The 57,201-nt window shown below is 69.9% G+C and carries 55 protein-coding genes and 1 pseudogene (2 of these 56 cut by a window edge); 25 read left to right on the forward strand and 31 right to left on the reverse strand.

Going from position 1 to position 57,201, the window contains the following annotated elements:
• The 4 genes in view from V1227_RS08830 to V1227_RS08845 are tightly spaced (at most 8 nt apart) and all read right to left on the reverse strand, a layout consistent with a single transcriptional unit that may run on beyond the window.
• Positions 1-705, reverse strand: the beginning of a protein-coding gene (locus V1227_RS08830) for a hypothetical protein (protein WP_329792016.1). It extends 930 nt beyond the left edge of the window; only the first 705 of its 1,635 coding nucleotides appear in the window; its start codon is at positions 703-705; the stop codon falls past the left edge of the window.
• Positions 702-2,189 (reverse strand): hypothetical protein, encoded by a 1,488-nt coding sequence (locus V1227_RS08835; protein ID WP_329792017.1) that lies wholly within the window; start codon positions 2,187-2,189, stop codon positions 702-704. Before V1227_RS08835 ends, V1227_RS08830 begins: the two co-directional genes overlap by 4 nt.
• On the reverse strand, positions 2,170-4,077 hold the full coding sequence (locus tag V1227_RS08840; RefSeq protein ID WP_329792018.1) for an Hsp70 family protein: 1,908 nt from the start codon (positions 4,075-4,077) through the stop codon (positions 2,170-2,172). The genes V1227_RS08835 and V1227_RS08840 overlap by 20 nt, the downstream gene beginning before the upstream one ends.
• 8 nt (positions 4,078-4,085) lie before the next feature.
• The gene (locus tag V1227_RS08845; RefSeq protein ID WP_143023004.1) at positions 4,086-4,523 is read right to left on the reverse strand and encodes a hypothetical protein; all 438 of its coding nucleotides are present in this window, start codon (positions 4,521-4,523) and stop codon (positions 4,086-4,088) included.
• A gap of 1,074 nt (positions 4,524-5,597) precedes the next feature.
• On the opposite strand from V1227_RS08845, the gene V1227_RS08850 reads away from it, so the two are divergent.
• Both V1227_RS08850 and V1227_RS08855 read left to right on the forward strand, forming a co-directional pair.
• The gene (locus V1227_RS08850; RefSeq protein ID WP_329792019.1) at positions 5,598-5,867 is read left to right on the forward strand and encodes a hypothetical protein; all 270 of its coding nucleotides are present in this window, start codon (positions 5,598-5,600) and stop codon (positions 5,865-5,867) included.
• Positions 5,864-6,343 (forward strand): DUF6294 family protein, encoded by a 480-nt coding sequence (locus V1227_RS08855; RefSeq protein ID WP_329792020.1) that lies wholly within the window; start codon positions 5,864-5,866, stop codon positions 6,341-6,343. Before V1227_RS08850 ends, V1227_RS08855 begins: the two co-directional genes overlap by 4 nt.
• Before the next feature lie 384 nt (positions 6,344-6,727).
• Here the strand turns inward: V1227_RS08855 and V1227_RS08860 are convergent, their stop codons facing one another.
• The 4 genes from V1227_RS08860 to V1227_RS08875 are packed head-to-tail and all read right to left on the reverse strand — an operon-like array spanning position 6,728 to position 11,375.
• Entirely contained in the window at positions 6,728-8,281 is a 1,554-nt protein-coding gene (locus V1227_RS08860; protein WP_329792021.1) for a glycoside hydrolase family 43 protein, read from the reverse strand.
• A 24-nt stretch (positions 8,282-8,305) separates the two neighbouring features.
• Entirely contained in the window at positions 8,306-9,157 is an 852-nt protein-coding gene (locus V1227_RS08865; RefSeq protein ID WP_329792022.1) for a carbohydrate ABC transporter permease, read from the reverse strand.
• Positions 9,154-10,113 (reverse strand): carbohydrate ABC transporter permease, encoded by a 960-nt coding sequence (locus V1227_RS08870; protein WP_329792023.1) that lies wholly within the window; start codon positions 10,111-10,113, stop codon positions 9,154-9,156. Before V1227_RS08870 ends, V1227_RS08865 begins: the two co-directional genes overlap by 4 nt.
• A complete protein-coding gene (locus V1227_RS08875; protein ID WP_329792024.1) occupies positions 10,110-11,375 on the reverse strand; it encodes an extracellular solute-binding protein in 1,266 nt (421 codons plus the stop codon). The genes V1227_RS08870 and V1227_RS08875 overlap by 4 nt, the downstream gene beginning before the upstream one ends.
• A 460-nt stretch (positions 11,376-11,835) precedes the next feature.
• On the opposite strand from V1227_RS08875, the gene V1227_RS08880 reads away from it, so the two are divergent.
• Positions 11,836-12,846: a GlxA family transcriptional regulator gene (locus V1227_RS08880; protein WP_329792025.1), complete on the forward strand. Its 1,011-nt coding sequence runs from the start codon at positions 11,836-11,838 to the stop codon at positions 12,844-12,846.
• 204 nt (positions 12,847-13,050) lie between these two features.
• Positions 13,051-13,404 carry a hypothetical protein gene (locus V1227_RS08885; protein ID WP_329792026.1) on the forward strand — a complete coding sequence of 118 codons (354 nt, stop codon included), beginning with the start codon at positions 13,051-13,053 and terminating at the stop codon, positions 13,402-13,404.
• A gap of 219 nt (positions 13,405-13,623) precedes the next feature.
• Here V1227_RS08885 and V1227_RS08890 read toward each other — a convergent pair whose 3' ends face one another.
• Positions 13,624-14,217 carry a lytic polysaccharide monooxygenase gene (locus tag V1227_RS08890; protein ID WP_329792027.1) on the reverse strand — a complete coding sequence of 198 codons (594 nt, stop codon included), beginning with the start codon at positions 14,215-14,217 and terminating at the stop codon, positions 13,624-13,626.
• A 387-nt stretch (positions 14,218-14,604) separates the two neighbouring features.
• Positions 14,605-15,936, reverse strand: a complete 1,332-nt coding sequence (locus V1227_RS08895) for a serine hydrolase domain-containing protein (RefSeq protein ID WP_329792028.1) — start codon at positions 15,934-15,936, stop codon at positions 14,605-14,607.
• Here V1227_RS08895 and V1227_RS08900 point away from each other — a divergent pair.
• From V1227_RS08900 to V1227_RS08915, 4 genes are all read left to right on the forward strand, one after another.
• Positions 15,929-17,044: a sensor histidine kinase gene (locus V1227_RS08900; RefSeq protein ID WP_329792029.1), complete on the forward strand. Its 1,116-nt coding sequence runs from the start codon at positions 15,929-15,931 to the stop codon at positions 17,042-17,044. The two genes, V1227_RS08895 and V1227_RS08900, sit on opposite strands and share 8 nt — an antisense overlap.
• Before the next feature lie 58 nt (positions 17,045-17,102).
• Positions 17,103-17,759: a response regulator transcription factor gene (locus V1227_RS08905; protein WP_329792030.1), complete on the forward strand. Its 657-nt coding sequence runs from the start codon at positions 17,103-17,105 to the stop codon at positions 17,757-17,759.
• 998 nt (positions 17,760-18,757) lie between these two features.
• Positions 18,758-19,246 (forward strand): DUF2243 domain-containing protein, encoded by a 489-nt coding sequence (locus tag V1227_RS08910; protein ID WP_329792031.1) that lies wholly within the window; start codon positions 18,758-18,760, stop codon positions 19,244-19,246.
• Positions 19,243-20,064: a cytochrome c oxidase assembly protein gene (locus tag V1227_RS08915; protein ID WP_329792032.1), complete on the forward strand. Its 822-nt coding sequence runs from the start codon at positions 19,243-19,245 to the stop codon at positions 20,062-20,064. Before V1227_RS08910 ends, V1227_RS08915 begins: the two co-directional genes overlap by 4 nt.
• Positions 20,065-20,103: 39 nt before the next feature.
• Here V1227_RS08915 and V1227_RS08920 read toward each other — a convergent pair whose 3' ends face one another.
• From V1227_RS08920 to V1227_RS08930, 3 genes are all read right to left on the reverse strand, one after another.
• Positions 20,104-20,445 (reverse strand): J domain-containing protein, encoded by a 342-nt coding sequence (locus V1227_RS08920; protein WP_329792033.1) that lies wholly within the window; start codon positions 20,443-20,445, stop codon positions 20,104-20,106.
• A 126-nt stretch (positions 20,446-20,571) separates the two neighbouring features.
• Entirely contained in the window at positions 20,572-20,784 is a 213-nt protein-coding gene (locus V1227_RS08925) for a hypothetical protein (protein WP_329792034.1), read from the reverse strand.
• A 270-nt stretch (positions 20,785-21,054) separates the two neighbouring features.
• Positions 21,055-21,357, reverse strand: a complete 303-nt coding sequence (locus V1227_RS08930) for a hypothetical protein (RefSeq protein WP_329792035.1) — start codon at positions 21,355-21,357, stop codon at positions 21,055-21,057.
• A gap of 136 nt (positions 21,358-21,493) precedes the next feature.
• Here V1227_RS08930 and V1227_RS08935 point away from each other — a divergent pair, with 136 nt between their 5' ends.
• Positions 21,494-21,811, forward strand: coding sequence for a MerR family transcriptional regulator (locus V1227_RS08935; RefSeq protein ID WP_329792036.1), 318 nt, complete (start codon positions 21,494-21,496; stop codon positions 21,809-21,811).
• A gap of 98 nt (positions 21,812-21,909) precedes the next feature.
• Here V1227_RS08935 and V1227_RS08940 read toward each other — a convergent pair whose 3' ends face one another.
• The 3 genes from V1227_RS08940 to V1227_RS08950 form a co-directional block, all read right to left on the reverse strand.
• A complete protein-coding gene (locus V1227_RS08940; RefSeq protein ID WP_329792037.1) occupies positions 21,910-22,560 on the reverse strand; it encodes a response regulator transcription factor in 651 nt (216 codons plus the stop codon).
• On the reverse strand, positions 22,557-23,594 hold the full coding sequence (locus tag V1227_RS08945) for a sensor histidine kinase (RefSeq protein ID WP_329792038.1): 1,038 nt from the start codon (positions 23,592-23,594) through the stop codon (positions 22,557-22,559). Before V1227_RS08945 ends, V1227_RS08940 begins: the two co-directional genes overlap by 4 nt.
• A 145-nt stretch (positions 23,595-23,739) precedes the next feature.
• Positions 23,740-25,086 carry an alpha/beta fold hydrolase gene (locus V1227_RS08950; protein ID WP_329792039.1) on the reverse strand — a complete coding sequence of 449 codons (1,347 nt, stop codon included), beginning with the start codon at positions 25,084-25,086 and terminating at the stop codon, positions 23,740-23,742.
• Positions 25,087-25,364: 278 nt separating this feature from the next.
• Here V1227_RS08950 and V1227_RS08955 point away from each other — a divergent pair, with 278 nt between their 5' ends.
• On the forward strand, positions 25,365-25,838 hold the full coding sequence (locus V1227_RS08955) for an allene oxide cyclase barrel-like domain-containing protein (RefSeq protein ID WP_329792040.1): 474 nt from the start codon (positions 25,365-25,367) through the stop codon (positions 25,836-25,838).
• Here V1227_RS08955 and V1227_RS08960 read toward each other — a convergent pair.
• The 3 genes from V1227_RS08960 to V1227_RS08970 all read right to left on the reverse strand — a co-directional run bounded on the left by V1227_RS08960 (position 25,822) and on the right by V1227_RS08970 (position 28,165).
• Entirely contained in the window at positions 25,822-26,880 is a 1,059-nt protein-coding gene (locus V1227_RS08960; protein WP_329792041.1) for an ABC transporter substrate-binding protein, read from the reverse strand. The two genes, V1227_RS08955 and V1227_RS08960, sit on opposite strands and share 17 nt — an antisense overlap.
• A 179-nt stretch (positions 26,881-27,059) precedes the next feature.
• Complete coding sequence (locus tag V1227_RS08965) at positions 27,060-27,290, reverse strand: hypothetical protein (RefSeq protein ID WP_329792042.1); 231 nt, start codon at positions 27,288-27,290, stop codon at positions 27,060-27,062.
• A gap of 257 nt (positions 27,291-27,547) precedes the next feature.
• A complete protein-coding gene (locus V1227_RS08970) occupies positions 27,548-28,165 on the reverse strand; it encodes a flavodoxin family protein (protein ID WP_329792043.1) in 618 nt (205 codons plus the stop codon).
• Positions 28,166-28,328: 163 nt separating this feature from the next.
• Here V1227_RS08970 and V1227_RS08975 point away from each other — a divergent pair, with 163 nt between their 5' ends.
• The gene (locus tag V1227_RS08975) at positions 28,329-28,505 is read left to right on the forward strand and encodes a hypothetical protein (protein ID WP_329792044.1); all 177 of its coding nucleotides are present in this window, start codon (positions 28,329-28,331) and stop codon (positions 28,503-28,505) included.
• Here V1227_RS08975 and V1227_RS08980 read toward each other — a convergent pair.
• A complete protein-coding gene (locus V1227_RS08980) occupies positions 28,463-29,743 on the reverse strand; it encodes an MFS transporter (protein ID WP_329792045.1) in 1,281 nt (426 codons plus the stop codon). The genes V1227_RS08975 and V1227_RS08980 overlap by 43 nt on opposite strands.
• 204 nt (positions 29,744-29,947) lie before the next feature.
• On the opposite strand from V1227_RS08980, the gene pdxY reads away from it, so the two are divergent.
• Positions 29,948-30,799 (forward strand): pyridoxal kinase PdxY, encoded by an 852-nt coding sequence (gene pdxY, locus V1227_RS08985; protein WP_329792046.1) that lies wholly within the window; start codon positions 29,948-29,950, stop codon positions 30,797-30,799.
• Between the two features lie 102 nt (positions 30,800-30,901).
• Here the strand turns inward: pdxY and V1227_RS08990 are convergent, their stop codons facing one another.
• The 4 genes from V1227_RS08990 to V1227_RS09005 form a co-directional block, all read right to left on the reverse strand.
• On the reverse strand, positions 30,902-32,179 hold the full coding sequence (locus V1227_RS08990; RefSeq protein ID WP_329792047.1) for a glycosyltransferase: 1,278 nt from the start codon (positions 32,177-32,179) through the stop codon (positions 30,902-30,904).
• Between the two features lie 78 nt (positions 32,180-32,257).
• Complete coding sequence (locus tag V1227_RS08995) at positions 32,258-33,682, reverse strand: cytochrome P450 (RefSeq protein ID WP_329792048.1); 1,425 nt, start codon at positions 33,680-33,682, stop codon at positions 32,258-32,260.
• Positions 33,683-33,795: 113 nt separating this feature from the next.
• The gene (locus V1227_RS09000; protein ID WP_329792049.1) at positions 33,796-34,923 is read right to left on the reverse strand and encodes an aminotransferase class I/II-fold pyridoxal phosphate-dependent enzyme; all 1,128 of its coding nucleotides are present in this window, start codon (positions 34,921-34,923) and stop codon (positions 33,796-33,798) included.
• A gap of 473 nt (positions 34,924-35,396) precedes the next feature.
• Entirely contained in the window at positions 35,397-35,879 is a 483-nt protein-coding gene (locus tag V1227_RS09005; RefSeq protein ID WP_329792050.1) for a DUF4396 domain-containing protein, read from the reverse strand.
• Positions 35,880-36,650: 771 nt separating this feature from the next.
• On the opposite strand from V1227_RS09005, the gene V1227_RS09010 reads away from it, so the two are divergent.
• From V1227_RS09010 to V1227_RS09050, 10 genes and pseudogenes are all read left to right on the forward strand, one after another.
• Complete coding sequence (locus V1227_RS09010) at positions 36,651-37,265, forward strand: DUF305 domain-containing protein (RefSeq protein ID WP_329792051.1); 615 nt, start codon at positions 36,651-36,653, stop codon at positions 37,263-37,265.
• 362 nt (positions 37,266-37,627) lie between these two features.
• The gene (locus V1227_RS09015; RefSeq protein WP_319989906.1) at positions 37,628-37,909 is read left to right on the forward strand and encodes a metal-sensitive transcriptional regulator; all 282 of its coding nucleotides are present in this window, start codon (positions 37,628-37,630) and stop codon (positions 37,907-37,909) included.
• Positions 37,910-37,942: 33 nt separating this feature from the next.
• A complete protein-coding gene (locus V1227_RS09020) occupies positions 37,943-38,152 on the forward strand; it encodes a heavy-metal-associated domain-containing protein (RefSeq protein WP_329792052.1) in 210 nt (69 codons plus the stop codon).
• Positions 38,153-38,163: 11 nt separating this feature from the next.
• Complete coding sequence (locus V1227_RS09025) at positions 38,164-39,105, forward strand: hypothetical protein (protein ID WP_329792053.1); 942 nt, start codon at positions 38,164-38,166, stop codon at positions 39,103-39,105.
• Positions 39,089-41,347 (forward strand): heavy metal translocating P-type ATPase, encoded by a 2,259-nt coding sequence (locus tag V1227_RS09030; protein ID WP_329792054.1) that lies wholly within the window; start codon positions 39,089-39,091, stop codon positions 41,345-41,347. The genes V1227_RS09025 and V1227_RS09030 overlap by 17 nt, the downstream gene beginning before the upstream one ends.
• A 55-nt stretch (positions 41,348-41,402) precedes the next feature.
• A complete protein-coding gene (locus V1227_RS40595) occupies positions 41,403-41,840 on the forward strand; it encodes an alpha/beta fold hydrolase (RefSeq protein WP_442916471.1) in 438 nt (145 codons plus the stop codon).
• Complete coding sequence (locus V1227_RS09035; RefSeq protein ID WP_329792055.1) at positions 41,774-42,136, forward strand: BlaI/MecI/CopY family transcriptional regulator; 363 nt, start codon at positions 41,774-41,776, stop codon at positions 42,134-42,136. Before V1227_RS40595 ends, V1227_RS09035 begins: the two co-directional genes overlap by 67 nt.
• Positions 42,133-43,047: a M56 family metallopeptidase gene (locus V1227_RS09040; protein WP_329792056.1), complete on the forward strand. Its 915-nt coding sequence runs from the start codon at positions 42,133-42,135 to the stop codon at positions 43,045-43,047. The genes V1227_RS09035 and V1227_RS09040 overlap by 4 nt, the downstream gene beginning before the upstream one ends.
• A 20-nt stretch (positions 43,048-43,067) precedes the next feature.
• Positions 43,068-43,202 (forward strand): annotated as a pseudogene (locus tag V1227_RS09045) (PIG-L family deacetylase); the annotation flags it as partial.
• Positions 43,203-43,354: 152 nt separating this feature from the next.
• The gene (locus tag V1227_RS09050; protein WP_329792057.1) at positions 43,355-45,556 is read left to right on the forward strand and encodes a DEAD/DEAH box helicase family protein; all 2,202 of its coding nucleotides are present in this window, start codon (positions 43,355-43,357) and stop codon (positions 45,554-45,556) included.
• A 66-nt stretch (positions 45,557-45,622) separates the two neighbouring features.
• Here the strand turns inward: V1227_RS09050 and V1227_RS09055 are convergent, their stop codons facing one another.
• The 5 genes from V1227_RS09055 to V1227_RS09075 all read right to left on the reverse strand — a co-directional run bounded on the left by V1227_RS09055 (position 45,623) and on the right by V1227_RS09075 (position 51,230).
• Entirely contained in the window at positions 45,623-46,837 is a 1,215-nt protein-coding gene (locus V1227_RS09055; protein ID WP_329792058.1) for a putative PEP-binding protein, read from the reverse strand.
• A gap of 131 nt (positions 46,838-46,968) precedes the next feature.
• A complete protein-coding gene (locus tag V1227_RS09060) occupies positions 46,969-48,795 on the reverse strand; it encodes an FAD/NAD(P)-binding protein (protein ID WP_329792059.1) in 1,827 nt (608 codons plus the stop codon).
• A 153-nt stretch (positions 48,796-48,948) separates the two neighbouring features.
• Positions 48,949-50,013: a cobalamin-independent methionine synthase II family protein gene (locus tag V1227_RS09065; protein WP_329792060.1), complete on the reverse strand. Its 1,065-nt coding sequence runs from the start codon at positions 50,011-50,013 to the stop codon at positions 48,949-48,951.
• A gap of 127 nt (positions 50,014-50,140) precedes the next feature.
• A complete protein-coding gene (locus V1227_RS09070; RefSeq protein ID WP_329792061.1) occupies positions 50,141-50,686 on the reverse strand; it encodes a DUF6239 family natural product biosynthesis protein in 546 nt (181 codons plus the stop codon).
• Positions 50,664-51,230 (reverse strand): hypothetical protein, encoded by a 567-nt coding sequence (locus V1227_RS09075; RefSeq protein WP_329792062.1) that lies wholly within the window; start codon positions 51,228-51,230, stop codon positions 50,664-50,666. The genes V1227_RS09070 and V1227_RS09075 overlap by 23 nt, the downstream gene beginning before the upstream one ends.
• Positions 51,231-51,398: 168 nt before the next feature.
• Between V1227_RS09075 and V1227_RS09080 the strand changes: the two genes are divergently transcribed.
• Genes V1227_RS09080 through V1227_RS09090 form a run of 3 tightly spaced genes read left to right on the forward strand, consistent with a single transcriptional unit; the run spans position 51,399 to position 55,120 of the window.
• Positions 51,399-52,571, forward strand: coding sequence for an acyl-CoA dehydrogenase family protein (locus tag V1227_RS09080; RefSeq protein ID WP_329792063.1), 1,173 nt, complete (start codon positions 51,399-51,401; stop codon positions 52,569-52,571).
• 21 nt (positions 52,572-52,592) lie between these two features.
• Complete coding sequence (locus V1227_RS09085; RefSeq protein WP_329792064.1) at positions 52,593-52,994, forward strand: SgcJ/EcaC family oxidoreductase; 402 nt, start codon at positions 52,593-52,595, stop codon at positions 52,992-52,994.
• The gene (locus V1227_RS09090; RefSeq protein WP_329792065.1) at positions 52,952-55,120 is read left to right on the forward strand and encodes a helix-turn-helix transcriptional regulator; all 2,169 of its coding nucleotides are present in this window, start codon (positions 52,952-52,954) and stop codon (positions 55,118-55,120) included. The genes V1227_RS09085 and V1227_RS09090 overlap by 43 nt, the downstream gene beginning before the upstream one ends.
• Here V1227_RS09090 and V1227_RS09095 read toward each other — a convergent pair.
• Positions 55,110-56,501 carry an NDP-hexose 2,3-dehydratase family protein gene (locus V1227_RS09095; protein WP_329792066.1) on the reverse strand — a complete coding sequence of 464 codons (1,392 nt, stop codon included), beginning with the start codon at positions 56,499-56,501 and terminating at the stop codon, positions 55,110-55,112. The genes V1227_RS09090 and V1227_RS09095 overlap by 11 nt on opposite strands.
• On the reverse strand, positions 56,498-57,201 hold the 3' portion of the coding sequence (locus V1227_RS09100; RefSeq protein ID WP_329792067.1) for a DegT/DnrJ/EryC1/StrS family aminotransferase. Its footprint extends 400 nt past the window's final position; the window shows 704 of its 1,104 coding nt (coding positions 401-1,104); its start codon lies beyond the right edge, outside the window — the gene reads right to left on this strand; its stop codon occupies positions 56,498-56,500. Before V1227_RS09100 ends, V1227_RS09095 begins: the two co-directional genes overlap by 4 nt.

A 57,201-nucleotide genomic window follows, 5' to 3' on the forward strand; every position in this document is an offset into this window, starting at 1 on the left:
ACTCGCCTCGACCCGGCTCTGCCCGCGCTCGTGGGCGCGGTGGCGGGCGGCGTCGAACGCCTCGCGGGCCTCAGCGCGCCGTTGGTCGAAGAACAGGTGGATGCCTTTGAGGACGTGGAGGTTGTCCGCGGCCTTCGGGATCTCCCCTGTCAGAACGCCGAGGTCGCGGACCCGGTCGAAGTGGTGCAGGGCCTCGTCGGTCTCGCGGCGCCGCCAATGCGCACCGGCGAGGTGCAGATGTGACGCGGAGGCGATGAGGCGCGCGCCCGGCCGGTCGGCGAGTGCCGCCTCGTGTTCGCGGTAGAACTCCACCACGCGTTCGTGGCGTTCCAGCTTGTGCTGCAACCACATCGCGAGGTGAGCGGACGCCGGGTCGTGCCCGGAGGTCGTGGCCAGGCTGTCGACGAGGGTGGCGGCCGACCAGTGGTGCTCGGGCCGGTACGTACCGAGCACCGCGCGGACGTACGCGTGTGCGAATCTCGTGTCGGCCAGGTCGCGGCCACGCGGGCCCGCGTTCGTCGCCTCGTCGAGCAGCCGGTCGGCCTCCTCCAGCTGTGCCCGCTGGTGCCCGTCACGCGCGAGGATCGCGAGCGCGCGGTGCAGCGGTTCACGCCACCGGCTCGGCACGACGACGAAGAAGTGCCAGGCGCCCACCAGGCACACGCCGAGCAGGGCGACGCACACCACGACCAGCACGGCGTTCACGGGTTCCCCTCTTCCTCCTCGAGCTGGTCGAGCAGCAGCTCGTACAACTCGATCGCGGTGATCTCCAGGGACCCGTTGTCCCGCACGCGCTTGAGGCCCTGCCTGATCACGTCACCGACCTGGGCGGCTTCGGCGCGCTTGCCCAGCAGCCAGAACGTGGTGGCGTAGGCGATCATCAGGTCGAACCGCCACCACATCAGCGTTTTGCCGTCGTGCAACCACTTGTGCGCGAACGCGTTCGCTTCGCGGACGCGGCCCTCGCGGATGAGGTGGCTCGCCATCGCCGGCGCGTGCTTGGCCCGCAACTCGTGCGGTAGCCGGTGGAACGCGGTCTGCACGGTGGCGTCGAGCCTGCGGGTGAACGAGTCGTCGATCGCGTCGGACAGCAGTGTCTGCACCGTCGCCCACACCTCGCCGATGGCGACGACCGACATCTGTTCCTCGTACGCCTCGACGCGTTTCGGGTCGGCCTCCACCGCGCGGTCGAGCAGCGTGAGCGCTTCGAGCGGTGCGGCCGTGTCCTGGTAGGCGATGGTGGCGGCGAGCACCAGCACGTCGTAGTGCGGACCGTCGACGAGCACCGCCTGGGCCAGCGAGAGCGCCTGGTCCGGCTCCCCCGCGGCACGCAGCGCCTGCACCGCGGCCACCGGGTCCATGGCGTTCCTCGCACGCTGCAACCGGTCTGCCAGCCACGTGATGTCCGTGCCACCACGCCGGGGTGCGGTCGTGAGCTCGCACAGGTCTTCCAGCACCGCCCGGATCGGGCCGACCCGCCGCATCCACACCGGCAGCCTGCCGTGCAACCGCTCTCCCGACGGTGCCACCGCGCAGGCCGTGCGGTGCAGCAACCGTGCCGCGTCGGTGTCCGGGCTGGTGCCGAAGCACCGCAACGCGGCGGCCGCCAGCGCGAACACGTCCTCCTCCCGGCCGACCGCGGTCTGTCCGCGGGCGAGGCCGGGGGCGAGGTGCAGCACCCGTTCCGGAGCGCTCAGCAGCTCGGTGAACGACGGCGCGCCCCAGCACGGCAGCGGCAGCAGCCGCGGCCCGCTGTCGGTGAGCACGATGTCGGCGGGCATCGGCACCATGCCCGGCCCGAGCGACTCCCACCAGCCGGGCAACGCGCGCAGCGCGGCGACGACGGCCTCGACGCGCCGGGCAGGATCGGGATCGGCGATGGCGTCGGCGAGGCTGCGCCGGGCATCGGTCTCGTAGCAGACGACCTGGTACCAGCGGCCACCCAGACGTTGCTGGTCGCCCGCCGTGTCGGCGGGCACCACGGCGGCGAGCCCCGCGCGGGGTCCCTCGTGCTGCCGGCGTTTCAGCTCATCACGGTGTTCCGCGCCGAGCTCGACGCCCGGAATCAGCCGGTAGAAGCGTCGCCTGCCCGGCGCCCGGTACAGCGTGCCGCGCCTGCCGACGCCGACGTACTCCGCGTCGAGCTCCTGGGCGATCAGCCCGACGGGCTCATCGCCGGGCGCGGTCATAGGCGTCCTCGAGCCGGTCGGCGAGGTCGTCGAGCCCGGTGCCCGCGCGCACGGCCGAGGTGAACTCGCGCAGCGCGGCGACCAGGTCGTCCGGTGCCTCGCGTTCGGCGGTCCACGCGGTGACCTTGCGGAACAGCCGCCGGAACTCGGCGGGCACGGCGTCGGGATCCACGGTGGGACCGTCGTCGGGCACGTCGACGGGCGGCGGGACCTGGAACGAGAAGGTCTCCGCGCGCTCGACGGGTTCCGCCGCGCCCGGCTCGACCAGCCGCAGCAACCGCCGCCTGCTCTCGGCCAGCATGTCGATCTTCCCGATGCTGGTGCTCTGCCGGAACGTCGCCTCGTACTCGCGGCCCGCGTTGACGTGGAACACCTTGACCTCCAGCAACCCGTTCACGTCGAGCTTGAACGTGATGTCGAACTGGTGGTGGCCGGCCTCCCGAGGTTCGATCTTGTCGAGGACGATCGTGCCGACGCGGGTGTTGTCGAAGACCACGGCCGACTCGCCCTGGTAGATCGGCACCTCGACGTTCTCGGAGTCCTTCTGGTTGGTGTAGCGCTTCTCCTTGCGCGTCGGGATCTTCGCGCCGCGCTCGATCAGCGGGTCGAACCTGTTGTCCTGCACGCCGACGCCGAGGGTGTGCTCGGTGATCAACCGGATCTCGAAGTCGTCGGCGTCGGACTGGCGCTCGGCGGTCGGCCGCCTGTTGAGGTCGAAGGAGTCCGACGCCTCGAACCGGCTGGCGAGGATGGCGGCACCCCGCGCGACGAGGGTGTCGGGATCGCCGTCGGCGCGGACGAAGTCGTCGTCCTTCTCGAAGTGGTCGACCAGCATCTCCCGCACGAGCGGGATGCGGGTCGAGCCGCCGACCAGCAGAACGGCGTCGACGTCGAGCGGCGGTTCGTCCGGGCCGCCCTTCGCCATCTCCAGCGCCTCGAGCACCTTCCTGAGCGACCGGTCCAGCGCCGGCTTGATCAACGACTTGAAGGTGGCGCGGTCGAGCTCGACCGGCGCCGTGCCGCCACCGAGGTCGATCGTGGTGGACTCGTGCAGGGAGAGCTCGCGCTTGGCCTTCTCGGCGGCGGCCAGCGCCTGCATGCGCTCGTCCTCGCTCGGGGACGAGCGGCCCAGCTTCTCGTTCAGCCAGTTCGCGATCGCCGCGTCGAAGTCGCCGCCGCCCAGCCGCGCGTCACCGGCGGTGGCGAGCACCGAGACCTGCCGGTCCTCGGTCTCGATGATCGACACGTCGAACGTGCCGCCGCCGAGGTCGAAGACCAGGTAGATCTTGCTCTCCTCCTCGGCGCGGTCCACGCCGTACGCGATCGCCGCCGCGGTGGGCTCCGGGATCAGCTGCCGCGGGTGCAGGCCCGCCAGCAGCGCCGCTTCCTCGGTGGCCTTCTTCTGGCGCTCGGTGAAGTAGGCGGGCACGGTGACCACCGCGTCGTGCACGCCGTGGCCGAGCTCGCGTTCGGCGATCTCCTTCATCCGCATCAGCACCAGCGCGCTGACCTCCTGCGGCCGCAACCACTCGCCGTGCAGCCGGACACGCAGCGGATCGTCCACGCGGAACGAGGTGCCCTTCGCCCCGAACAGCCTGAGCGTCTCCTCGCTGAAGAGCGCGCCCATCTCGCGTTTGATCTCGATGATGGTCTCGCGGCCGCGACCGGGCAGGGACATCGCGTGCTTCGCCGCGGCGCCGACGATCACAGCGCCAACGCCCGGGTCGAAACCGACCACGGAGGGCGTGGTGTCGACCGGCGGGTCGAACGTCCGATCGGGAACGATCACCGCGGTGTCCTCGTCGGTGTCGAACACCGCGATCGCCGAGTACGTCGTACCCAGGTCGATGCCGACGACTCGGTGCAGGTTCGGCTTCTTGTCGTCCATGTTCCCCGTCATCCGTTGATGCGCCCGGGCTGCTGACCGTCGAGCAGGGAAGTCGGGTGGAAGTCCGCGGTGAAGTCCGTCCGGGTCGTGTCGTCCGGGTGGTACACCGCCTCCCCGGCGTCCAACAGGAACCGTTCGAGTTCACGGCGCAGCGCGGCGAGGCTGGTCGCCCGGTCGTCGAAGACCGGATCGCCGGCGGGCTCGAGCCGCAGCAACGGCAACGGCGGGTGTTCCGCGTCGTACGCGGCCCTGTCATCGGGCTTCTCCAGGCTGAGCCCGTGTGCCCGTGCGATCTCCTCGTCGCCGGCGCCGTCAGCCTTCAACCGGGCGATGTACCGGTCGGTCGCCGCGCGGACTTCCGCGGCGGTCGCCTCCGGTGCGATGCCGAGCTGCGTGTAGCGGTTCGCGCGCGGTACGACGAGCGGCAGCCCGAAAAGTGAGGTCACGTCCATGAACTCAAGCTCGATTGCTTTTCGCAACGAGACGTAACTGGAAGTGAAACCAATAGCCGTGCCATCTGGGGCCCCCTCCCCGGTCACTGGTGACCACGATCACATGCATGATCGCACAGAGTCACCCACGGCCCCAAACGGAGGTCACGCCTTGGTCAGAACAACGGCAAATGCTGTGAGGTGCTAAACACTGTCCGACAGGTCTGATCTGCGCATCAAGCCGCTGCAGGTCGTACTCGTTGATCAAGCCGCCGAGTACCTGCCGGCGTCGCACGGACCTACGGCTGGGGGTTGCGATTGGGTCGGCGTGAGGTGTGGTGTCGCGCTTGATGCGGCAGCCGACGGTTGCAGTGGGGCACACAGCGGTTCAGCACTGACTTGAGGTGACGCTCGTCGATGATCAGCAGCCGGTCGGTGAGCTCGCGCGTGGACACCGCGGTGGGATCTTCACAACGTCGATCCCGGCGTCGGCGAGAACGGAATCGAACGACGCGGTGGACTGACCGGCCGTGTCACGAACCATGAAGCGAAATTCACTGGCCCCATCACCGAGGCTCAGAAGTGGGTTGCGAGCCTGTTGGTTGTTCAGCGACCGGTCAGCATCCGCAGACGCTTCAGCACACGACGCACGGTGTTCTCACGCACCATGCGCTTGATTAATGCCACGACGGTCTCATCGACCCGCGGTCACCCGATTTGATTCGGGTAAGTCCACTTCTTGGCGGCCAACCGCCGATGCCAGCGCAGCAGTGTCTGGGAACACCAACCGGTGCTCTCACAGCCTCACCGGTAACCGCCGAGAACCGGCTGGCAAAACCAGCCAGCCACCGACCTGAACAAAGGCGAAGTGCACAGTCGCAGCGCCACCCGCACGATCACGCCTCCCAAGACGGCAGAACCTGATCACCGCAACTCAGCGTGCGCGCGCAGAGTTCTGCCACCCCACAGGGGGACGAGTCGGGTCATCATCCGGTCCCTGCGCGGTGCCCTCCACTGTCGGCAGTCATCGCCGCAACTCCTCCGGCGTACCACGTGCGAAGGCGGCCGGGCCTGAAGCCGGGGACGTCGGTGAAGGCGGCCGCCTCGAAGTGGTTCTCGCCAGTGGAGGTTGCCGACCGGAAGGTCATCCGGCTCGGCCAACACATCATGGGATCGAATCGATCAGGACTGCGCTGGGTGAAGGCTTCAGTCGAACAGGTGATGCGGGACTACTCCTCTTGTACGCGCAGCCGGCTCGATGTCATCGTTTCAACAGATCAGACCGTGGCAGCGTCGGCGGTGGATGATCCACTCGCTACAGGCGATAACGACAAATCACATCACGGAGGATCACAATGACCGATGAGGCACAGCCATACAACGGTGACACCGCCGAAAGCGAGGTCATTGTGACCACGCTCAAGCGAGAGGAAGTCCTGAGCGCATCGACGGACGAACCGGAGCCGGAAGAAAAGCTGGACACCCTCGCCGTCCAAGCTTTCGACCTCATGTGGGGCGCCCCTCTCAGGAGTGGCGATTGCACACTGTCCGGCCTCATAGGCGGCACCCTGAACAAGGGCCCGACCCTCAGACTTCGCTCCGATGGGACGGCGGAGTTGCTATCACGGTTCTTCTCCACCGACGACGGAGATGCCTGGGTCGTCGTGCGTCTTGTTTTGACGGACCGCAATGGAACGGCTCTCTTCACTTTCCCGCGCTTTTCGAGCCCTGGGACCGTAACGGACAACCAAGTCATCAACTGGGTTGCTCAACTCAGCTTCCCGGCCATCTTCTTCTCATCAGTCACCGGAGCAACCATGACATACAGTTGCTGACCCCACGTCTTCCTGATGCGGCGACGATCTCGGGTAACTTGCGCCCGGAGGCCTGACCGGCCAAGTACTTCATCTTGGCGAGTGTCCTTCAGCGAAGTTGCTTGGGTCGCTCGTCCGGCCGTTCCCCGTCGCGGTCGTGCCGCTGACGTTCACCTGACTGATCGTCACTGCTGGCCAGTGTTGCCGCGTTCGCCTGTTCCGTGGCGTTGGTGCGATTTTTCAGGCACAGGTCGCGGGCGACGCCGCGATGATGCCCCACGGGCTACGTCGCCACGGCGAGGGATCGGTGGGTGCGGTGCTGGTTGTAGTGCTGCTCGTGCGCTTGCGGCAGCGTGAGGAACGTCTGCCACCACTCGTCCACGGTGACGAGTCGGAAGTCCGTCGTCAGGAACCTCCAGGTTCGTCGAGCGGGCCGTGGTCGAACCAGTCGAACCACGCGGTGCCCTCGGTGACGTACATGCCGATCACCCGGCCGGTGAAGCCGGTGGCGACCTCCGTGGACAGGTACCTGCCGTCGAGCTCGGCCAGCGGCTCGGGGTCCGTGCCGACGTGGAAGGCGACGAAGTCGGGTGCGGCGACGTGCAGGCCCGACAGCCTCTCCTCCCCCGCCGACCACTTCCGGGCGGACCTGGTGGTGATCACGAGGACCACCGGATCCGCCGGCACGGTGCGGGTGGCCACGACCTGGCGCAGGGGTCCGATGCGGGCGATCACGCTCGCCTGGCCGTCGGCCACCTCCAGGTCGTAGTGGTGGCCCTCGTCCAGGCGCACCGACAGGCCGGCACGACCGGCGCCGTGGTCCAGCAGCACCGCGGTCCGGCTCTCGGGGTGCTGCTGGCGGCGGCCGACGAAGGTGCAGCCCGGCCGGTCCAGCGTGCCGCCGGTGGCGTGCAGGGTGAGCCACCCCTGCCGCTCGGTCAGCGACCACGAGCCGTTCGGGCGCGACCGCGGCGAAATCAGCCGGGGCTCCAGCTCCGGCGCGTCGAAGTCGTCGCGCCGCGGTGCCGGCTCCTGCGGCCGCAGCACGCCCGGCGCCCGCTCCCGCAGGTCGACGGGTCCGACGCGCGGCCAGCCGTCCTCCCACCGGACCGGGGTGAGGAACGTTTCCCGGCCCAGGACGTGGAACTTGGGGCTGTACCCGGCCGGGCGAGTGGCCAGCAGGACCATCCACCACTCGCCGTCCGGCGTGGTGACCAGGTCGGCGTGGCCGGTGCTCTGGACCGGGTGGGCGGTGCTGCGGTGCGACAGGATCGGGTTGGCCGGCGCCGGCTCCCACGGGCCGCGCGGCGAACGGGCTCGCGCCATGGCCACGGTGTGGCCGCGTTCGGTGCCGCCCTCGGCGATCAGCAGGTACCACCACTCGCTGACGCGGTACAGGTGGGGCGCCTCCGGCCACTGCAACCCGGTGCCCGCCCAGGCCGGGAACGGGTCCTCGAGCACCTTTCCGCTCCCGGGGTCGACGCGGGCGATCTGCACGCCGGTGAAGGTGGGGCCGTGGGCTCCGGCGAAGGCGCACCAGCAGTTGCCGTCGTCGTCCCAGGCCAGGTCGGGGTCGATGCCGGGCAGGTCCAGCCACACGGGGTCCGACCAGGGGCCTTCGGGCCGTTCGGCGGTGACGAGGAAGTTGCCGCCCTGCGAGACGTTCGTGGTGATCATCCAGAACCGGCCGTCGTGGTGCCGGATCGTGGGGGCGTAGATGCCGTCGGACGCCATCGCGTCGGCCGGCAGCGGCAACTGCGCCGGGCGGTCGAGGACGTTGCCGATCTGCCGCCAGTGCACCAGGTCGCGGCTGTGGAAGATCGGCACGCCCGGGAAGTACTCGAAGCTGGAGCACACCAGGTAGTAGTCCTCGCCGACCCGGCACGCGCTGGGGTCGGGGTGGAACCCGGGGATCACGGGGTTGTCGTAGAACGACGTGCCGGAGTTCGGTGAGTTCATGGTTTTCCTTGGTGTGCGAGGGCTTCAGCCCTTGAAGGCGCCTTCGAGGATCCCGGCGACCATGCGGCGGCCGGCCAGGACGAACAGCACGACCAGCGGGACGGTGGCCAGGAACGAGCCGGACATGGCCAGGCCGAGGTCCACGTCGTAGCTGTTCTGCAGCGCCTTGATGGCGATCTGGGCGGTGTAGCGCTCGGGTGACTTGAGCACGATGAACGGCCACAGGAAGTCGTTCCACGCGGTGACGAACCCGAACAGGCCCAGGACGAACGCGGCCGGCCGCACGATCGGGAACGCGATGCGCCAGAACACCTGCCCGGTGCTCGCGCCGTCGATGCGAGCCGCCTGCATCAGCTCGTCGCTGATGGTGACCGAGATGTGCTGGCGCATCCAGAAGATGCCGAACGCGCTCGCCAGTCCGGGCACGATGAGCGCCTGCAGCGTGTCGACCCAGCCCAGCTCGGACATGATCAGGTACTGCGGGATGACCGAGAGCTGCGTCGGCACGGTCATCGTCAGCACCACCACCAGGAACAGCGCGTTGCGGCCGGGGAAGCGCAGCTTCGCGAACGCGAAACCGGCCAGCGCGCACAGCACCGCCTGGCCGATCCCGATCGCGGTGGCCACGACCAGGCTGTTGAGCAGCGACTGCACGAACGGCACCGTGTCCATGACGAGGCCCGCGAGGTGGAGGAAGTTGCCGCCGGGCACGACCTCAGGCGGCATCCGCGTCGCGGCCGCGGTGTCCGTCGTGGCCACGATGAACATCCAGTACAACGGGAACAGGCAGACGACCGTGGCGACGCCCAGCAGCAGGTAGGTCCACCAGCGGACCCGGTCGAGGCGCCGGCGACGCGGCGCGGTGGTGGTGGTCATCGGTCCGCCTTGATCCGGGTGGACAGCAGGTAGTTGAGCGCGGCGATCACCACGACCATGACGAACAGCGCGACGCCGACCGCCGAGCCGTAGCCGAACTCGAACTGCCCGAAGCCCTGTTCGTAGAGGAACAGCGTCAGCGTCTGGCACTGCCGCACCGCCCCGCAGGTGAGCGGCGCGCCCGTGGCGATCAGCAGCGGTTCGGTGAAGATCTGCAGGCCGCCGATGGTCGAGGTGACCACGGTGAAGATGATCACCGGGCGCAGCGAGGGCACGGAGATGTGGCGGAAGCGCTGCCACGGTCCCGCGCCGTCGATGGCCGCCGCCTCGAACACCGAGCGGGGCACCGATTGGAGCGAAGCCAGGTAGAGCAGCGTGGTGTAGCCGAACCACCGCCACGTCACCATGGTCGCGATCAGCAGGTGACTGCCCCAAGTGGACTGCACGAAGTCCACCGGCTCCACGCCGACCAGCCCGAGCAGCCAGTTCAACAGGCCGTAGTCGCGGTCGAACAGCTGCACGAACACGATCGCCGTGGCCGCCACCGACGTGACGTACGGGACCAGCACCGACATCCGGAAGAACAGCGCGAACCGCAGCCGGGCGTGGTTGAGCACGTGCGCCAGCACCAGGGCCAGCAGCAGTTGCGGCACGGTGGACAGCGCCCAGATGCTCACCGTGTTGCCGGCGGCGTTCCAGAACCGCGGATCGCCGAACATGCGGGCGAAGTTGTCGAACCCGATGAACACCTGGTCGCCGATGGGGTTCCAGTCGAACAGGGCCACGTAGAACGTGAAGGCGAACGGGAACAGCCCGAACACCCCGAAGATCACGAAGAACGGGGCGATGTAGGCGTACGCCGACAGGCGCTCGCCCACACCCGCGATCTTCCTGGTCCTGGGCGGAGGTGGCGCGGCCTTGGAGGCCGGGGAGAGCGTGGCGGTCACGGCGGTCACTCGCCGATGGCGGTCTTGATGTTGCGCAGCGCGTCGTCCCACGCCGTGGCCGGGTTGCCGCCGCTCTGCTCGACGTTGGTGATGGCGTTGAGGAACTCCTGGCCGATGACCGCGCTGTCGGGACCGATGTAGAACGGCTTGAGCCCGAGCAGCGAGTCGGTGTAGATCTTGCCGATCGGCGCGTCGGAGAAGAACGGGTCCTTCGCGTCGGCGAGCTTGCCGTCCTGGTAGACCGACGGGGTGGAAGGCAGGGCGCCGACCCGGACGAAGTGCTCCAACTGGCCCTGGGGCGACTGCATCTCCTTGATGTACTCCCAGGCCGCCTGCGGGTTCTTCGCGCGCTTGGGGATGGCCAGGTAGCTGCCGCCCCAGTTGCCGGAGCCGCCGGGGATGGTCGCGATGTCCCACTTTCCCTTGGTGTCGGGCGCGGTGCTGCGGATGGTGTTGAGCATCCACGACGGCGCGGCCACGGCCGCGTACTGGCCCTGCGCCATGCCGGCGCTCCACGCGCTTTCGAACGAGGACTGCCCGGAGGTGATCCCGGCGGTCGCCGCCTTGATGCCGAGGTCGAACGCGGCCTTCACCTGCGGGTTGGTGCTGTGGACCAGCTTGCGGTCCTCGCTGTGGTACTTCTCCGAGACCTGGTTGACCGCCTGGTAGAACACGCTGGTGCCCGCGTTGTCGGTGAACGCCTTGCCGGTGGCCTGCTTGTAGCGCTTGCCCGTCTCGATGAACGCGTCCCACGTCGGCCACAGCGCGCTCACCGCGGCCCGGTCGGTGGGCAGCCCGGCGGCGGCGAACAGGTCGGTCCGGTACGCCACGGCCATCCCGCCCACGTCGGTGGGCACGCCCAGCACCTCGCCGTCCTTGGCGACGCTCTGCCGCCACACCCAGTCCAGGTAGTCGCCCTTGACCTCGTCGGCGCCCAGCGTCCGCAGGTCCACGAAGTTCTGCGGCTGCTCCACGAACTGCGGCAGGTTGTCGCCCTGGATGAGCACCAGGTCCGGCACCTTGCCGCCGGCCAGCGCCGTGGTCAGCGACTGGGCGGTCTCCGTGGAGGTGCCCACCTCGGTCAGCTTGATCTGGATGTCCGGGCGCTTCGCCTTGTACGCGTCGACGGTCAGCTTCTGGTTGATGGCGGCGAACGACCAGAACTCGAAGGACTTGCCGTCGCCTCCCCCGCCGCCTCCGGTGCCGGGCGTGCAGGCGGTGAGGAGGGCCAGGAGCGCAGCGGCGCGGAGCAGGGGTGAGCGGAGTGTCACGACGCTTCTCCAAGGGTGTGCGAGAACGAGTGGCACCGCCACCGCGCGGTGAGCCACCGAAAGCGGGCGATCGCGTAATCAGGTCGAAATCCTGCCGCACCGGGCGGTCGAAACTTTTTTTCTCGCCTGCGATTGTTAGCGCTCACGACAGTAAGCCGCGTCACAGGCGCCGTCAAGAACCGTTGTACGACCCGCAATCGCCCAACCGAAAATTGATCCACAATGGACATTCGTCACGGACTTTGTGAACGAGAACCAGCTAAAAGTTTCGAAAATCCGTTAGCAGTGACGCTTGGACGACGTTGGCGCTGCGGCCGCGGTTCTTGACCGGCGCCGCGGCCAAAGCCCGACTCGCCGGCTCATCGTGAACTCACGGCACCGGTGGAAGCCGCCATGCCGAACATCCGCCAGGTCTCCGAAAGCGCCTCTCCCGACCGCGCGGTCTTGGTTCCCTGTCAGTGTGGAAGACGACCGAGCACGGCGAGTTGTGATCATCGCCTACGACGGCGCCCAGATCATCGACGTGGCCTGCCCCAGTGGAGCACTGGAAGGCGCCAACCTGCACGGCGCGGCACCGCCCTACGCCATCGAGCTGGCCACGACCTCCGGGCGCGGGTCGCGCACCTCGTCGGGAATCGTGCTCGCGGGCGGCAGGAGGCTGGCCGCCGTGACCGGGCAGATCGACACGTTGTTCGTCGTGGGTGGACTCGGCACCAAGGAGGCGATGTTCGACGAGCGGTTGCTCGTGCAGGTGCGGCGCCTGGCCCGCCGCAGTCGCCGGGTCGCCTCGGTGTGCACCGGCACGTTCGTGCTGGCGGCCGCCGGCCTGCTGGACGGCAGACGGGTCACCACCCACTGGGGTTACGGCGACATCCTCGCCGGGGCCTTCCCCTCGATCGCCGTGGACCTCGCTCCGCTCTACATCCAGGACGGCAACATCTACACCTCGGCCGGGGTGACCAGCGGGCTGGACCTCACCCTGGCGCTGATCGAGGACGACCACGGTCCCACGCTGGCACGCAACGTCGCCCGCGAACTGGTGACCTACCTGCACCGTCCCGCCAACCAGGCGCAGATCAGCATGTTCCTGTCCGCGCCGCCTCCCGGCGACCGGTTGGTCCGCGACCTGCTCGGCCACATCGCCGCACACCTCACCGAGGACCTGAGCTCCTCCGCGCTGGCGGCACGGGCCGGGGTCAGCGAACGCCACCTCACGAGGCTGTTCTCCACCCACCTGGGCACCACCCCAGCCCGTGCGGTGCGCGCCGCCCGGACCGAGGCCGCGGCACACCTGGTGCGCGGCAGCCAACTGTCGCTCACGGCGATCGCACGCCGCTGCGGACTGCGGTCGGCCGAGACCCTGCGCCAGGCGTTCCTGGACCACTACGGGGTCACAGGGGACAGGATTCGCAGGATGCCGGACATGCCGCAACCGCTGGACCCGCGGCAGGGCCACTCTTCGGGGACATGACAGCCGGGTGAACCGCGATCGGCCAGGGAACCGATCCGTGCCCGGCAGCCAGTCAAGTCAGAACTGACCAACGAGGGGTCCTTCATGCGAATGTTCTCGCGGTCGTCACTCGCTCTTCTCACAGCGATATCCCTGATCGGCGCCCCCTGCGCACCGGCATCAGCCGCTGCGGCGCCTCCGGCCGGCGAGCCGGTCGCCCAGGTGGTGTGCAGCACGTGCAACGGTTTCCGCTACCAGAACCCCGGCGAAAAGGCCGTGTACCTGGTGATCGACGGTGTGCGGCACCACGTCCCCGACGAGCTGACCTACTTCAACCTGTGGGCGAACTGGGCCGGCCTGCAGCCCGGCGGCGCCGTCATCGACATCGGGGCGCCCCTGGTCTCCGGGTCGTACCTCGCCCGGGAACGGGAAACGGGCATGGTCTACCTGGTGGGCCGCACCAAGCGCTGGATCCCGAACGAGCGGATCCTCGACCAGTACGCGTTCGACAGGTCCAGGATCCGCACCGTGAACCGGGCGAGCCTGCCGGCGCGGGGTCCCGACATCCCCGGCCGGTGAGTGAACCCGGGGGCTGAAGACCGGCGTACCCGAGGCTGATCACGCCGCTGCACCTGGCAGCGGCGTGAGGTAGGTGTCAACCGCCTCCGCCCAGCACTTCCCGGCATCGGCCGGCAACGATCTTGGTCGAAGCTGTTCCAGCAGGCACCCCGTTGCCTGTTCCAGTCGCCTTGACAGCCGGCCCACACCGCTGGCTGCACGGCACTGGACCAGCTCCGGCTACCGGCCGACGCCCGTCGCATGGCGGGCTCGAGTTCTGGGCCAGGTCTTGCTGACTGCCCACCTCGACCGCGGGACCGTGACGATGTTCCCGCGCGTCGCGCTGGACAGCCGGTGCGAGGAGGTGTCGTTCAGGTTGAGGGTGCACCGGCTGGGCCGGTTCGGGGCGACCCACGCGCCGGGCTTGTCCATCGCGGCGTAGCGGCCGTTGAAGGTCAGGCCGCCGCTGCACAGCTGCCCGTCGGGGATGGCTCCCTGGTGGTTGCCGGCGACGCCTTCGCGGAACAGGCCGTTCCAGTTGTACATCGCGGACGGGTCGGCCTGCCACGCCTGGTAGCACATGGGGTCTTCGGTGGCCATCTGCTGCGACGGGCCGTTGGGCCAGCGGTTGTGGCAGCCGTAGTGGCGCGATGGTGGGTCGCTACCCGCGCCGTGCGCGGAGGCATCGCCCGCGCCGAAGGTGACGAGCATCGTCGTCAGCAGGGTCAGGCAGGCGCCGAGGACGGCGAACGCCCGCCAGACGGCGGCCTTGCCACGGGCCGGGCCGGCCTTCGCCGCGGTTCCCGATGCCAGGCGGCGACAAAGGCTCTTCACACGGCGTTTCCTTACCGCTGCAGTTCTGGGAGCGTTCCCAGGCATTTCGGTCGTTGTGGACCGCGGGGATGGAACACCCCGACGCGGGTCAGCGAGGACTCGCTCGCGAAGGAAGTGGTGCGGATGACCGAGTTTCGTCCCGTCCGGATGCGTTGCGGGCGTCGAGCATTCCTCTCGCGGCTCGGACAGCTTGGGGTGCGTGGTTCGGCGCCCTCGAGTCGACCCGCACGACGGCGGCGCCCAGTCGGTCGCCCGGACCGCCCCCTGGCTCGACGGAGGTGGTCGTGCCCGAGCCGGGGGCGGTCGAGGCGGTGCTGGGGGCAGCCGCGGTGGCGGGTCGTCCTTCGCGCTGGGTGGCGCTGCTGGTCGCACTCCCCCTGTTCGGCATCACCCGCGGTCGCAGAGCGCGTTCTTGACCAGGTCGAAGGACGGGTCCTCGAGCGGCGTCGGCGGGGTGGACGACTCCTTCGGGATCACCGAGTCGGTGTTCATCGAGACGATGACACCGCGCTTGCCGTCGGGCGTGATCCCGTTGCGGGTCTGAAAGCCCTGGATGTCACCCGCGTGTGACCAGTACCCGCCGCACGCGGTGGGAATCCAGGCGATGCCCAGTCCATAGCGCGCTTCCGGCCACACCGACTGCAGGCTCGGCGCCGGCACCGTCTTCTGCATCTCGGCCAGCTCCGCGGGAGCGAGGAGCCTGCCCGAGATCAAGGCTTCGAGGAAGACCAGCGCGTCGTTGGTGGTGCTGACCAGCTCTCCTGCCGCTTCAGCGTAGGACGGGTTCAGTTCGGTGACGTTTACGGGCTTTCCGAAGCGCAACGGGTCCGCTGTGACGTCCTCCGGGAAGCGCTCGTACGCGGTCGCGTGGGGATGCGGCAGCACCGTCGAGTGTCCGGGAGCCGAGGTGTTCCGCAGGCCCAGGCGCTTGATGATCCGCTCGTCGACGGCGGCGCGCCAGTCCTGGCCGGTCACCTCGCCGATGACCATTCCGGCCAGCACGTAGTTGGTGTTGGAATAGCTCCAGCCGGCGCCGGGCGCGAAAGTGGGGGTCTGACGCATCGCGAGGGCGACGAGGTCTGCCGGGGAGTGCTTGTCGAACCGGTGCTGCTGGAAGTCGCTCTCGGTGAACACCGGCACACCGGCGATGTACTCGGGGATGCCACTGGTGTGCTGGAGCAGCTGACGAATGGTGATCTTGCTGCCGTCGTTCCCGTTGCCGGTCACGACTCCGGGCAGCCACTTTTCGACGGTGTCGTCGAGCGACAGGCGCTTTTCGCCGACGAGCTGGAGCAGCGTGGTCGCCACGAAGGTCTTGCTGAAGCTCGCGATGCGGAAGTGGGCGTCCCACGGGACCGGTGTCTTCGCGTCGGTGTCGCCTTCCCCGCTGCGAACCTTCACGGCACCGTTGGGCGTGCGCAACTCGGTCAGAACGCCGGGGGTGCCTTTCGACACCAGTGCGTCGGCATCTTTCTGCAAAGAGGCGCGGGGCACGTCGTTCCTGTTTCGCTCGGCGTCGGCCGGCGAACACCCGATGACGAACGAGATTGTGGTCAGCACCACCAGTGCGGTCGTTTTCGTGCTCATGAGATCACCGTAGGAGCGCATCGATGCGATGTCGTCATCCTTGCTGGTCGTCCCTTCTACCCCTCTGGTGGTAGGGCGGATCTCTTCTGTTTCCGGGCAAAAATCTCCTGGTAGGGTCCCGCCGGTGCGCAAGCTTCTCCGACCGACGTGGGCGGACCTCCTTCTCGCCCTGATCGCCACAGCCCTCACCCTGGCCAATCAAGTGGGATATCTCGGCGCCGATCTCACGCTCGCGGATTTGTCGCTCGCCGCGCTCACGGTGGCCCCGATAGCGATTCGACACGTCGTACCGGTGACGTCCTTGTGCGTGATTCTCGGTTCCTCGGTCGTCTACGCGTTTCTCGGTCATGGTGCAGTCGGCAACTTGGGGCTCGGTGTGGTCATTGGCGTGTTCACAGTCGCCAACGTGCGCAGTTCGCGGATTGCCGCGATGATGGCAGCGACGTCGGCGCTCTGCCTGCTGGTGCCCGAATACGTCGGAGAGGTGACGCTGAAGTGGTCGGAGGCTGTGCAGGCCGTCCTGGTCCTGTTCGTTGCCTGGATGGTCGGCGAGAGCTCCAAGAAATGGGCCAGGCGTGCTGAGGAAGCAGCTGAGCGCGAAGGTCGCGCGGCCGCCGAGGAGCGAGTGCGGATCGCACGGGAGTTGCACGACATCGTCGCGCACCACATGTCCGTGATCTCTTTGCAGGCCGGGGTGGCCGAATACACCCTCGCGTCCGCTCCGGCTACCGCGCGTACCGCGATTTCAGCTGTCTCCGAGTCCTGCCGGCAAGGCCTGACCGAGATGCGCAGGCTGCTCGACGTGTTGCGGGTGGAGGACGAAACCGAATTCCCGGACGTGCAACTCGCGAGCCCAGGCCTCGACGCTCTTCCCGGTTTGGTGGACCGCACGCGCGACGCCGGCCTCACCGTCGAACTCGTGGTGAGGGGCACACCGCGCGTCCTGCCTCCCGGGCAGGACCTCTGCGCCTATCGCGTTGCACAGGAATCGCTGACCAACGTCCTCAAGCACGCGGGTCCAGCGGCCGTGGAGGTGGTGCTCGACTACCGTGCACACGAACTGATGTTGACCATCACCGATGACGGCGCGTCAGGACCTCCAAGCGTCAAGGCGAAATCGCATGGCATTCAGGGCATGCGTGAGCGCGCCGAACTCTACGGTGGCGTCCTGGACGCCGGACACCGCTCTCATCGAGGGTTCCAGGTCGTGTTGCGCCTGCCGATTCCGGACCAGAGCTGATTTCCGAACACCGAACGAATGCACGTGCTGGAGAGATGTGATGGCAGTCCGCGTTCTGGTGGTCGACGACCAGTACCTCGTTCGCCACGCCCTCATGGCGTTGCTCAACGCCGCACCCGGCATCGATCCCGTCGGCGAGGCATCAGACGGCGAGCAAGCTGTGGCGCTGGTCGCCGACCTGGCGCCCGACGTGGTTCTGATGGACATCAAGATGCCGGTCATGGACGGGCTCAGCGCCACCCGTCGCATTCTCGCGATGCGTCCGGAAACCCAGGTGGTCGTGCTGACGACCTTCGACATCCCCGAGTACGTCTACACCGCGCTGACCGATGGAGCCGCCGGGTTCATCATGAAGGACACACCTCCCGATCGGATCATCGCGGCGGTGCGCACGGTCGCGATAGGAGAGATGCTGATCTCGCCGGCCATCACCCTGCGGCTGGTCCAGACCTACGCGCAACGCCATCGCGTCGAGCTCCAGGCGAACACCCGGCTGCCGGACCTCACGCCACGAGAAACCGAGATCCTGCGGCTGATCGGAACAGGATCGACCAACGAGGAGATCGCGAATCAGCTCGCCATCAGTGAAGCAACGGTGAAAACACACGTGAAGCACACGATGCGGAAGTTGAACCTGACCACCCGCGCTCAGGCTGTCGTCGCTGCCTACGAGAGCGGCCTGGTCGTTCCGGGCTCCGCGGCACACGGCGGCTGAGACGTCGACGATCTCCGCATCAAGCCCTGAGCAATGCTGCGCGGTCTTCTGTGGAGGATGTGTCACAAACGGGTCCGAGAAGACGTGGTGGTCCGTGCTCGGCCAGGTCGACGCCCGCCAAGGGACCCAGCGCTCGACACCGCACCTGCTCCGCGTCGGGCGCAGGCCGTTCCGCATGCGCCCACGAGCTCGATGAGGTGACGTTCAGCCGTGTGCAGGCTCGTTGGCACTACCCGTGGGTCCCATGGCAGGTGCGCGACTGGGGTCGCCGCAACCAGCGCTGCATTCGACGCGTCGAAACCGACCTCGTCAGCACCTGGCAGAGGTCACGTCCGGCTGTGCCAAGTGAACCGAGCAGCCCTGCGGTGAGCTGATCGTCCGTGCGGGCTGACTGTGAGCGATCGTGCCGAGCAGGTCCTTTGCCACCTCGCGGAGCTTCACCGCAGCTCGACACCACTGGTACCGAGTTCGGACAGCCCGCGCGCTGAATGCCGCCACGTTGGGGCCAGGCGCTCGTGTGGTGTCGACCAAGACCATGAGAACCGGTTGAGCCTTGTGCGATCAACAGCGAGACCGTCACACCGGGCCGAGACTCGGATAGGCCGGCCGTTGCCGGGTACTCGAGCCGACGTGATGAGACGCGCACCGTGGCAAGGGCTGCTCGCCGGCACGGCCGGCGTGGTGGTGACGCTGGTGGAGAAGGCGGAACAACGTCTGACCGGCCGCCTGGACTCCTCCGTCCCGACGAGGGTCCTGCAACGACTCACCGGGGCGCGCGCCGTGGTCCTCGGTCGAGTTCGCCGTCGTTCGCCTGACCGACGACCAGATGCCGGAGGGCGCGACCGGCGTCCGCGCCGCCACCTACCTGGCCCGCAGGCCGCGATGCGGCCCGGCCGTCACACCGGTGCCGGCCCACCACCCGCCTGCGTGCCCACACCCGATAGCGCGAACGTCTCGGCACGACCCACCACATCACCGATCGGAGGACTGCGCGCCTGATGAGCGAATCCGAAGGGCGAGCCCTACCGCCCTCCGCACCGAAACCCGTGCTCCTGCCCAGGAGGTCGCTGGCTGTCTGCGCGTTGATCGGCGCGGCGCTGATGGCCGCGGTCGACGAGATCGTGTTCCACCAGATCCTGGCCTGGCACCACTTCTTCGACCGGTCCACCCCGGCGGTGGGGCTGGTGTCGGACGGGCTGCTGCACACCGCCGAGTTGCTGGGCTTGGTGGCCGGGTTCGTCCTGTACGCCGACCTGCGCCGTCGTCGCGCTCTCGCCCCGGCTCATGCTGTGGCCGGGCTGTTCCTCGGTCTGGGCGGCTTCCAGCTGTTCGACGGCATTGTCGACCACAAAGTGCTGCGCCTGCACCAGGTCCGCTATGGCGTGGACCTGCTGGTCTACGACCTGGTGTGGAACGGCGCGGCGCTGGCGCTGTTGGCCGTGGGCGCCGTCCTCGCCGTGCGGGCGCGTCGACAGGCCGGCTCGTGAGCAACCCTCATCTGCACCACGCGCCCGCTGCGGCGCCCACGGGACTGATCGGGATGGTCATCGCGGTGGTGGCCGTGCTGGCCGCGTCTGCGTATCTGGCAGGCAGCATCCGGCTGCGCCTGCGCGGTGATGCCTGGCCGGGATGGCGGGACGCCTGCTTCACCGCCGGGTGCGCCGTCCTGGCCTACGCGCTCCTCGGACCGCTGCCAGGAGGCCCGTTCACCGCCCACATGGCCCAGCACCTCGTGCTGGCCATGATCGCCCCTGTGCTGGTGGTACTGGCTCGCCCGCTGACGTTGCTGCTGCGGGTGCTTCCGACGCGACCCCGGCGCACGCTGCTGGCCGTGGCGCACTCGACTCCCGTGAGCGTGCTGGTCTTCCCCCCACTGGCGGCAGTGCTGGACGTCGGCGGTCTGTGGCTGCTCTACCGGACTCCCCTGTTCGCCGGCCTTCACCACCAGCCGCTGCTGCACGCCGCGGTTCACGTGCACGTCGTGGTCTCCGGGCTGCTGTTCACCTTCGCCGTGTGCCAACTGGACCCGGTCCGACGCCGCTGGAGCCTGGCCTGGCGCGCCACTGCCCTGCTCGGCGCCGGCGCCGCCCACGCCGTCCTCGCCAAAACTCTTTACGCGGCACCTCCGCCGGGCACCGCCTTCGCCACTGCCGACCTGCACACCGGCGCCCAGCTGATGTACTACGGCGGCGACCTGACCGAAATCGCCCTCGCCGCGATCATCGCCGTCCAGTGGTACGCCGCCAGCGGCCGAATCCGAACCCACCAGCAACGCCGGGGTGAGGTCAGCGCCGCGTTCCGGTGACCGCGACGAGCACGGGGCGGCTCGACTCCGGCGTGGCCGTCAGCGGCTCCGGTGGCTGCGAACGGGGCCCACGAGGATGTCCGGCCGATCACGGCGGGGATCCCGGACGCGGACCGGGATCGGGCTTCCGCCCTCCGGCGGGGTGTTGGCGGTGGACGGCGCGGGGTCACCGGTGGTGCGGCGGCAGACGTCGCGCAGTTGGGCGTGTGCGGCCACCACCTGGGCCAGCCGTGCCGGGTCTGCGGGCTCTGCGCGGGTATCCGGGTGGAGAGCGAGCAGAAGCGCTCGGTAGGCCGTGCGGATCTGCGCCGGGGTGGCATCGCGCGGGACGCCGAGTACGCGGTGCGGGTCGTGCGATGACGGGTTTCGGTGCGTCGGCATGGTCGGATCACTTCCGCGGCCGGGCGGGTGCGACGTGGTCGTCGCAGCGCGGCTCGTGCCGTTGTGGACAGTCGCCTGTGGAGGCCGCGTGGTGGGTGGCGTGCGAGCCGGGTTCCGGGCGGCGGCTCATGTCAGGCCTCCGGCGGGGTCCGGTTCGTCGTCGGGCGGAGGCACGACGCGGCGCTGGTCGGCGACATCGACGGGGTCGGCCTCGATCACCTCTCCCGGGGCTGCGATGTCGTCGGGATCGGGAACACCGTCGAGTGCGATCTCGTCGAGTTCCGGCCAGGCGGGACGCAGTTGGTCGGTCACGTCGTTCCACGGCTTGTCCAGGTCCATCACGAGTCCCCCTTTCGCGGTTGCCGTTCTGGCACAACCCGATGCCCGCCACGGCTTCCGGTGGCCGTGACGGGCGTGATCCAGGCTCAACTCGAAGGTCTGCGAAACGCGTCTCCGGCAAGGCTCGGCCCGTGGCGGTCGCTTTGATCGCGTCACGAGACGCAGACCGGTTGCCGCGTCGAGGCGGGAACCGGCGGGATGACGAGCGAACAGCCACGACGGATCGGCCGTGCCCTGCGCGCTATCACCTCCTGGACAGCGTTCGAGGTGTCACGTCGAGGGTCCGACCGCCGGGCGCGGAGGAGAGCGCTCCCGCGCGCCCACCTCGCGTGCGGTCCAGTCGCGGGCGCCGGATTCCCGGCCGGACGGTGTGGCCATCCGCATCGGTGGTGCCGGGTGGCGCGGCCGCTCGCGCGAATGCCTTCGAAGCGGCGGGACGGGTGACTCGAGGAAGTTCGCGGCCACGATCTCGTCGAACTCCGCCCGCACCCAGTCGAGGTCGGCGGCGACCACGTCCGCGAACACCGGCACGCCGCCGCGCTCGACGTGGGGAACCACGTTCTCGCCGCTCATCTCGATCACTCCCGGGCCACTGTCACCAGGTCATCGACCGACACTTTTCTTATAGCGCGCACTGCAGATTGTGTCAAGCAGTCGCTGAAGATAGTCTTGAGCAGCGAATTCACCCAGGTTCAAGGAGCCGCCCACGGTGCCCCTCGACGACCTCGACGACGTGGACCACCCGGCCTACACCACCGGCCAGGCCGCGGAGCTGCTCGGTGTTCAGCAAGCGTTCCTGCGCAGCCTGGACACCGCGGACCTGCTGCGGCCCCAACGCTCCGGCGGCGGACATCGCCGCTACAGCCGCCGTCAACTCGAACTGGCGGGCCGGATCCGCGTCTTGTTCGACGAGGGCCACACGCTCGCCGCGACGGCCCGCATCATCGGGTTGGAGGACGAGCTCGCCGCCGCCCAGAGCCAGATCGTCGAGCTGCGCAGGCAGCTGGGGCAGGTGTGCCGCCACTGACGCCACTGCACGACCGCGGTCAGGACGGATCGCGATCGGCGACACCTGCCTGAACTTCGTCACCGGCCCCGAGCCGGTGGGAAGGTCGACCGGCCTCGTCAGGAAGGGCTCAGGATGGCGTGCTCGTAGGCGTAGATCACCAGGTGCACGCGAGTGCGCAGGCCGAGTTTGGCGAGTACGCGAGCCACGTGGGTTTTGACCGTGCCTTCGCCGACGGTCAAGGCACGGGCGATCTCGGCGTTGCTGAGGCCTCGTGCCACGTGGCGAAGCACCTCCTGCTCGCGTGGGGTGAGCAGGTCCAGTCCGGTCGGTGCGGGGCGGGGCGCGAACTGCGCGAACCGGCGGATGGCGCGGCGGGTGACCTGCGGGTCCAGCAGCCCCTGCCCCCTCGACGCCGCGCGGACGGCCTCGACGAGCAGAGCCGGTTCGCTGTCCTTGAGCACGAAGCCCGCCGCGCCCGCCCGGAGCGCGCCGAACAGGTACTCGTCGACGTCGAACGTCGTCAGCGCGACCACCGCGGGCGCCGGGGTGACCGATTCGGTGATCCGGCGGATGGCCGCCACCCCGTCCATGCGCGGCATCCTCAGGTCGAGCACCACCACGTCCACGCCCAGCCGGCGGGCCTTGTCCACGGCTTCGGCGCCGTCCACGGCCTCGTCGACCACCTCGATGTCGGGTTCGGCGTCGAGGACCAGGCGCAGTGCCCACCTCGCGGGCTCTTGGTCGTCCGCGACCAGGGTGCGGATCACCGCTGCTCCCCCAGCGGGAGCCGGGCTTCGACGAGCCAGCCGCTGGGCCGGTTCGGCTCGATCCGCAAGGTTCCGCCGAGCAGCCGGGTCCGTTCCCGGATGCCGCGCAGCCCGGTGCCGTCGGTCGCCGGGCCGGGCGTGGTGGAACCGTTGTCCGCCACGGTGATCACGACGGCGTCCAGCGTGTGGTGCAGGCGCAGGTCCACCCTGGACGCGTCGGAGTGGCGCAGCGCGTTGGTGAGCGCCTCCTGCGCCAGCCGGTAACCGGCGTGGTCGACCAAGGGCGGCAGGGTGCCCGGCGCGGGGCCGTCCCTGGTGAGGGTCACGGTGCGGTTCGGCCCGGTCACGTGGTCCACGAGGGCGTCCAGGTCGGCCAGCGTGGTGCCGTGCGTGGGCAGTGCGGCCAGAACGTCGCGGACCTCGGTGAGCGCGGTGGCCGACACCTCGGCGATCGTCACCAGCGCCCGGTCGGCGACCGCGGGCAGGGAGCGGGCGACGTGCCGGACGGCGTTGGCCTGCATCCGGATCACGGTGAGGTGGTGGCCGACGGCGTCGTGCACCTCGCGGGCGATCCGGGCGTGCTCCTCGGCGATCACCCTGCGGGTCTCTTCCCGGTAGAGGCGTTCGGCCTGGTCGGCGCGGTCGCGGTGCATGCGCAACGCGGAACCGGCGGCAGCCGGCGCGATGCCGAGCAGGAGCAGGTCCGTCCACGTCGCGGCCGTCGGTGAGCGGACTCCCGCCGCGGCCAGGACGAGGAACCCCGCCGCGGCCAGGACGAACACCGTCCGCCGGGGACGGTGGTACGCGGCGGAACCGAACGCGGCCATGGCGGCCAGGCGGCCGGCCCAGTCCGGCACGGCGACGACGACCACGATCGCGGCGGATGCGAACGCCGTGGTCAGGGGAAAACGACGCCGTAGCAGCAGGGGTGACGCCACCGCGACCGACGCGGCGATCATGACGACCGGGTTCGCGGGGCGGTGTTCGACCAGCCCGAGCACCGACACGACGACCACGGCCGCGCCGGCGAACACCGCATCGCCTCCGACGGTGTCGCGAAGCCGCTCCGGGAACGCCCGCGTGCTCCGTGGAAACGACCACCACGAGCGCGGTCCCGCCGGACGGATGGCAGAACCGGGCATCCGGCGGTCGTCCATTCCCCAGTTGTACACGGCCGGGTCAGGCCGGTGAGCCGCACCGCGCGTCCGGCGCGGGCAGCTCCCCGGCCAGGAAGTAGCGGTGCACGTGGTCGCGGACGCAGGCGTTGCCGTTGAGGTAGAGCCCGTGGTTGCCGTCCACGGGCAGGTACGCGCCTCGCAGCTGGGCGGCGACCCGGCGGCCGTGCTCGGCGGGGGTCAGCGGGTCGTGTTCGCCGTTGGCCACCAGCACGTTCGGCATCGGGGACAACGCCGTCGGCGGGTTGAGTCCTTCTCCGGGCACACCCGAGCAGTGCCCGGAGACCCGCCACGGGACCGCCGCCCACCCCAGCCGGGGAGCGGCCGCCCGCAACCGGTCCTCCACCCGCTTCACGGCCGGGAAGTCGTCCGGCAAGGGGAAGTCCGCGCAGAACGCCGTCCGGGCGAGACCGACGTCGGACGGACCGGGCCGCGGTGTGATCGCCGTCGTGTCGCCGGCCGCCAGCTGCGCGAGTCCGGTGGCCAGCGCGGGCCAGCCCTTGTCGTTGCCGATCCTCGCCGCGGCCCACCTGAGGACCGCGGACACCTCCACACCGGGCGTGGACAGCACGCGGTCCCACACGGCGATCAGGTCCTCGCCGTGCAGTGCGCAACCGGCGTCAGCCGCGCACCACCGCGCCATCCGGTGGAGGTTGCCCTCCGCCGTGGCGGCACCGGCCCGAGCCCACTCGGCCGGGTCGCGCCGGGTGTGGTCCAGCACGCTGTCCAGGTACATCCGCCCGACCCGGTGGCCGAACAGGTCCGCGTACAACTGCCCGTACACCGTGCCGTAGGAGTTGCCGAAGTAGTTGAGCCGGCGCTCCCCCAGCGCGCGCCGGACGGCGTCCATGTCGTGCGCGACCTGGCGAGCGCTGAGGCGCCCGCGGTACGCGCCCATCGCCGCCGCGCAGTCCGCCGCGAACCGGCCGTTGGCGGCGGCGTACTCACGATGGGCGGACTCGGTCACCGGCGAGGACAGCGGTGCGGGATTCGGACTCGGACAGGCGACGCCCATGCCGCGCGGGTCGAACACCACGACGTCGAACCGCGCCGCGAGGTCCGCGAACTGGTCGCGGTAGCCCGGGAACGCGAAGTTGGGGATGGCCGACCCCGGGCCACCGGGGTTGAGCAGGAGGACACCGGCCTTCCGCTCCCGCGCCGGGATCTTCAGCAACGGCACGGCGATCCGGGTGTCACCGGAAGGACGGGTCCAGTCGGCGGGAACCAGGACTTCGCCGCACCGCAGCCCGTCGTGGCACTCCCGCCAGTGCAGACCCTCGGCAGCGGTGGCGGGCCCCACGCCTCCTGCGAGCACAGCGAGTGCGGTCAGGAGCGTCATCAGCGCTTTCATGCCCACGATTCGATCATCCGGATCACGCGAGCACGTCTGCCTTTCGACAGACATTCCGCTTCCCGACCACCGGCCCCGCACCGCGCGAAACACCTGCCGGACAGGCTCATTTCACCTGGACGTGTGGCTTGTCGGCGAAGCGGTGCCGCTGGGTGCGCGGACCGTGCCGAGTGGACAGCCGTTCGAGGACCGGTCGCTACCCCATCGATCGATGTGCCCTGTGGCGCAACGGGTCTAGCGTCGGCGAGGGGAATCCGGTCGGACGCGGAGGTGCGTGGATGAAGGTTCAACCGTGGCTCGTGGTGCTCGCCCTCGCCGGGACGCTCGTGGGCGCTGACCAGGTGGACCAGCGGCAGACGACGATCGAGCTGACTTCCAAGCGGACGCTCATGTCGGCGCCGGTGAACATCGCGGTGGGAGGCGGGTTCGTCAGCGGCGGTGAGCTGTCGGACGGGCAGGGCCGGGCCAAGGTGGGCAACGGCTTCTCCCACTGCGGCGTGCTGTCGGTGTCCGTGGCGGTGCCGCCCGCGGTGACGGCGCACTGCACCTCCACCTTCCGGCTCCAGGACGGGGAACTGCACCTGTCCGGCCTGCGTGACTACAGGTCGATCGCCGAAGGCTTCGAGAACACGACCATGGCCGTCATCGGCGGCACCGGCAAGTACTCCAACGCGCGCGGCGAGGCCAAGGTCACCCGCGTCACGGCCAGGGCTGACGTGGGCTACCGGTTCACCATCACGCTGGCGGACTGAGGAGCAGTGCACCGCCGACCGGCACGCCCGGGACGCGGCGGTTGTCCACGACGACCAGTTCCGGGCGCTGTCCGCCGCGCCACTGCCCACCCGCCAGCGCGATCTTCGCGACGCCGGGCGCGGGGCCGTCCGTCCAGTCCAGCGTTCCGGCGAGGGTGTCCAGCCTCAGGCCTGACAGCGCCTCGGCCGCCTCCGTGCGGGAGCGCGAGGCGGTGACGGCGTGGCAGACGACCTCGAGCGCGGCATGCGCCACGCCGAGCGGTTGCGTCCACGGCATGCCGGTCGCGTTCTCGTAGGCGGCTGCCAGTGCGCGCCCCGCGCCGTCCCCGTGCTCGGGCGTCCAGTAGACGATCGTGGCGATCCGGTCCAGCCCGGCGTGCGCGGCGACGCTGAACGGGTAGGTCAGCCAGCGCGAGCAGGTGACCAGCCGCGGACGGGCACGCCGGATGGCCGCGGCGAGGTCGGCGGCGGTCGCGGCCGAGGTCACCACCTCCACCTCCGCCAGGTCGGGCAGGTCGTCGCCGTGCTCGCGGTAGGGCAGGTCGACCAGCACGTGCCCGCGTGCTTCGGCCACCGGCCGGAACCACCGCCGCAGCGCGCGTCCCTGCGTGCCGTCGTTCCACAGGCAGCCCACCCGGCGTGCGGCGCCGAGGTGCTCCCACAGGTCGGTGAACACCTCGGCGATGTCGTCGACGCCCCAGCTGAAGTGGAACGCCCACCCCGGCCGGTGGTCGTCGCCGAACACCTCGGCGTCGAACACCTGCCACGGCAAGGTCGTCGACACGCACGGCACCTCCCGCTCGGTGCAGGCACGCGCGACCGCGGGCAGCGTCTCCGTGCCGCCCAGCGTCACCACCGCCCGCACGCCCGCGTCAGTCAGCGCCGACACCGCGGCGCGGGCACCCTGCGGCGTGGAGCAGCTGTCGTGGACCAGCACGTCCACCGGCCACGGCAGAGCGCCGGCGACGAAGTCCAGGGCCGCGCCCAGCGGCGCGAGCCTTCCGGTCCGCGCGAGGACGATTCCGATCAGTGGCTTGGGCACGTCCGGCACCGTAGCGACGGGCTGGTCGCCACGAATGAGTGATCACCCCGTCCGGACACGGCGCAGCACAGCCCACAAAGGACGTTCCGGTGATCACTGCGCCGTACCGGGCCTGTCGAGCCTCGGGTGGCGCCGGCGATCCGGCGGACCGGATCGCCGGCGGCTTCGCCGTGGCGGCGTCAGCCGTTCAAGCGCCGGGTCAGCAGTTGCTTGCCCTCGTCGGCGCCCTTGCGGCTCGCCTCCTGGGCGCGCCGGAAGAAGTCCGCCAGCTCGCCGTCGCCCGCACGCTCCGCGTCGGCGATGTAGGTCTCCAGCCGCAGCACGTTGCTCAGGCACGCCTCGACGAACCAGATGATGTTGTAGTCCTTGTCCGGCGTGCCCGTGACCTGACCGGTCTCGCTGCTGGACATCCGCTCCTCCTCCTGGTCGGGTTCTCTCCCGGCGTGGTACCCGCGCCTGGTCAGCCGACACGTCCGCTGTCGCCGGGACTACCCGGGCGGAGGCAGCCGTACGGGTTCGCCGCGCCGCCCGTTCACAACGCGGCGAGGGTGTCGCAACACAGCTGCGACTTCTTGCGTGGGCGTAGCACGAGCCGCGGAACCGCTGGGTACCGAGTCGGCGTGCAGCACCTCGTGCACCACTTCCCACTCGCCCGTGTGAACGGTCCTCACTGCACCGGTGGGTACTGGTCCTGCTTGAGCAGGCGCGCCAGGTGCGCGGCGTTGCTCGCCAGCTTCTTGTTGGTCGAGGCCACCGGGTCAGGCGTCTGCTCCAGCTCGATGTAGTCCTTCGGGGTCATCGCCTCGTTGTTCCAGTACGTGCCGCCGCTGGCCGGGATGGTGAACCCGACGTCGTTGAGGGCCTGGAAGCAGTCCGCGATGATCTTGTGCGCGCCGTCCTCGTTGCCGACCACCGCCACCACCGCGACCTTGCCGTAGGTCAGCAGGCGGCCCTCGTCGTCGGTCTCGGACAGCTCGGCGTCCAGCCGCTCCATCACCCGTTGCGCCACGCTGGACGGGTGACCGACCCAGGTGGGCGTGGCCAGCACCAGGATGTCGGCGGCCAGCACGCGTTCGCGGATCATCGGCCACTCGTCGCCCTCGCCCATGTCCTTCTGCACGCCGGGGCGCACGTCGTGGTCCACGACCCGGATCAGGTCCCCCGTCACACCGTGCGCGGCGAGCTCGTCCAGCACCTCGCGGGCGAGCTTGTCGGCGCTCGACGGCTCGGGTGAGGGCTTGAGGGAGCAGGTCAGCGCGAGCGCGGTCAACGTCGTGGGAGCCATGCACAGGGCCTACCCGCTCCACCCGGCCTCAACCACGTCCTCGGCGAGCACGGGGTTGGCCGCCGACGAACGCGACGGCCCGGATCGGGGGAAGCCCGCGTCGACCCCGGCGGCCCGGGTAGCCAGCACTTCGGATCGGCTGCGGACGGCAAGGAGGACGACAATGGAGGAAACGGACATCCAGGCTCTGCACAAGAAGGCCGAACTCCTGGGCGTGATCAACCACGACGACTTGGCACCGGACGATCTGCGCAAGGCCATCGAGGCACGCGAACACGGCGCCGACCCCCGTCAGGCTCAACAGCACGTCCAGGGCGACACCGCCGCCGACGAACCCTGACGCGACGCGGCCAGGGCACGGTTGTTCAGCGCGGGATAGAAGACCAGCGCCACCAGGATGAGGAAAACGCCGGCGACGACATAGGAGACCTGGACGCCGAACACACTGGCGAGAACACCGCCGAGTGCCGCACCAACCGGCCCTCCGATCATGACCACCAGTCTGCTCGACGAGAGCACCCTCCCCAGGAGTTCATCGGGCACGATCTGTTGGCGCAGTGTGCTCACTACGACTTTCTCCGCGGTCATCAGCGCGCCGGTCACCATCATCATCACGGCCGCGACCCACGCGTTGGCGACAAGTCCCAGAACCAGAATGGCCGCGCCCACGCCGGCTTTGCCCACGATCATCACCGTGCCGGGGCCGAAGCGCTTGCCGGCGGCCGCGGCGGCCAGTCCCCCGAGCGTCGCACCGACCGCGGTGGCCGTCAGCAACAGGCCGAAACCGAGGTCACGCAGTTCGAGGACGTCCTCGGCCAGCAGCGCGAGCATCGCGAACTGAGCGGTGGCGGCGACGTTGCCGAGGCAGGAAACCACGGCCAGCGCCCGCAGGGTCCGGTTCCCGAACAACCAGCGAACGCCCTCGACGATGTCGCTCCGGATTCTCTTGCGCGGAGCTCCGGACGTGTTCTCCGGCTTGGCGTTCGCCCGGATCGAGAAGATCAACAGGCCGCTGGCGGCGAACGAGAGAGCGTTGGCGGCGAACGGAAGGACGTTCCACACCGCGAACAGCGCGGAGCCGAGCGGAGGCCCTGCGAAGTCCTCACCGCCGCTGTCCGCCGCGACGATCCGCCCGTTCGCCGTCGCCAGGCTCCGCGGATCGCGGGAGACGAAGTCGGGAACGGCCGACTGGGCGGCGATGTCGAAGAAGACTTGACCGACGCCCAGCAGGAACGCCGCGAGCACCAGCCACAACAGGTCCACCTGCGCGGTCAGGACCAACACCGCGAGAGCGACCAAGACCACGAACCGGCCCAGGTCGGCCCACACCATCACCCGCCGGCGGTCCAGCCGGTCCACCACGACACCGGCGTGCAGCGACAGCAGCACCCAGGGGATCTCGGCGGCCATCACGACGAGGCTCAAGGCCATCGGGCTGCTGGTGCTCTGCAGGACCAGCAGGGGCAACGCGGCGGCGTGCATGCCGGTACCGATGGCCGACACGAGAGTGGCGCCGAAGAGCCGGTGGAAGCGACTGCCCAGCCGCACCTTGGCGTCGTCAGACCTCTTCGCCGGCACGTCGAGAATTCCTCCCGTCAGCACACCGGCAACAGACCATGACCTTCACCGTTCGTGGTCTGCTCGGGCGCCGGCAGCACACCTGCCGGGCACGGTACCGATGTCGTCGGCACCACTACGACCAGCGCGGGCGGTCCTGCGACACGACCACCGACGTGGTCCAGCGGTGTCACGACGTCAGGGTGTCCGTTCTAGGCTGGGCGGATGAAGGTTCTGTCCATCCAGTCGGTCGTCGCCCACGGCCACGTCGGCAACTCCGCCGCCGTGTTCCCGCTGCAGCGCCTCGGGGTCGAGGTCGTCCCGATCCCCACGGTGAACTTCTCCAACCACACCGGGTACGGCGCGTGGCGCGGTCCGCTCCTGCCGCCGTCGGACGTGGCCGAGATCCTGCTCGGGGTCGAGGAACGCGGCGTGTTCCCGCAGGTCGACGCCGTGCTGTCCGGCTACCAGGGCGGCACGGGCATCGCCGATGTGATCATCGACGCGGTGCGCAGGGTGAAGGCCGCGAACCCGGCGGCGCTCTACGCGTGCGACCCGGTGATGGGCAACGCCAAGTCCGGCTGCTTCGTCGCGCCCGAGATCCCCGTGCTGCTGCGCGACCGGGTCGTGCCGGTGGCCGACATCATCACCCCGAACCAGTTCGAGCTGGGCTTCCTCACCGGCACCGAGCCGGCGAGCGTCGAGGAGACGCTGGCGTCGGCCGACCTCGCCCGCGCGATGGGTCCGTCGACCGTGCTGGTCACGAGCGTCGAGCGGCCCGACCGGGAGGAGGGCACGATCGAGATGCTCGTCGTGGACACCGCCGGGTCGTGGCTCGTGAGCACCCCGCACCTGCCGTTCAAGGCGAACGGGTCCGGCGACGTCACGGCCGCGCTGTTCACCGCCCACTACGTGCGAACGAAGGACGCGGCGCTGGCGCTGGAGCGCACCGCGTCGAGCGTCTTCGACCTGATCGACCTGACCTACCGCTCCGGTGAGCGCGAGCTGCGGCTGGTGCAGGCCCAGGAGTTCTACGCGACGCCGCGGATGCAGTTCAAGGCCGAGCAGGTGCGCTGAGCCCGAGTCGCGCGGTCGCCACCCCGTGCGGGTCGGTGCCCGGTCACGAGACCGACAGCACCGGGGTGGCGGCCGACGAACGCGTTGTCGACCAGCGCGCCGTCAGTTGCGCACGGCCGACTGGATTCCCAGCTCCGCGGCCCAGCGCTCGACGACGTCCGTGGCGGCCGTCTGCACGGTGTTCGCCGAGACCCGTGCGCCGAGCTCCTTCGCCTGGGCGGTGCGTTCCAGCGCCGCGTCCACGGCGGCACCGAGCCGGTCCAGGGTGATCTTGTGGAACGGCAGGCGCACGCCGGCACCGAGCTTCTCGATGCGCCACGCCCAGTAGGCCTGGTCGGCGAGCACTCCGGCGATGACGGAAGGCAGACCGGCGCGGAGGACGGACGCGGTCGTTCCCGACCCGCCGTGGTGCACGGCGGCCCGGCACCGCGGCAGCACCGCGTCGAAGTCGACGTTGTTCGTGAGGTACAGGTGGTCCGGCAGCTCGGCGCCGTCGGCACCGAAATCGCTCCAGCCGGCGCAGATCAGCCCTCGCAGGCCGCGCTCCCGCGTCAGCCGGGCGATGTCGCGCAGCATGGCCGGGGGGTCGGCCACCGGCGTCGAGCCGAAGCCGAAGAAGACGGGTGCGCTGCCGGCGTCCAGCCAGGCGTCCAGGTCGGCCGGCACCTCTTCGCCGAGGCGGGCCCGCAGGTCGGCGGACAGCGCCTGCCACCCGACGATCTCGTGCCGCGGGTGCCATTCCGCCGGCCTCGGCGCGACGGCCTCGCTGTACATCGCCACCGAAGGGATCAGCTCCACGCGCGGGGCACGCTGGAACCTCGCGATGCCGAGCACGTCGCACATCTCGTCGATGTTCGGCTTGCTCTCCTGCCAAAACGCCATGTCCAGCAAGCGCCAGCTGGCCAGGTTCAGCCAGCGCAGTCGCAGGTCGTGGACGGGCGAGAGGAAGCTCGCGTGGTTCCCCGCGTCGAGGACCGGGTACGGGCTGGACGTGCGGTGCGGCACACCGAGCGCCTTCGCGAGGCACTCGCCGCGGTACACGGTCGTGATCGTCGAGATCACCAGGTCGGCGCCTTCGGCCGCGGTGACGCACGCGTCGATGATCGAGCGGTTCGCCGCGCGCTCTTCCAGGGTCATCGCCTTCAGGAACGCGAGGACCTTGCCTTGTGCCATGTGGTTCCGCGCCGCCTCGGAGGTCAGGAGCGCGTTCATGTCCGGCTTCATCGGGACGACGTCGATGCCGGCACGTGCGACCCACGCCGCGAGGTTCTCGTTCACCGTCATCACCACCGAGTGCCCCCGGCGCCGCAGTTCGTCGCCGAGCGCCACCATCGGCTGGATGTCTCCCCGCGAACCGTGCGCGAGCATCGCCACTCTCATTGGAACTTCCTTCGCAGTGGTCTGTGAACTCCTGTGCGGAAGCGCCGGATCCTCGGCCTTCCGTCCACACCGGACGTGTCAGGTGATGCGGTCGAGGTGCACGGGGAGACCGCCGGTCGGAGACGGGGTGTTCGACCAGTCCCACCGCGCTCGGTAGCCCTCCGGCAGCCGCCACCGGTGACGCAGCAACAACTCGTGCAGGATCGTCTTGACCTCCAGGAAGCCCAGCACCATCCCGATGCACTTGTGCGCACCGCCGCCGAAGGGCACCCATGCGAACCGGTGCGCCTGGTCCTCCCGGCGCGGTTCGGCGAACCGGTCCGGGTCGAACGCGTCGGGGTCGCGCCAGTACGCCGGGTCGTAGTGGTTGGCGGCGGGCATGACGACCGTGGTGGTGCCGGCCGGCAGGTGGTAGCCCGTGAGGTCGACGTCGCGGACAGTCCTGCGCACGAAGGTGGGCACGGGCGCGACCAGGCGCAGCGACTCCTTCACCACCAGGTCGAGCGTGGTCAGCCGGTCGAGACCGTCGATGTCGGGTGCCGGCCCCAGGGCGGCGGACTCGGCACGGGCCCGTTCCTGCCACTCCGGCTGGCGAGCCAGGTGGTACATCGCCGCCGTCGCCGTGGTGGCCGAGGTGTCGAGCGCGGCCACCATCAGGAAGATCATGTGGTCGACGATCTCGGTGTCGGTGAACCGCTGGCCGTCCTCGTCCCGTGCGGAGGCCAGCACCGAGAACAGATCGCCGCCGGCGCTGTGCCGTCTGGCGGGCAGGTCGGCCTTGAAGTACTCCTCGAGCATCCTCCTGCCCCGCAGCCCTGCCTGCCACTTGCCGCCCGGCACGGGAAACCGCGCCAGTGCGGTGGTGCCGTCGACCGCGGCCTTGAACGCCCGCATCACCGGCTCGTTCGTGCCGAGGGCGCGCGCCATGAACACCTGCGAGCCGATGTCCATGGTGAGCCGGGCCATCAGCGGGTGGACGGCGAGCCGGGCCGGCAGGTCGTCGAGCACCTCGCGGACGACCTGGCCGGCGACCTCCGCGTAGGCGGCGAGCCGGGGCCGGGTGAAGGCCTGCTGCATGATCCGCCGGTGCTGCAGGTGTTCGTCGTCGAGCATCAGCAGGCCGCGCCGGAAGAACGGGTCGAAGAACAGGTTCCACCCGGACTGCGAGAAGGCCTTGTCCTTGTTGGTGAGCACGGCCTGGGTGGCGTCGGCGCCCCCCACCACCGCCATCTTGACGCCGAACGCCTTCATCCACGACACCGGTCCGTACCGCGTCACCCTGGCGCGTTCGAACCGCGGGCCGTACCGCATCCACGCGAGCCCGTGACCGACCAGGGGAAGACCGGGGTCGCCGGGCACGGCCCGCAGGCCCGAGCCCGGCGGCGGCGCGGCCAGGTGCTCGGTCCGCGCGGCGCCGCCGCGCAGCACCCGCGACTCCAGCCAGCGCGGCACCGGCGCCGTGCTGATCGACAAGCGGCGCGTCTGCTGTTCGTGAACCGTCATGCCGGTTCTCTTTCCTGTCGCAAGTCGGGTATCAGTGCGTGAGGCGAGGACGGGCGGCAACGCGCCTCGTGGCCGTCCACCGCCGCGGACGGCTCAGCTCCGCCGAACCTGCGTCAAGAGATCACCCGCAACGCACGGCCCACCTTCTCGAACGCCTCCAACGTGCGCTCCAGGTGCTCGGGGGTGTGCGCGGTGTTGAAACTGGTGCGGATGATGCTCCGCCCCCTGGCGACGGCCGGGGGGATGGCCGGGGTGGCGAAGACCTTCTCGTCCCACAACCCGCGCCAGAACTGGAGAGCGGTGCCCTCGTCCCCGACCAGCACGGGGATGATCGGGCTGTTGGAACCGAGCAGGTCGAAGCCCAGGCCCAGGAGGTTCCGGCGCATGAAGTCGACCTTGGCCCACATCTGCTCGCGGTGCTCGGGCTCGGAGCGGATGATGCGCAACGCCGCGAGGCTGGCGGCGATGTTCGGAGCGGGTAGAGCGGTGCTGAAGATGAGCAGCCGTGCGGTGTGCTTGACGTGGTCGATGACGTCGGCCGTGCCCGCCAGGAACCCGCCGACGGACGCAAGCGCCTTCGAGAACGTGCCCGCCACGACGTCGACGTCGTCAGCCAGGTCGAAGTGGACGTGCGACCCTTCGCCGTGCGGCCCGAGCACGCCGGTCGCGTGCGCGTCGTCGCACACCACTCGCGCGCCGTACCGCCTGGCGACGTCCACGACTTCGGGGATCGCCCCGATGTGGCCGGACATCGAGAAAACGCCTTCGGTGTAGATCACGCGTCCACCCGGCAGGCCTTCGTCCTCTTTGAGGAGCCGCTCGAGGTCGGCGGCGTCGTTGTGCTCGAAGCGCCGCGGGCGGTTCGCCATCAGCCGCGAGCCGTCGATCATGCTCGCGTGGTTCTCGTTGTCGAAGTACAGGATGTTGCGGCGTCCGCCCAGCGTCGACACGGCCGAGGCGGTCGAGAGGAAGCCGGCGCTGAAGATCAGTGCGGATTCCTTTCCGAGGAAGTCCGCCAGTTCGGCCTCGAGGGTCTCGTGGAGCTCGAGGGTGCCGGTCAGGAACCGCGATCCCGAACAGGACATGCCGAAGTCGTCCACCGCGTCACGCGCGGCCTTGCGCACCCGTTCGTCCTGCGTCAGGCCCAGGTAGTCGTTGGAACCGGTGAGGACGTACTGCTCGCCGTCCACCACCACGGTGCCGCCGTTGTGCCGGGCCATGGCCTTGAAGAACGGGTACATCCCCACTGCGCGTGCCTGGTCCGCCCGACTCGGGGCCCGCAGATCGGCGAAAGCGTCCACAACGGGTTCACGAAGGAGGCTCGAGGTGCCTCCGATGATGCCAGTCTCGCCCATGGCCGAACACTCCTGGTTCGTTGCTCCGCGAAAAGTCCCGCACGGCTGATGAAACAGACGTTATTGCACGGCGCACCACATTCCGCCCATTGCTCAGTAATCGCATAGCTGAAAAGGCGTTTCCTTGTCGGCAGGAATCGCGGATGCTCGAGACATCCGCCGCATTCGAACGCAAAGGCCGAGAACGTGCATTTGCCGAGTTTTTCGGATGCTCCGCCGGCGAGACCGGACCGCGGCACGTGCGGAGCTGAGCGGTAGTCGCCGTCCGGGCGCACCAGGGCGAGCCAGCCGAGGCCCTACCCCGCAGAACGAAGATTCGGACGAGCGGTGGCCGCGAGCGTCTCGCGGCCACCGCTCACTCAGTGGTGGTGACCCTCGTGGCCACCGCCGTGGTACTGGTGCACCACGGCATGCCCCTTGCCGCGCGAGATCAGCCAGCGGTTGACCGGAACGGTGACCACGAACGCCACCGCGAGCGCGAACGCCAGGCTCCCCCAGAACAACCAGCTGGCCAGGCCGGCCTCCATCGCACCGGGCACGATCAGCATCACGCCGTTGTCGACGACCTCCATCACGGCGATCGACACGGTGTCGGCGGCGAGCGCCACACCGATCGCGGCGCGCAGCGGGAGACCGGACCTGAGCACCGGACGGATCGTCAACGCGTACCCGAAGACGAACGCGAGCGCCACGGCGAGGGCGATCGTCGCCAGGTTCGACCAGCCCAGCGCGGTGCCGATGACCATGCCGAGGACCTCACCGATGGCGCAGCCCGTGAGGCAGTGCAGCGTCGCCGAGACGGCCAGCTTCGTCAGACCCGTTTGCCCACCGGTGTGGTTCATCGCCTGCTCCTCGTCTTCCGACCTTGATACCCCAGTGGGGTATGTTGGCGGCCAAGTTACGCTCATACCCCCCGGGGGTGTCAAGCCTTCTTCGCGGAGCGGCAGGACCGAAGACGGAATGTCCAGGAAGACGAGCGGCCACCGTCCACTGGCGGCGTCAGCCATCACGGCGGCCCGTGCCGCACCGGCCGTGTTGTTGGTCGAGGGACCTGCGTGGCCCGAATCAGGGACCTACTACCCTGGATAGGATTTGAGGCCGGTCGATCTGCTCCTCTTTGAACCAGATCACGCAGCGACCCGTAGACACCGTTGATGCGGCCTACTAGGTAGGGTAGTTGCATGGCTCCAGAGACGCACGGCAGGACGATCCAATGGATCCTGCTGTGCGCGCTGTTCCTCGGGGTGGTCGGCATGCATCACGTCAATGTGAGCAACGACGCGCCAGCCGCACACGGAACCGTGTCCACGAGCACACACGGTGCACACCATTCCGGAGATCCCGCGCCGGAGCCAGCACACGACATGCTCCACCTGTGCGTTGCCGTACTCACCGCGGTCGCGTCGTTGCTCCTGTTCGCATGGCCGCTGCTGCTGACCAAGAGGCGCCTTGTTCCCGTACGCCTCCAGGCGACGGGTGTCCGGCCTCGCGCCCCGGAACGACCGCCGAGAGGCGGTCGCGACCTGCTCGGCTCCCTCTGCGTGCTGAGGCTGTGATCAGTCCGGACTCCGGAGACAGATCACACATTTCCCAGCACAGGAGGAAGAAGCTCGATGAGGAAGTCTCTGATCAGATTCGGCGTCGCGGGCGTCGCTGTTCTCACGCTCGTCACCGGGTGCAGCAGCGGCGGCAACGACATGGGTGGCATGCAGCACGACTCGGCGAGCGCGCCGGCTCCGGCCCCCGGCCGGCAGGCGGCGGACCACAACGACCACGACGTGCGGTTCGCCCAGGAGATGATCGTCCACCACCGGCAGGCGGTGGAGATGGCCAAGATGGTGCCGGGCAGGAGCACGAACGCGAAGGTCCTCGACCTCGCCAAGCGCATCGAGGGCGCGCAGGACCCGGAGATCAGGACCATGACCGGGTGGCTCTCGAAGTGGGGCGCGGCCCCGGCTGCGTCGTCGATGCCCGGGATGGACCACGGTTCGATGGACCACGGCACCGGCATGATGACCGCAGAGGAGATGGCCGGGCTCGGCCGGGCCGCGGGTGCCGGGTTCGACCACATGTGGACGGAAATGATGATCAAGCACCACCAGGGTGCGATCGAGATGTCCACAACCCACCTCGACAAGGGCAGCAACGCCGAGAGCAAGAAGCTCGCGCAGGACATCATCACCGCCCAGCAGGCGGAGATCACCGAGATGCAGGGGCTGCTGAAGTAGGACCACCCCGTCACACGACGTCCGGGCCGGGTGAACACCAGTTCACCCGGCCCGGACGTGCTTCTCACCGAGTTCGAGGGGGTGCCTCGGCGAGGTCGTGGCCGACACGGGGGAAGTCGGCCTGAACCTACTATAGCGAATAGTATGTGGACCTACCGCGCAGGCCGCATTCTCCCTGAGCGACAACGAACCCGGTGCCCACGACGCCGCGGTGAGCCAGGTCACGACAGATACCCCTACCCCGTACCGCTAGCAGGCCTTGCACACCCATACCCCCCTTAGGTATGTTTGCCGCAAGCGCCCGTCGTTCCCCCGGTCAGTTGCGACCGGCCGCGCGACGGACCGATCGACAGGAGCGGCACATGCACGGCTACACGGACAACAAGGAAGCCCACCTCCGCCGCCTGAAGCGCATCGAGGGTCAGGTGCGCGGCCTGCAACGGATGATCGAGAACGACGATTACTGCATCGACGTCCTCACTCAGATCTCCGCCGCGACGCGCGCACTCCAAGCCGTCTCGCTCGGGCTGCTCGACGAGCACCTGAAGCACTGCGTCAGCGAGGCGATCACCGAGGGCGGTGCCAAGGCGGACGAGAAGATCGCCGAGGCCAGCAACGCCATCGCCCGCCTCGTCCGCTCCTGATTTCCCAGTCCCATCAGCAACGAGGAGTTCCCCATGGCCGAGACCAGCTACACCGTCACCGGCATGACCTGCGGACACTGCGTCAGCTCGGTCACCGAGGAGATCGGCCGGATCGGCGGCGTGCGGAAGGTCGACGTCGAGCTGGACAGCGGCAGGGTCACCGTCACCAGCGACCAGCCGGTCGCCGAGGACGACGTCCGCGCCGCTGTCACCGAGGCCGGCTACACGCTCGTCGCGAGCTGAGAGGGTCCGAGATGAACACCGCCACGAAGGTGAGCGCCTACGCGGGCGTGCTGGCGATCGTCTTCGGCGGCGCCTGGACGGCCGGCGCCGCGGCCGGTCCGTCCGGTGGCGACACCGCCCCGGCCGCGATGGACCACGGCGCCGCGCAGTCCCCCGCCGGCACCGACGGCGACGAGCTGCCGCCCGGTCTGTCCGCCGCGGACAACGGCTACGTGCTGAAGCCGTTGCGCACCAGCGCGAACGCCGGCGAGCAACAGACCTTCCAGTTCAGCATCGGCACCGCCGACGGCGGCACGGTGACGGAGTTCGACGTGGAGCACGAGAAGCGGCTGCACCTCGTGCTGGTGCGCCGGGACGGTTCCGGGTTCCAGCACGTGCACCCCGCGATGGCCGCGGACGGCACGTGGTCGGTGCCGCTGACCCTGCCCGCCGCCGGCAGCTACCGGGTCTTCGCCGACTTCAAGCCGGAGAACGGCACCAAGACCACGCTCGGCACGGACATCCAGGTGTCCGGCGCCTACGAGCCGAAGCAGTACGAGACGGACTCGCGGGAGTTCACGGTGGACGGCTACACGGTCCGCCTCGACGGCGATCTGAAACCCGGTGCGGAGTCCACGGTGACCACGACGGTGACCAGGGACGGCAAGCCGGTGACCGACCTGCAGCCCTACCTGGGCGCCCATGGCCACCTGGTCGCGCTCCGGTCCGCCGACCTCGCCTACCTGCACGTTCATCCGGTGGAGGCACCCGGTGCCGGCCCCGAGGTGAAGTTCGCGGTCGAGGTCCCGACGTCCGGCGGGTACCGCCTCTTCCTGGACTTCCAGCACGGGGGTCAGGTCCGCACCGCGGAGTTCACCCTCGCCACCACGGGCACGGCCGCATCGCAACCGCAGACGCAGCCCACCAGCACGACCACACCCAAGGAGGAGGACGGCCATGGCCACGGCGGCTGACGTCCGCACGAGTCAGATCGAACTCTCGATCGGCGGGATGACCTGCGCCTCCTGCGCCGCGCGGATCGAGCGCAAGCTGAACAAGCTCGACGGCGTGCGGGCCAGCGTCAACTACGCCACCGAGAAGGCCAGGGTCAGCTTCCCGGAGTCCTTCACCGCCGAAGAGCTGGTGAAGGTCGTCGAGAACACCGGCTACACCGCCGAGCTGCCCGCTCCCCCGCGTGCCGCCGAGAGCACGGAGGAGGCGCAGGAGGACCCCACCCGCACGCTGCGGCAGCGGTTGATCACGTCGATCGTGCTCACCGTGCCGGTCATCGCGCTCGCCATGATCCCGGCGCTGCAGTTCACCCACTGGCAGTGGCTGTCGCTCACGCTCGCCGCTCCCGTCGTGGTGTGGGCCGCCTGGCCGTTCCACAAGGCCGCGTGGACCAACGCGCGCCACGGCGCCGCGACGATGGACACGTTGATCTCCATCGGCGTCGCCGCCGCGTTCCTGTGGTCGCTGTACGCGCTGTTCCTCGGCACCGCGGGCACGCCCGGCATGACGCACGCCTTCGAGCTCACCGTCCAGCGGATGTCCGGCGCGGGCAACATCTACCTCGAGGTCGCCGCGGGCGTCACCACGTTCATCCTCGCGGGCCGCTACTTCGAGGCGCGGTCGAAGCGCCGTGCCGGGGCCGCGCTCCGGGCGCTGCTCGAGCTCGGCGCCAAGGAAGTCGCGGTGTTGCGGGACGGACGCGAGCAGCGGATCGGTGTCGACGACCTGAGGGTCGGCGACCGGTTCGTGGTGCGGCCGGGCGAGAAGGTCGCCACCGACGGCGTGATCGTGGAGGGCAGCTCGGCGATCGACGCGAGCATGCTCACCGGCGAGTCGGTGCCCGTCGAGGTCAGGACCGGTGACACCGTCGTGGGCGCCACGGTCAACGCCGGTGGCCGGCTGGTCGTGCGCGCCACCCGCATCGGCGCGGACACGCAGCTCGCGCAGATGGCGAAGCTCGTCGAGGACGCCCAGAGCGGCAAGGCGGAGATCCAGCGCCTCGCCGACCGGGTCTCCGCGGTGTTCGTGCCGATCGTGATCGCGCTGGCCGTCGGAACGCTCGCGTTCTGGCTCGGTGCGGGGTCGGGCGCCTCGGCGGCCTTCACCGCCGCGGTGGCCGTGCTGATCATCGCGTGCCCGTGCGCGCTCGGCCTGGCGACGCCCACCGCGTTGCTGGTCGGCACCGGGCGCGGCGCGCAGCTGGGCATCCTGATCAAGGGACCGGAGGTGCTGGAGTCCACTCGCCGGGTCGACACCGTCGTGCTCGACAAGACCGGCACCGTCACCTCCGGGCAGATGAGCCTCGTCGAGGTCCACGCCGCCGACGGCGTGACCGGGGACGAGGTGCTGCGCCTGGCCGGCGCGCTGGAGCACGCCTCCGAGCACCCGATCGCGAAGGCGATCGCCACGGGTGCCACCGACCGCGTGGGCGACCTGCCGGCGGTGGAGGACTTCCGGAACCTGGAGGGCCTCGGCGTCCAGGGCGTCGTCGACGAGCACGCCGTGCTGGTCGGCCGCGAGCGCCTGCTCCAGGAGTGGAGCGTCGGGCTGAGCGAGGAGCTCACCGCCGCCAAGGAGGAGGCGGAGGACAAGGGTCGTACCGCCGTGGTGGTGGCGTGGGACGGCGAAGCGCGAGGCGTGCTGGTCGTGGCCGACACGGTCAAACCCACCTCGGCCGAGGCGATCGCGGGGCTGCGCGGCCTCGGACTGCGGCCGGTGCTGCTGACCGGGGACAACGAGGCGGTCGCCCGGGCCGTCGCCGCCGAGGTCGGCATCGACGAGGTCATCGCCGAGGTGCTGCCCGAGGACAAGGTCGACGTGGTCAAGCGCCTGCAGTCCGAGGGCCGCGTGGTCGCGATGGTCGGTGACGGCGTGAACGACGCCGCCGCGCTCGCCCAGGCCGATCTCGGCCTCGCCATGGGCACTGGCACCGACGTCGCGATCGAGGCCAGCGACCTCACGCTCGTCCGGGGCGATCTGCGCGCCGCGGTCGACGCGATCCGGTTGTCGCGCCGCACGTTCAGCACGATCAAGGGCAACCTGTTCTGGGCGTTCGCCTACAACGTGGCCGCCCTGCCGCTGGCGGCGCTCGGCCTGCTCAACCCGATGATCGCGGGCGCCGCGATGGCGTTCTCGTCCGCCTTCGTGGTGGGCAACAGCCTGAGACTGCGGGGCTTCCGCAGCGCGAACAAGCAGACCGTCTGATTCGTGGCCCGGCTCGCCACCGTGCGAGCTGGGCCACTTCCACGCTGAGGGGGCAGTGGCTCCACCTCCTCGACTGCGACGCCCTCGCGGCCGCTCACCGGCTGCTGACCTACGACCAGGACACGGGCGCTCGACGGGCCGCCCGATCGCCGACGACTACCGCGTCGAGAACTTCACGCTGGACCTGCTCGTCCTGCTGGACGAGCTGGACCTCGACGAGCCGATCGACTTCATGGGCTCGTCACTGGGCTGCCACGTGGCGTTGCGCGCCGCCATCGCGGCACCGGGCCGCTTCCGCCGACTCGTGCTGATCATCCCGCCGGTGGCGTGGGAGGAGGGCCCGGACCAGACGAACACAGGTGTTCGAGTTGATGGCTTGATCCGACCGCCGGGCATACTTCTCGTCCTGCGGGAAAGGGTGAAGCGATGCGTGGACTGGGTGAGCTGGAAGCCGCCGTCATGGACGTGCTCTGGCACGCCGGAGAACCGCTGAAGGTGCGCCAGGTGCTCGAACGTCTCGACACCGGCAAGCAACTCGCCTACACGACCGTGATGACCGTGCTGGACAACCTGCACCGCAAGGACTGGGTCGCCCGCGAACTCGAGGGCAAGGCCTACCGGTACGAGCCGACGATCAGCCGGGTCGAAGCGGCCTCGAACGCCGTGCGCGACATCCTCGTCGCCTCCGGCGACCCGGAAGCCGCCCTGCTGCACTTCGCGCAGTCGGCGACGGCCGAGGAGTCGGCCGTGCTGCGCAAGGCGTTCCGCCGCAAGGTCGCCGGGAAATGACCGTCGCCCTGGCCCTGCTGCTCGCGTCCGCCGCGGCCGGCTGGCTGGCGCCACCCCTGCTGCGGAGCCTGGGCGACCCGGTGGTCGCTCTCGTCGGGTGGCTCACGTCGATCGTCGCGGTGGTCGCCACCTCGGCCGTCGCGGTGGTCTTGCTCCTGCTGCCCGAGCACGGCCTCTCCACCCTGCACCACTGCTGGGAGTCGGTGGTCCACGGCGCCACCCCCACCGTCGAGGTGCTCAGCGGCATCACCGGCGGCGCCCTGCTGACCGGGCTGCTCGTCCGCTTCATCGTCGTCGGCGCGCGCGGCGCCCGCCGACGCGCCCGAGCCCGCGAGGAGCAGCTCGCGGTGCTCCGGCTCGCCGGACGACGAGAAGCCGGCGCGCCTGCGACCGTGTGGCTCGACCACGAACGCCCCCTGGCGTTCAGCCTCGCGGCCAAGCCCGGCATCGTGGTCGCCACGGAGGGACTTCACCTCCACCTGACCCCCGGCGAGGTCGACGCCGTCCTGGACCACGAACGAGCCCACCTCACCGGGCGCCACCACCTGCTGGTGGCCGCCGCGGACGCCGTCGCCACCGCGTTGCCCGTCCTGCCGCTGTTCAAGCGGGCGGGCAGCACGATCCGCGAGCTGGTCGAGATGTCGGCGGACCTGACCGCGGCCCGCACCCACGGCGCGGACACCGTCCGCACCGCCCTGCTGCGCGTCTCGTGCCACGGCGCCCCGAACTCGGCGCTCGCGATGGGCAGGGACGCGATCGACGCCCGGCTCGAACACCTGCGGCGGCGGCCCCGCACACCGAGCCGCGTGGGCAGAGTCCTCTCCAGCACGCTCACCGGCCTCACGGCCGTCGCACTCCCCCTCGCCACCGCTTCGACGACGATGTTCACGCTGATGCTGCTGACGTGCTGACATCCACTTCACTGGACGCCATGACCCGAACGCTTCTCGCGGTGCACGCCCATCCCGACGACGAGTCGACGTCCACCGGCGGCATCCTGGCCCACTACGCGTCGCTCGGCACCCGGATCGTGCTCGTGACGTGCACGAACGGCGAGCTCGGCGACGCGCCGGACGGTGCCAAGCCGTTCACACCCGCGCATGACCCCGCACGGGTCGCGGCGCACCGGTGCGTGTGCCTTGATCGAAACCCGGCGCTGTGGCCGCCGGGTCTCGATAACGTGACCATGTGACTGCTGACAGCCATGACGACGGTGCCGTGTCCAGACCCAGCCGTGCGGGCGCGGCCTGGTCGGCGCAGGACACCGCGGTTCTGGTGGACGGGATCCGGCGCGGGACGCCGCTGAACGAGCTGGCGCGAGCGTTGCAGCGCACGACCGGCGCCCTGCAGGCGCGCTGTCAGGCGCTCTTGCCCCCGCGACTGCGGCCTGCTTCGCGGGCGGATGCCGCAGCGGTGTTGCGCGAGCACCTGGCGGCCGATCCGGCTTTCGACGTGGCAGCGGGAAGCCCGAGCCGTACGTCGCGCCGGCATCGGCAGGACGGCCGCAGGACCGCTGCGATGCCGGTGCGGCTGAGCACCGAACAGCGGCGGATGATCGACGCGGTGCGGGCCGGGCGGGACGTCATCGTCGACGCGACGGTGGGATCGGGCAAGACCACGGCGATCCAGGCGTTGTGCACCGAGGTGGGCCGGAGCCGGAAAGTCCTGTACCTGACCTACAGCAAGCTGTTGAAGGCGGACGCACAACGCCGGGTGAGGCACGCGAAGGTGCAGAACTACCACGGCATCGTGTACCCCTCGCTGGTCGAGGCGGGCATCAGGTGCGGTATCGGCGAGTCGATCCGGCGGTTCAACGCGGCGTTCACCGAGCTCTCGGCGGGTTTCCCCAGGTTCGACCTGCTCGTGGTCGACGAGTACCAGGACATCAACGAGGAGTACGCGCAGCTCTTGCGCAACATCAAGTCGCTGAACCCGTCGATGCAGACCGTGCTGGTCGGCGACCTCGCCCAGAAGGTGCAGTCGAACACGACGCTGGACGTCCAGCGGTTCACCAGGGAGATCACCCGGCAGGCCGAGCTGATGCCGTTCACCCAGTCCTTCCGCGTCGGCCCGGAACTCGGAGCACTGCTCAGCGAGGCGTGGAACAAGCCTGTCGTCGGCGTCAACCGAGCGCAGACGATCCAGTACGTCTCCTACGACGAAGCGCTCGAGTTCATGGCGGCGAAAAGTCCCGGCGACCTGCTGTGCCTGGGCAGGCGCAACGGGCAGATGGCCGAGGCGTTGAACCACCTCGAACGCAAACACGGTGACGTCTTCAACAAGAAGACCGTCTACGCCTCCATCCGGGATGGCGACACCTCGGTGACCTACAACGACGACACCGCGGTGTTCACGACGTTCGACTCCAGCAAGGGCCTCGAACGGTCGGCGAGCGTGGTGTTCGACTACGACGAGACCACCTGGGACATGCGCTGCCGGTTCCCCGGCGTCGACAAGACCGTCCTGCGCAACGTCTTCCTGGTCGCGGCCTCCCGCGGGAAGAACGAAGTCGTCTTCGTGCGATCGGAACAGTCGCATCGGCAAGCCAGGAGCATCGGCTTCATCCCCGTGCAGCGGTTCACCGGGCTGCTGGACGACGCACTTCCGAAGTACGAGAAGCCGTTGCTGGCATCGGACTGCTTCGACTTCACCTATGCGGAGAACCTCCAGGCCTGTGTCGACCTGCTGGACCGGCAACGCCTCGACGACGGCACGGGCGAGGAGATCGACATCGACCGCGTCGACGGGCTGATCGACCTCTCCCCCGTGGTGGGGCACTACCAGGAGGCGGTGTTCTTCGACAGGTACAACCCGGCGGCCGAGGTGCTGCTGAACCCCAAACCGATCGCGAAGCGACTGCGCGCCCTGCTGAACGAGGACCCCTGGCACAACTCGCTGGTGCTGACCGCTGTCGACACGGACCAGATGCGCTACGCGGAACAGGTCACGCGGAAAGTGGGCGATGAGGTTCGTGACGCGGTGACGAGGCGGCTGGCGACACAGCTTCCCCGCGACTGCGAGGCACAGGTGTCGATGACCCTGTCGGGACTGGCTGTCGCCTCGTCCGCGGCGACGCCGATCACGTTCACGGGTGTCGCGGACGCCGTGCACGACGGCCGGGTCTTCGAGCTCAAGTTCGTCTCCGAGCTCGATCACGCCATGTTCCTGCAGCTGGCGCTCTACCTCGTCATGAGCGGGCACCGGACGGGCGTGCTGTGGAACACGCGCACCGATGAGCGCTGGGCGGTGCGGGTGCCTGACCGCGAAAGGTTCATGCACGCCGTCATCGTGTGCGTGACCAAACAGCGCTACCGGACCTTCCAGCCGGCGACACCACCGCAGCACCAGGTCGGCCGGCTTCGCGGGATCTCCGACGGCCTGCTCACCCGGCTGCGCCGGGCCGGACGGCCCTCGCGCTGATGCGGGAAACCCGAGCCGGTCGACGCGAACGAGCCCGGCGGGCACGAACGTCGACCGGCTTCCCTGTCAGGCGAGCAGTTCCACGGGTCCGGCCAGGTGCCGGAGCTCGGCGTTGCACATCATGAGCCGCTTGGCCGGAAGGTGCCGCAGGTAGTGGTCCACGTCGGCGCCGAGCGCGAACACGTGCACCGGTACGCCCGAGGCGCGGCCCGACTCGACGGTGTCGCGCAGCGCGGCCAGCACGGCCGGGTGCCGGGTCTGGTAGGTGGCGGCGACCCGGTGGTTGCCGCGGTCGGCCGCGAGGTAGAACTGGATCAGGTCCTTGGTGCCGACGAACAGCTCGCTGGCACCCGCCGCGCAGAACTCGGCCGCGGAGTGCACCGCGGCCGGTGTCTCCACGAAGACGCCGAGCGGGGTGTCGCCGGTCAGGGCGAGGTGGTCGCGCAGGCGCAGGAACTCGGTGCTGTCGTTGATGAACGGCACCGCGAAGCTCAGCCGGTCCGCGGCCGCGCCGAAGTGGTCGGCCACGTGGGCGCGCAGCGAGCGGAACGCGGTCGGGTAGTGGCGTTCGGCGAGCAACCACCGGGCTCCGTGCAGGCCCATCTCGGGGTTGGGCTCGGCGTCCACCTCGGCCCCGGCGGTCATCCGTGCGGCGTCGTCGGAGCGGAGGTCGAGCAGCCGCATGACGAGTCGTTGCCCCGGAAGGAGTTCCTCCACCATCGAGTGCAGTTCCGCCGCGACGGCGACGCCGTAGCGCTCGGCCTCGCGCGGCCCGGCGCGGAGGGCGTCGACCGGGCTCAGGCCCGCGCTGAGGCACAGGAACTCCTCGCGGATGAAGTAGCTGTCCACGTGCGGGGTGAGGTCGTTGGTGGAGCGGATGTCCGAGGCGTCGGCGATGACCACGCAGATCGACTCGACGTCGCCGAGGCCCGAGATGGAGGGTTTCACCTGTGGCTGCACGTGTTCGGCGTTGCCGTGGAGGACCACGCCGCGGTCGAGCCGGATGGTGATGTCGCCGGCGAGCGCGTCCAGGTCGTGCGGGTCGACGCGCAGGACGGGGATGCCGCGGGAGCGGCACAGCGACTGCATGTGGCCGGTCCGGCCGCCTCGTGCGCAGATCACGGCAGCGGACGACAGGATGGCGTCGTAGAGGTGCGGGCCGAGTTCACCGGTCAGCAGGACAGCGCCGGCGACGGGTTCCCCCGTTCGGTTGCAGGTGCCGCGGACGGTCTTGAGGGGTCCGCCGACCAGTACGTCCGCACGTGTTTCGCGAAGGTTCACAGGCGTCCTTCCACCACTCCCGGGCCGGAGCGCCGCGGTCGGCAGGGCGTGGGCGGCGCACTCCGGATCGTGTCGAGGATCGCAGCCGCCGAACCGGCCGCGCATCTTCCGGAATGCCCGGTGCCCGCGCGTCAGCCGGTGGGCGTGGCCGGCTCGTCGAGTCCCAGCAGGGAGCGGAGGTCCCTCGGTGTCACCGACAGGTCGTTGAGCTTCGTCGCGGCCACCGCGTTCACCGCGAACCGGAGCGTGGTCGTCGCGAGCCCGCCGTCACCGGCCAACGACTCTCGTGCGGCCGCCAGGCTCTCGTCGAGGCGCAGTGCCAGTTCCTCGCGGTCACGCCGCCGTCGAGCGGCCATCCTGCGCGCTTCGAGCGAGACCGCGCGTGCGAACGCCGGTGCGGCCAGGTCCGCTGCCCCGTCACCGGCCCGGTCGTCGTAGCAGGACTCGAGCCGGCGCAACACGTCCGCGGCGACACCGACGGAGTGGTTCTTGATCGCGGCGAGGTTGAACGCGAACGCGCCCATGCGGCCGTACCGCACGATTTCGTCGCCCTCGCGGGGACCGCCGACCACCGAGATCGGGCCGGACGGGACACCGGCCGGGCCGAGCAGGACACCGGTCTCGTCCACCTCCACCCCGCGGCCGGTGCGCCCGTGCCGCACGGCCAGGCCGCGCGCGAGCAGGTTCGTCCACAGAGGAGAACCGGCTCGCTCGTAGTCCGGCTCCCGGCCGAAGTTCGAGATGACCAGGTCCGCCTCGACCGTCCGGTCCGAGTCCTGTGTGGACACGGTGAGCGCCAGCGTGCCGTTGCCGGTGTCGGCGATCCGGGTCACCTTCCCGGTCGTGACGGTGATCTGCCCGTCATCGGTCATCGCCGCGTCGACGACCTCGGTCGTGTACGCCACGGCGCTCACCCGCAGGGTGGCGAGCACGCTGCCGTAGCCGTCGAGGAGCGCGCGCAGATCGGCTGTCGGCACGCAGCGCAGGAGTTCGGGCAGGTGGGGCTCCCAGGACTTGGCGACCCGTTCGGTCACCACCGCCGGTGCCACGTCGGGGTGCTTCTCGGCCACGACGGCGCAGGCCCGTTCCCATTCGTCCTTCACGCGCCGGACCAGGTCACCGGGTCCTTCGTAGTCGCCGCGCAACCGCGGCGGGGGCAGGTCGAGCACCTGGTGGCGGTGGTCCGGCGGGTAGGTGCGGATCGTCAGACCGGACCGCGAGATCATGTGGATCTTCCCGGTGTGCCCGCGACGCAGGAGCAGCGCCGCGGAGTCGTAGCCGGTGAGCAGGGTGCCGATGATCGCGACGACGGCGTCCGGCCGCACGGCCTGCACGCGTTCGACCCCCGCGGCGGAGTAGGGGTGCCGGACGAACGACGGGTGGTCCAGCACCTCGGCCGCGAACGGGTGCGTCCGCTGCTCCAGGCCTGTCGCGATGACGAGGTGGTCGGCTCGCAGGCGCACCCGCGACGACCCGGTGTCACCGGGCGGCGCGGGTTCGCGTGGCAGGGCGAAGTCCTCCACGACGACGTGCACGTCACCGGCGTCGACGGTCACGTCGACCACCTCGCCGTCGACCTCGGTCAGCGTCACGCCCGCCGACGCCTCGCGCGCGGCTTCGGCGAGGCGGTCGGCGAGGTAGTCGGCGTAGATCCGGCGCGGCGCGGGCCCGGACTCGGTGAACGTGACGTCACGCCACTCCGGCGCCCAGCCGGTCCGGTCCGCGCTGGTGTTGGCCCACGTCACGAAGTCGTCGACGTCCTCGCGGAACATCGACATGCGCCCGGCCTGGATGTTGAAGACGTGGTGCCAGGGGTTGCCCGCCGGGTGGTAGGCCACGCCGGCGTTGCGGTGCTCCGGGTTGCGCTCGACCAGCACGACCTGCAGTGGTTCTCTGGCGAAACGCAGGAGCCGGACCGCGGTGGCGGTGCCACCGAGTCCCGCTCCGACGATGACCACCCGCCGGGATCTGTCGGAGAATCGCACCCTGGTCGTCACTCCTGTTCGCACGACTCGGCCGGCTCCCGGCCACGGCTTCGGCTCGCGGTGGGCCGGAGAGCTCACCGGTTCTGGACGTCTTGCACGATCACCGCGTGCCCGGCGGGCGTCGCGTCAGACGCCGAGTGCTTCCGCCGCAAGGGCGGTGCCCTCCACTCGTGCGGCGATCTTGGCGAAAGCGGTGTCCCGGGAGGTCGAGGTGTCGTCGGCGAACGGCGAGAAGCCGCAGTCGTCGCAGGTCCCCAGGCGGTCGGCGGGAAGGAAGCGGGCCGCCTCCAGAACGCGGTCGCGCACGACCTCCGGCGTCTCGACGCGCGGGTCGATGGGGTCGATCACGCCGAGGAACACGACAGCGCCGGCCGGGGCGTGGTCGCCGATGATCCGCAGCACCCGTTCGCGGTCGGGCTCGCTGGCCAGTTGGAGGTAGAACCGGCCCGCGTTCAGCGCAAAGAGGTCGGGCAGGAGTTCCGCGTAGTCGACGTCGAGGCTGTGGGTCGAGTCCTGGTCGCCACCGGGGCAGGTGTGGACGCCGATGCGTGCGCGTTCCTCGTCGGAGAAGCGGTCGAGCACCTGGTTGTTCAGTTCCACGAAGCTGCGCAGCAGGCCGCGGCTCGGGTCGAGTTTGAGCGACAGCCTGCCCTCGGTGAAGTCCAGCTGGACCGAGGCGGCGCCGGCGTCGAGGCAGCGGCGGATGTCGGCCTCGCTCTGGTCGACGAGGTCGGCGAGGAATTCCTCGCGCGGATAGTCGGCGAGCCCGTCGGAGGGGTAGAGCAGGCTCAGGGCGGAAGGCGCGATCACCGCTTGTTTGACCGGCAGGTCGGTGTGGTGCGAAACCGCGCGGAGGTACTTCTCCGCGAATGACGCGTAGCGGAAAGGACCTCCGGTCAGGCGCGGAAGCCGGCGGGTGTGCCCGTCCGCGAACGGGATGACCGCCCCGTCACCGGCCAAGGACGTGGCGCCGTCGAGCGGGTAGGTCGCGAAGCTCGACTTCGCCTGTTCGCCGTCGGTGACCACGGGTGAACCGGTGGCCTCGAAACGGCGGACGGTGTCGGCGATCGCCCGCTGCGTCAAAGCGTCGAGTTCGGCCTTCCCCAGCCGGCCGGAAGCGAACGCGGACAGTCCCTCGACGAGTTCGGGGGAACGGGGAATGCTGCCGATCGGCTCGGTGGGAATGGGCAAGGCTCCCCCTTGGTGCGAGGTGCGGACAGACCGGGAATTTCGCCCGAAAACTAGCAGTGCGATCACGGACGAACATCGATGCACAATGTTCGCCACCCGTGTGGTGGATCAAACTGCCGGTTGCCGGCTACAACGAGCCACCTGCCGCCACCGATCCCGTGAACGCCACCACCGACAGTGCGAGTGCCCCCGCGGCCACTCGCAGGACGACACGGCCGGCGCGTGATCTCGGCACGCAGAACGTCATCCACGACACCGCGGTCAGCGCCGCCAGGAAGGCGCCGGGCTGGTCGGCCGGAGCACGGATCACCGCCGTCACGAACGCGGCGGCCACCAGCCACGGCGCCACGACCACGACCCGTGCGATCAGGTGCGGGCCGCGCCACCAGAGGACGAACGGGACGATGCCCGCGGCGAGCAGGACCACGATCGCCTGCGGTGGCAGCGCGAACGACGGGAGGAGCAGCATCGCCACCAGGAACGTCGTGGTCGACGCGCCCGTCACCAGCAGCGCGTCGATCCGGCGCGGAGGTGGCGTCACGATCCGCATGAGCGCGAACCCCGCCACCGCCGGAACCGAGAGGTAGCCGATCAGGTAGAGCAGCACGGGCCCGAACAGCACCGGCACCGTCGAGCCGTGGTCGTGCACGTCAGGCCGCCGCGCCGACCGCACAGGTGCAGCGCATCTCCGCCCTGTCCTGCGGGGAGGGCCGCATGTGGAAGTACATGGCGACCACCATCGGCACGAACACGATCAGGTTGTAGAAGAGGTGCAGCTCCACCCGCGGCAGCACCAGCTGCAAAATGCTGACCGGTACCGGGCCGCCGAGCAGGTTTCGTCCCGTCAGCGCCTGCACCAGCAGCAGCAAATGCTCGAAGTGGTGCCAGAACTGGATCCACAGAGCGGTCTTCCACCATTTCTTCGCACGGCCGGTGAATCCCGGAGCCAGCACGAAGAAGCCGATCAGCATGATGACCGCGTAGCCGTAGTGCATCCATTCGGACGTCACCAGCCACGGAATCCACAGGCCGAGCACACCGCCCGCCTGCGGACGCGGCCAGCCCAGCACGAACACCTGGATCGCCTGCACGATGTGCTCGGCCCAGTGCGCGATCACCACGAATGCGAAGAGGTTGAGCGCGAGACGGTGCCAGCGGTCGTTGAGTGAGCCGGGCGCGGACCGCGCCCCGGCGTGAGTCGTCATGGTCAGCTCCATCTTCGAAGTCGCCGAGCGAGCCGGACGTTACTGCGCGGTCCGCGAAGTTCCTTCTTCCAGATTGCGCAGATCGCGGTGGCGATTCTGCAATTCGAGAGAAGCGCTCGGGCACTGCGCGCTGACAGGATCGGCGAGCGGGACATCCACACACACTTTTCGGAGGACAGGTTGAACTCCCAGTCGCGCACGGAATTCGTGCAGAACGCCTCGAAACTCGTTCCGCTGCTGCAGTCGCACGCGTTGTGGCACGAGGAGAACCGCCGCCTCCACGACGACGTCGTCGACGCCATGACCGAGGCCGGTCTCTACCGGATGCGCGTGCCCAGGCGGTACGGCGGCCTCGAGACCGACGCCGGCACGACGTTCGAGACGATCAGCCAGCTCGCGCTCGGCGACGGGTCGGCGGCCTGGAACGTCTCGGTGAACGCGGTCAGCTGCTGGCTCGCCGGCCTCTTCCCGGACTCCGTGCAGGACGAGGTGTTCGCCGACCCCGACTCGCGGGTGTGCTCGGTGCTCAGCCCGACGGCGATGGCGACCCCGCGCGACGGCGGCGTGGTGATCAAGGGCGGCTGGCAGTTCGTCAGCAACGCGCTGCACAGCAAGTGGCAGGTCGTCCTCGCCATGGGGCCGACCCCCGACGGCAGCAGCCTCTGGCCGTTGATGGCCGTCGTGCCCATGTCCGACCTCAAGATCGTGGACGACTGGCACCCCTACGGGCTGCGTGGCACCGGCAGCGTCACCACCGTCGCGGAGGACGTGTTCGTTCCGGCGGAACGCGTCCTGCCGCTGGTCCTGGTGCTGCAGGGCCAGTACGCCTCGCAGGCCAACGCGGGGGCGCCGATGTTCCGGGCGCCGCTGATGGTCACGGGCTCGGCGACGTTCACCGGCACCGCGATCGGCCTCGCGAACGCGGCCAGGGAGAACTTCTTCGACCGCCTGCCCAACCGCAAGATCACCTACACGAAGTACGAGAGCCAGCGCGAGGCTCCCATCACCCACCTGCAGGTCGCCGAGGCCGCCATGAAGATCGACGAGGCGACGTTCCAGGCCACCCGCCTCGCCGAGCACATCGATGCACGGCAGGCAGACGAGCCGTGGTCCGTGCACGAGCGTGCACGCGCACGGGTCGCTCTCGGCCGCGTGTTCGACCTGTCGAAGCAGGCGGTGGAGGTGCTGGCCACCGCGAGCGGCGGCTCGTCGCTCTACAACACCGTGCCCATCCAGCGGATCCTCCGCGACGTCCAGGCCCTCAACATGCACGCGCTCATGCACCCCAACACCAACTACGAGCTGTACGGGCGAGTGCTCTGCGGCCTCGAACCGAACACGGACTACCTCTGACCCAGCCGGAAAGGACACACCATGTCGGTCACCGAACTCGGTGCGGAGCAGATGCACGAGCTGCCCGCCAAGATGATCGAGACCTGGGCCACCAACGACGGCGCGGCGTTCAGCGAACTGTTCACCGAGGACGCCACCCTGATCCTGCCGAACGACATCTTCCTGCGCGGCCGTGACGGCATCCGCGGGTTCATGACGCAGGCGTTCGGCGGTCCTTACCGGGGCACCCGCGTGTTCGGCGAGCCGCTCGACGCGCGCTACCTCGGCGAGGACGCCGGCGTGATCGTCACCCAGGGCGGCGTGCTCGCACCCGGCGACACGGCGGTCGCGCCGGAACGCGCGATCAGGGCGACCTGGGTGCTGGCCAGGCAGGACGGCCGATGGCTGATCGCCGCGTACCAGAACACCCCGATCAACGCCTGACCAGATCCGTGCCCCGCCGGTCGAACGGCGGTTCCCGGTGGGGCACGGATTCCCACCCCCTGCTCGAACGCGACTCGGCGCTGCGGGCGGTGCTGTCCGGTCCACCCCAGGTCGTCGTCAGCGGCGGCCTCGGGTGCGGACGCACCGCCCTGCTGCGTGCGGCGCTCGAACGGACGACGGCACAGGTGGTGGCCGCCACCGCCGTCAGGTCCGAGCGGACTGTCGCGCACGGCGTCGCGCACCAGCTGGCACCGCACCTCTCACGGTCGCGGCCCACGCTGGTCGCGGTCGACGACGTGCAGCACGCGGATCCCGAGTCCGTCGACTTCCTGGTGTGGCTGCGCCGTTTTCCGAACATGCGCGTAGTCGTGACGCACGCGGCGACGGACTCCCCTCATCGCGCCGAGCTGTCGACGTGGGCCCGGGTCTGGCTGCGTCCGCTCGCCGCGGAGTCGCACGGGCCCAGCGGCGGCAACCCGGCGCTGCTGGCAGCGTTGCGCGAGGACGGCGGCCAGGTCGGTCCCGTGACGCGCAGGACGTTCCTGGACCTGGTGCGCGGCAACGACCCCGAGCTGTTCGAGGTCGCGTGCGGACTCGCGGTGCTCGGTCGTCGCACCGCTCTCCTCGGCAGGTTGACCGAGCGGCATCCGCAGGCCGCCACCGCGCTCACCGCGGTGCTCACCGACAGCGGGCTGCACGACGGCACCCGGTTCCGCCTCCCCGGAGCGGAGGAGATCCTGCTCGGCGCGCTCGCCCCCGCGGAGGCCGTCGCGCTGCACCGCCGTGCCGCGGAACTGCTGCACGACCTGGGCGCACCGGACGCCGAAGTCGCCGAGCACTGCGTTGCCGCACAATCGGTTGACGCCTCCACGGGCGGGATTCCGCTGCTGCGGCGGGCGGCACGGACCGCAACGCCCGCGTTCGCCGCCGAGTACCTGCGGCTCGCGCTGAGAACCCGCGACGACGAAGCCGTGCGCGTCGAGCTCGGCCGGGCTCAGTGGCACACCGACCCGGCCGCAGCGGTGCGCACCCTGCTCCCCTGCACCGCCGACGATCCCGTGGTGCTGCGAGCGCGGTGGTGGCAGGGCGACTTCTCCCCCGCGCCGCCCGCCCACCCGACCCCGGAGCTGTCGTTGTGCCACGAGTTCCTGACCGGACGGCCGTTGCTGCCGGTCGACCCCGAGGCCGTGCTGCGACGACGTGGGCCGGACACCGCGCCGGAAGCTCTCGCCCAGGCGCTGCGGCTGGCCGGACCCCGCCACTGGCGGACGGCTCCCGCGGGCGAAACCTCCGTCACCCTGCTCGCGTTGCTCGACGCCGTCCGGGCGGAGGACCGCTGGCACCGGGGTGACGTCGTGGGCGCGGCCGAAGCCGCCGAGTCCGCGCTGGGCCGCCTGGCCCCGGACGGCTGGGGCGCCGCCCTCGGGTTCCCGCTGCGGTTCGCGCTGCTCGCCGATGCCGCGCTCGGCAGGGAGTCCGGCCCGCGCCCCGTGCCGGACGCCGTGTCCCACAGCGTCTTCTGGCTGCCGTACCTGCGGGCTCGAGGCCACCACCACCTCGCGCTGGGCCGGCCGCACGCGGCGCTCGACGACTTCACGGCGTGCGCGGACCGGCTGGGTGCGGCCGAGGCGAGGATCGCGCTCGGGCAGCCGGGAAAGGCGACAGCGCTCCTGGAGGAGGAGATCACGGCCGCGACGGACCCCCGCACGACCGGGATCGCGTTGCGGCTGCTCGCCGGGGTCTCGGCCGGCGCGGACCGGACGAGGCTGCTGCGCGACGCGGTGCGCAGGCTGGAGCACGCCGGTGATCACCTGGAGCTGTCCCGCGCGCTCGCCGACCTCGGCCACGACCGGCACCAGCGCGGTGCGCTGCGCGAAGCCCGCCTGCTCGGCAGGAGGGCCCGGCGGGAGTCAGGGCTGCCCGGCGAACCCGTTGCGGCGCCGGCGATCCTCAGCGCCGCGGAGCGCAAGGTCGCCGCACTGGCGTCCGCGGGGCACAGCAACCGCGAGATCGCCCGCAGGTTGTACGTGACCGTCAGCACCGTCGAGCAGCACCTCACCCGCGTCTACCGCAAGCTCGGGATCGCGGGACGGGAAGACCTCCCGCGCGAGCTGCTCACGAGGTGAGGCTGTGCAGGCACGCCACCAGCGTCCGGGCCTGGACGTTGACGTAGTGGCTGTGCCGCAGCAGGCCCACGAGCTGGTGCGGCACCACCCAGCGGAAGTCGGGGTGCTCCAGGTCCTCGTCCACCTCGATGATCACGTACCGCGTGCGCGGGTGGAAGAACCGGCCGCCCTCCTCCGAGAGCACCGCGTCGAAGCGGATCGACGACGCCGGGGCGTTCAGCGCGAGGTCCAGGAACGGCGGACGGGCGGCCGCGGGCAGGACGTCGAAGTTCGCCGGCGTGCACTGCACCGTCGGCGAAAGCTCGGCCACGTCCAGGAAGCCCGGTTCGGCGCTCGCGCGCACGAACGCGTGCAGCACGCCGCCGATCCTGCGCACCACCAACGCGGCCAGACCCGTGCCGTGCGGTTCGATCATCGGCTGGGTCCACGTGCGCACCTCGCGTCCGCTCGCCCGCACCTCGACCGCCATCACGTCGAAGAACCTGCCGGTCTCGTGGGTGATCGCGTACTCGGTGCGGTGCCAGTCGCGCACCTCGTGCAGTGGAATCAACTTGGTGCGCAACTCGGTGCGCACCCGCACGTCCGTGATCCACCGCAGGATCTCGTCCTCGCTGTGCACGCCGCGCACAGCGGGCCCGCACGACCGCGCGACCACGTCGCGGAACCCGTCGCCCGTGCCGGAGAGCTCACCGGCGCCGGTGAACGGCAGGCACGACAGCACGGTCCGCGCGTCCATGTTGACCAGGTCGTCGACGAGCAGCAGCCGGTGGACCTGGCCTAGCGTGAGCCAGCAGAAACCGTCCAGCAGCTCGACGTCCTCGCTCACCGACACGATCATGTTCCGGTTGCGCTTGCGGTAGAACCACGCGCCCTGCTCCGACTGCCGCACGTCGGCGACGACGGTGTGCCGGGAGGTGTCGCGGAAGTAGTCGAGGTAGGGCACGTCCTGGCCGCCGTGCACCCTCGTGTAGTTGCTGCGGGTGGCCTGCACGGTGGGCGAGAGCTGCAGGCCGTTGGGGTTGCCCGGTTCCGGCTTCGCCTGCATGAGCAGGTGCAGGCGGCCGCCGAACTCCTTGACCAGGATCCCGAGGATGCCGACCTCGGGCTGGTTGATGATCGGCTGGGTCCAGTGCGGGACGGCGTTGCCCGGCATGTCGACGTCGAGGCCGTTGACGGTGAAGAACTTGCCGCTGGCGTGCACGATGTCGCCGCTGCCCGGCAGGGTGTACCAGCCGTCGAGGGCGTCCAGCGGGATCCGGCGGGTGTGCGTGTAGCACTGCTCCGCGAGCCCGGCGAACCAGCGGTGGAAGTCCGGCAGGTCGAGGTGCGCGCCCTCGACGTCGTGCGCGGACAACGCGATCTGCGTGGAGATGCTCGTCATCGGAGCACCTCGTGCAGCGCGTCGATCACCTTGTCCTGCACGGACGGGTCGAGCGAGGGGTACATGGGCAGCGAGAAGATCTGCTTGGCCAGTGCCTCGGTCACCGGCAACGAGCCGGTCGCGTAGCCGAGGTGGTCGAAGCCGGTCATCGTGTGGACGGGCCACGGGTAGCTGATGTTGAGGAAGATGTCGCGGGACCGGAGCTCCTCGATGATCCGGTCCCGGTCCGGGTGGCGGACCACGTAGACGTAGTAGACGTGCTCGTTGCCGTCGGCGACGTGCGGCAGCACGAGCTCGGTGTCCGCCAGGCCTTCGGCGTACCGCCGGGCGACGGCCCGGCGGCCCGCCAGGTAGGTGTCGAGGCGGCGGAGCTTGCGGCGCAGGATCTCGGCGTGCACCTCGTCGAGCCGGCTGTTGTGGCCCGGGGTCTCCACGACGTAGTACCGCTCGGCCATGCCGTAGTAGCGCAGCCGCCGCAGCCGTTCCTCGACCTTGTCGTCCGAGGTGATCACCGCGCCGCCGTCGCCGTACGCGCCGAGGACCTTGGTGGGGTAGAAGGAGAACGCCGCCGCCTCGCCCATGCCGCCGGCGATCCGCCCGTGGTGGGTGGCGCCGTGAGCCTGGGCGACGTCCTCCAGGACCGGGATGCCGTGCGCCTCCGCCAGCGCCTGCAGCGGCGCCATGTCCACGCACTGGCCGT

It is taken from the genome of Lentzea sp. DG1S-22, from assembly GCF_036321065.1.
GTDB classification, from domain to species: Bacteria; Actinomycetota; Actinomycetes; order Mycobacteriales; family Pseudonocardiaceae; genus Lentzea; species Lentzea jiangxiensis.

Coding starts and splice junctions, on each gene's coding strand:
- V1227_RS08835 (WP_329792017.1), bottom strand. CDS start 2,189: ATGACCGCGCCCGGCGATGAGCCCGTCGGGCTGATCGCCCAGGAGCTC.
- V1227_RS08840 (WP_329792018.1), bottom strand. CDS start 4,077: ATGGACGACAAGAAGCCGAACCTGCACCGAGTCGTCGGCATCGACCTG.
- V1227_RS08855 (WP_329792020.1), top strand. CDS start 5,864: ATGACCGATGAGGCACAGCCATACAACGGTGACACCGCCGAAAGCGAG.
- V1227_RS08860 (WP_329792021.1), bottom strand. CDS start 8,281: ATGAACTCACCGAACTCCGGCACGTCGTTCTACGACAACCCCGTGATC.
- V1227_RS08865 (WP_329792022.1), bottom strand. CDS start 9,157: ATGACCACCACCACCGCGCCGCGTCGCCGGCGCCTCGACCGGGTCCGC.
- V1227_RS08910 (WP_329792031.1), top strand. CDS start 18,758: ATGAGCGAATCCGAAGGGCGAGCCCTACCGCCCTCCGCACCGAAACCC.
- V1227_RS08920 (WP_329792033.1), bottom strand. CDS start 20,445: ATGCCGACGCACCGAAACCCGTCATCGCACGACCCGCACCGCGTACTC.
- V1227_RS08925 (WP_329792034.1), bottom strand. CDS start 20,784: ATGGACCTGGACAAGCCGTGGAACGACGTGACCGACCAACTGCGTCCC.
- V1227_RS08930 (WP_329792035.1), bottom strand. CDS start 21,357: ATGAGCGGCGAGAACGTGGTTCCCCACGTCGAGCGCGGCGGCGTGCCG.
- V1227_RS08950 (WP_329792039.1), bottom strand. CDS start 25,086: ATGAAAGCGCTGATGACGCTCCTGACCGCACTCGCTGTGCTCGCAGGA.
- V1227_RS08955 (WP_329792040.1), top strand. CDS start 25,365: ATGAAGGTTCAACCGTGGCTCGTGGTGCTCGCCCTCGCCGGGACGCTC.
- V1227_RS08965 (WP_329792042.1), bottom strand. CDS start 27,290: ATGTCCAGCAGCGAGACCGGTCAGGTCACGGGCACGCCGGACAAGGAC.
- V1227_RS08970 (WP_329792043.1), bottom strand. CDS start 28,165: ATGGCTCCCACGACGTTGACCGCGCTCGCGCTGACCTGCTCCCTCAAG.
- V1227_RS08975 (WP_329792044.1), top strand. CDS start 28,329: ATGGAGGAAACGGACATCCAGGCTCTGCACAAGAAGGCCGAACTCCTG.
- pdxY (WP_329792046.1), top strand. CDS start 29,948: ATGAAGGTTCTGTCCATCCAGTCGGTCGTCGCCCACGGCCACGTCGGC.
- V1227_RS08990 (WP_329792047.1), bottom strand. CDS start 32,179: ATGAGAGTGGCGATGCTCGCGCACGGTTCGCGGGGAGACATCCAGCCG.
- V1227_RS08995 (WP_329792048.1), bottom strand. CDS start 33,682: ATGACGGTTCACGAACAGCAGACGCGCCGCTTGTCGATCAGCACGGCG.
- V1227_RS09000 (WP_329792049.1), bottom strand. CDS start 34,923: ATGTACCCGTTCTTCAAGGCCATGGCCCGGCACAACGGCGGCACCGTG.
- V1227_RS09005 (WP_329792050.1), bottom strand. CDS start 35,879: ATGAACCACACCGGTGGGCAAACGGGTCTGACGAAGCTGGCCGTCTCG.
- V1227_RS09010 (WP_329792051.1), top strand. CDS start 36,651: ATGAGGAAGTCTCTGATCAGATTCGGCGTCGCGGGCGTCGCTGTTCTC.
- V1227_RS09015 (WP_319989906.1), top strand. CDS start 37,628: ATGCACGGCTACACGGACAACAAGGAAGCCCACCTCCGCCGCCTGAAG.
- V1227_RS09020 (WP_329792052.1), top strand. CDS start 37,943: ATGGCCGAGACCAGCTACACCGTCACCGGCATGACCTGCGGACACTGC.
- V1227_RS09025 (WP_329792053.1), top strand. CDS start 38,164: ATGAACACCGCCACGAAGGTGAGCGCCTACGCGGGCGTGCTGGCGATC.
- V1227_RS09030 (WP_329792054.1), top strand. CDS start 39,089: ATGGCCACGGCGGCTGACGTCCGCACGAGTCAGATCGAACTCTCGATC.
- V1227_RS09035 (WP_329792055.1), top strand. CDS start 41,774: ATGCGTGGACTGGGTGAGCTGGAAGCCGCCGTCATGGACGTGCTCTGG.
- V1227_RS09040 (WP_329792056.1), top strand. CDS start 42,133: ATGACCGTCGCCCTGGCCCTGCTGCTCGCGTCCGCCGCGGCCGGCTGG.
- V1227_RS09075 (WP_329792062.1), bottom strand. CDS start 51,230: ATGGAGCTGACCATGACGACTCACGCCGGGGCGCGGTCCGCGCCCGGC.
- V1227_RS09085 (WP_329792064.1), top strand. CDS start 52,593: ATGTCGGTCACCGAACTCGGTGCGGAGCAGATGCACGAGCTGCCCGCC.
- V1227_RS09090 (WP_329792065.1), top strand. CDS start 52,952: ATGGCTGATCGCCGCGTACCAGAACACCCCGATCAACGCCTGACCAGA.
- V1227_RS09095 (WP_329792066.1), bottom strand. CDS start 56,501: ATGACGAGCATCTCCACGCAGATCGCGTTGTCCGCGCACGACGTCGAG.